The sequence below is a fragment of the Burkholderia sp. BCC1999 genome (assembly GCF_905339975.1).
In the GTDB taxonomy this organism is placed as follows: domain Bacteria; phylum Pseudomonadota; class Gammaproteobacteria; order Burkholderiales; family Burkholderiaceae; genus Burkholderia.
This window is the reverse complement of record NZ_CAJPHP010000029.1, coordinates 1-57,671: the sequence shown is the minus strand read 5'-3', so window position 1 is coordinate 57,671 and position 57,671 is coordinate 1. Positions and strand designations below refer to the sequence as shown.

Below are 57,671 nucleotides of genomic sequence, written 5' to 3'. Positions count from 1 at the left end.
GATCGCCCGCGCGATCGAGCGCGGCCGCAAGACCGAACAGCCGGTCGACGTCGCCCGACTCCGCCGCGCACGCGAGGCTGGCGATCGCGGCATCGAGTTCGCCGCGCTCCAGCAGCAGCATGCCCAGCGCATAATGCGCGGCATGCAGGCCGGGCTGCAGCGCGATCGCACGGTGGTAGTGCGCAATCGCGTCGACGTGCCGGCGTTGCGCGCCGCACACGTTGCCCAGGTTGAAGCAGGCTTCCGCATAGGCGGGATCGAGCGCGATTGCCTTCTCGTACGCGCGCGCCGCGGCATCCGCCTCGCCCTTGTCCCGTAGCGCGTTGCCGAGATTGTTGTAAGCCGGCGCGTAGTCGGGCCGCAGCGCGAGCGCCTGTGCGCAGCTCAGCATCGCGGCATCGGGGTCATACGCGTCGCGCAGCGCGTTGCCGAGGTTGCTGTGCGCTTCCGCATAGCCGGGCGCGAGCGCGATCGCGCGGCGGTAGGCATCGATCGCATCGTCGAGCCGGCCGTGCGCACGCAGCATGTTGCCGAGGTTGTTCAGGTAGACGGGATCAGCGCGCAGCGCGACCGCGCGCTCCATCAGCGCGAGGCCCGCCGGAAACTGGCCGAGCTGGCACGCGAGCAGCCCGAGGAAATGCGTCGCGTCCGGCTGGTCGGGCGCGTCGCGGCGGATCGCCTCGTACAGCACGCGCGCATCGTCGAGACGCCCTGCCTGGTGGTGCGCGAGCGCCGCGTTCAACCGTTCCGCGACGAGGCCTGTCATGCGCACGGCTCCGTCGTTTCGCCGGCCGCGTAGCGATCCCACATCCCGTGGAACGCATCCTCGAGATTGCGCGCGAACCGCGCGGCATCGCACAGCGGCGACGCCAGCGTGCGTTCGCGCAGCGTCGCGCGCAACGTGGCCAGCGCGTCGCGATCCTGCGCGAACGCAATGGCCTTGGCAAGATACGTGGCTTCGTCGTCGGCGATCCAGTCGCCCATGCCCGCCGCATGCAGCAGGCTCTCGCAGATGTGCGTGACGAAGCGCCCGCCCCTCATCCCGATCACCGGCACGCCCATCCACAGCGCTTCGGCCGTCGTCGTGCCGCCTGGGTACGGGAACGGGCTCAGCGCGATGTCGATCCGGTTGTACGCGGCGAAGTATTCCGCGCGCGGCGAACCGGCTTCGAGGATCAGCCGGCTCGCGTCGATGCCGTGCCGCGCGAAGCGCGCGCGCGTCGCCTGGTTCAGGTCGCCCGCGCCAAGCTCGTGCGCCTTCAGCAGCAGGCGCGCATCGGGCAGCGCCTGCAGCAGCCGCGACCACAATGCGACGACGTCGTCGCTGATCTTCGTGAGCTTGCCGAAACAGCCGAACGTCACGCCACCGTTCGTCGCCATCGGCGGCGGGCCGACCGGCACGTCGTAGGCCGGCGGCGTGAAGCACAGGTAGCTGTCCGGCAGCCGCCACGGCGCCTCGACGAAGTGATCGGCCTCGTCGGACGGCAGCGTGTACGCGTCGCCGACGAAATAGTCGATTGCGCGGCAACCCGTCGTCGCGAAAAAGCCGAGCCAGCTCGCCTGCACCGGCGCGGGCCGGTGCGCGAAGATCGGCAACCCGCTCCAGTTGGTGTGCCCGGCCAGGTCGACGAGCACGTCGATGCCGTCGTCGCGAATCATCTGCGCCGCCTGGTCGCGGTTCATGCAGGTCAGTTTCTTCCAGCTCGCGAAGCCCGACTTCAGCCGCGCCGTCACGTCGTCCTCGACCACGAAGGTCACGTACGCATGCGGCTCGATGCGCGTGCGATCGAGATGCGCGAGCACGCTTTCGAGGAAGATGCCGACCGGATGCTGGCGCAGGTCGCCCGACACGAAGCCGACACGAAGCGGGCGGCCGCGCGCGTGCTGCACACGCTGCGCGCGATCGTGATCGAACGGCTGCACGTCACGCGCCAGGCAATCGCCGTAGCGGTGCGCTTCGACCACCCAGTCCCGCGGCTCGAACGCCGCCGAGCTCGACATGTTGAACAGCAGGCGCGCATACGCGCGATGCGGGTCGTGCTCGATGGCTTCGCGGAAAGCCGCGACGGCGCCCGCGAAGTCGCGTTTCGCCCAGAGGATGTCGCCGAGCGTCAGCTGGATCTTCACCGGATCGATGCCGAGTTCCTGTGCGATCCGGTATTCGTCCATCGCCTCGTCGAGCTTGTCGAGGCGGAACAGCGCGGCGGCGAGGTTGTGGTGCGCGTCGGCATCGTCGGGGTTCAGGTCGATCGCGTGGCGATGGCTGAGCTCCGCGGCCGCCATCCGGTCGAGGTTGTGATACGCGAGACCGAGAAAGTTGTACGCGTCCGCCAGTTCGGGATCGAGTTCGATCGCACGCCGGCACAGATGCACGGACGCCTCGTATTCACCCTGCTGGCAACGCAGCTCGCCGAGCCGGGCCCAGGCCGGCGCATAGCGCGGATCGATCTCGCACGCGCGCTCGAACAACTGCGCGGCGCCGTCGAAATCGTTGATGCTGCGCAACGAGATGCCGAGCGCGCAATGCGCTTCGGCGTCGTCCGGCTCGAGGCCGAAGCGCGCATGCGCGAGCGCGCCGTCGAAATCGCCGGTCGCCCGCAGCGCGGCGCCCAGCCCGCGTTGCGCGACGCGCAGCGCGGGATTCAGCTCGATCGCGCGACGGTAATGCGTGATCGCTTCCGCGTGCTTTTCCTGCGCGCGCAGCACGTTGCCGAGGTTGCTGTGCGCTTCCGCATACGCCGCGTGGAACGCGATCGCCTTGCCGTAACTGGCCGCGGCCGCGTCGTGTTCACCGAGATCCTGCAGCACGTTGCCGAGGTTGTTGTACGCCTCTGCATAACCGGGGCGAAGCTCGATCGCACGCGAACAGCTCGCCATCGCCTCGGCCGGGTCGCGCGCGTCGCGCAGCGCGTTGCCGAGGTTGTTGTGCGCCTCCGGAAACTCGGGACGCAGCGCCACCGCGCGGCGGTAATGCGCGATCGCGTCGGCGAGCCGCCCGCACTCGCGCAGCATGTTGCCGAGGTTGTTGAAGTACGACGCGTCCGGCCGCGCCGCGAGCGAGCGCTCCATCAGCGCGAGGCCCGCGTCGTACTGCTTCAGCTGGCAGGCGAGCAGGCCGAGGAAATGCATCGCGTCGGGCTGGCCCGGCTGCGCGGTGAGGATCGCGTCGTACAGCGCTTTCGCGTCCGCGAGACGGCCGGCCTGATGATGCGCCAGCGCGCGTTGCAGGGTGTCGTTGATGTCGTTCATGCTGCGTGTGCCGTTTCCGTATAGCGTGCCCACATGCCGTGGAATGCGTCTTCGAGATGGTGCGCGAAACGCGCCGCGTCGCAGAGCGGCGACGCGAGCAGCCGGGCCCGCAAATCGGTGCGCAGCGCCGCCAGCCGCGCACCGTCGGCCGCCGCCGCGACCGCCTTCGCGACGTAGTCGTCTTCGTCGCGGGCGATCCAGTCGTTCATGCCCGCCGCATGCAGCAGGCTCTCGCAGATGTGCGTGACGAAGCGCGTGCCCTGCATGCCGAGTACTGGCACGCCCATCCACAGTGCCTCGGCCGTCGTCGTGCCGCCCGGGTACGGGAACGGGCTCAGCGCGATGTCGATCCGGTTGTACGCGGCGAAATAGTCCGCACGCGGCGACGCTGGTTCGAATGCAAGCCGGCTCGCGTCGATGCCGTGCCGCGCGAAGCGCGCGGCGGTTGCGTCACGCACGGCCGCGTGTTCGAGCTCGCGCGCCTTCAGCAGCAGCCGGGCCGACGGCAGCGCGTGCAGCACGCGCGACCACACGCGCACGACGTCGTCGCCGAGCTTCACCAGCTTGCCGAAGCAGCCGAACGTCACGCCGCCGTTGGCCGCCATCGGCAACGGGCCGACCGGCACGTCATCGGCGGGCGGCGTGAAGCACAGGTAGCTGTCCGGCAGCCGCCACGGCGCCTCGACGAAATGACGGGCTTCGCTTTCCGGCAACGTATGCGCGTCGCCGATGAAGTAGTCGATCGCGTCGCACCCCGTCGATGCGAAGAAGCCGAGCCAGCTCGCCTGGACCGGTGCGGGCTTCCAGCCGAATACGGCCAGCCCGCTCGCCTGCGTGTGACCGGCGAGATCGACGAGCACGTCGATGCCGTCGTCGTGAATCGTGCGCGCGGCCGCCTGCGGGTCGAGCGCGGCGATCGAGCGCCAGACGGCCGCATGCGGCTTGAGCCGCGCGGTGACTGCGTCCTCTTCGTCCGACGTCGAATAGACGTGCGGCGCGACACGTGTGCGGTCGAGATGCGCAAACACGCTTTCGAGAAAAATCCCGACCGGATGCAGGCGCAGGTCGCCCGACACGAAGCCGACGTGCAACGGGCGGTGCCGCGCGCGCGCCGCGCGTTCGTGCATGTCGTGCGGATAGCGTGTCGACCGGGCCGCCAGATGCCGACCGTAACGAAGCGCGTCGTTCAGGTAATCGGCGGGCGGCACGCTCGCCGAGGCGGCCGACGCGAACAGCAGGCGGCTCAGCACGTCGGCCGCGCCGTCGTCGGCATCGTCGCGCACCAGCGCAAGCGCGTCGCGATACGCCGGCACGGCGGCGTCGACGTTGCCCTGGCCGCGCAGGATGTCGCCGAGATTCACGTGCATCGCCGCGCTCGGGCGGCCGGCCGCCAGCGCCTGCCGACAATACGCGAGTGCGTCGTCGTGCCGCTCGCGCTTGAGCAGCACGACCGACAGGTTGTGGGCGGTGCCGGCGTCGTCCCGGTTCAGCGCGAGTGCGGCGCGGTAGCTCGCCTCCGCCGCGTCGAAATCGTTCAGGCCGTGATACGCGTTGCCGGCGTGGTTGTATGCATCGGCAAGACCGGGCGCCAGGTGGATCGCATGCTGCGCGTGCAGCAACGCGTCCACGTAACGTGCCTGGCGGCGCAGCATGCCGCTCAGGTTCGCATGCGCGACAGCCATCGACGGATCGCGCTCAAGTGCGCGCCCATAGTGCGACGCGGCGCCGTCGAGGTCGCCCGCATCGCGCAACACACCGGCCAGGTTGTTGTGCACATTCGCGTCGCCGGGTTCGGCGGCGATGGCGGCACGCAGCACCTGCGCGGCTTCGCCGAGCTCGCCGAGTGCCCACAGCGACAGGCCGAGGCCGTGACGCGCGGCCGACAGGGCAGGACTCAGTTCAATCGCGCGGCGGTAATGCGTGATCGCTTCCGCGTGCTTTTCCTGCGCGCGCAGCACGTTGCCGAGGTTGCTGTGCGCTTCCGCATACGCAGCGTGGAACGCGATAGCCTTGCCGTAACTGGCCACGGCCGCGTCGTATTCACCGAGATCCTGCAGCACGTTGCCGAGGTTGTTGTACGCCTCTGCGTAACCGGGGCGCAGCTCGATCGCGCGCGAACAGCTCGCCATCGCCTCGGCCGGGTCGCGCGCGTCGCGCAGCGCGTTGCCGAGGTTGTTGTGCGCTTCCGGAAATTCCGGGCGCAGCGCCACCGCGCGGCGGTAATGCGCGATCGCGTCAGCGAGCCGCCCGCATTCGCGCAGCATGTTGCCGAGGTTGTTGAAGTACGACGCGTCCGGCCGCGCCGCGAGCGAGCGCTCCATCAGCGCGAGGCCCGCGTCGTACTGCTTCAGCTGGCACGCGAGCAGGCCGAGGAAATGCATCGCGTCCGGCTGGCCCGGCTGCGCGGTGAGGATCGCGTCGTACAACGCCTTCGCGTCCGCAAGACGACCGGCCTGGTGATGCGCGAGCGCCGCCTGCAGTTGCGGTTCGATCGACTCCATCGCGTGTGCCGCTTAATACGGATGCGGTTCGCGCCCGAAGTCGATCAGCCGGCCTTCGTGCTCGATCATCACGGTCGCGGCCGCGATCCCTTCGCGCCACATCTCGGCGACGATGTCGCGTGCGCGCCATTGCGTCGGGATGATGATCACGTCGGCCGGCGCCGCTTTCAGTGCGTCGCGGAATTCGATCTTCTGGCCCGTGCCCGGCACATAGGTGCCGACCTTGTCGGGATCGGAATCGACGACGAGCGGAAAGCGCGCGGCATCGGCGTCGAAGTGATGGATGAACGCGGCGGCCTTGCCGGTGCCGCCCCAGATCGCAACGCGCCGCCCCGATTCGGCCAGCGCGGCAAGCTGCCCGGCGATCGCCGCGCGATGCTCGACCGTGCGGGCCGCGAACCGCGTCGACGCATCGGCGCGTTCGCGCGCCTGCTCGGGTACGCCGAGCCGCACCAGTGCATAGACGACTTCGCCGTCGTAGCCGTGCGCGAGCGTGACGACCTCGCCCGCGCGTGCCATCAGCGCGCGGAACGACTCCGTCGTGAATTGCGACACGTGCTCATAGAAGAAATCGGCGAGGCGCTCGGTTTCGAACACGCGGTCGATGCACGGCACTTCCGCGAACAGCCAGCATGCGTTCGGCTGGCTCGCGGCGCCCCATGCGAGCTGCTCGACGAGCTTCGCGGGTTCGGTCAGGTGTTCGAGCACGTGACGGATGACGATCGCATCGGGCCGGAAGGCCGGCATGTCGGCGAGCGGTTCGAACAGCCGCGCATGGAACTCGATGCCGTGGCCGGTGCCCGCGCTCGCATTCGGATCGAAGCCGGCGAAGCGGCCGCCGCGGCTCGCGTCGGCGAGCCCGCGCACGAAATGCCCTTCGCCGCAGCCGATCTCGACGACGGCCGGTTCGGACGGCAGCGCGCCCAGCAGCAGATCGCGCGTGGCGGCGAGATGGCCTTTCCAGATCCCGCCGCTGTTGAACATCCGGTTCGGGTTGCTCTGGTACGGAATCGCGTCGTAGCTGAAGCGGTGGTTCCACACGTGCGAGCAGCGCGGGCACTGGACGAAGTCGAGCGCATGGCGCGGCAGCCGGCGCGCCGCTTCGGCGGACGCGGGCCACGCGAGCGTCGCGAGCGTGCGCTCGCCGGGCGAGAAGAACGGCGCGGCAACGGTGTGCGCGCAGACGGGACAGGTGGCGTCGATCAGTTCGGGGTTCATGTATTCACCTGTTTGCGGAAATAGGCGATCGTTTCCTTCAGGCCGTCCTCGAGCGCGATGCCGGGCTGCCAGTCGAGGCGCTGGCGCGCGCGGCCGATGTCGGGGCGGCGCTGCAGCGGATCGTCGGCCGGCAACGGGCGATATTCGATGCGGCTTTTCGAGCCCGTGAGCCGCAGCACGCATTCCGCCAGCTCGCGGATCGTGATCTCGCTCGGGTTGCCGAGGTTCATCGGGCCGGTGTCGTCGTCCTGGTCCATCATGCGCAGCAGGCCTTCGACGAGATCGTCGACGTAGCAGAACGAGCGCGTCTGGCTACCGTCACCGTAGAGCGTGATCGGTTCGCCGCGCAGCGCCTGCATGATGAAGTTCGACACGACGCGCCCGTCGTCGGCGCGCATGCGCGGGCCGTAGGTGTTGAAGATCCGCACCACGCGGATGTCGACGCCGTGCTGCCGGTGATAGTCGAAAAACAACGTTTCGGCGCAGCGCTTGCCTTCGTCGTAGCACGCGCGCGGCCCGTTCGGATTGACGTTGCCCCAGTAGCTTTCCTGCTGCGGATGTTGCTGCGCGTCGCCGTACACCTCGCTCGTCGACGCCTGCAAAATGCGCGCGCCGCAGCGCTTCGCGAGGCCGAGCATGTTGATCGCGCCGAGCACGGCCGTCTTCACCGTCGATACGGGATCGCTCTGGTAGTGCACCGGGCTCGCCGGGCACGCCATGTTGAACACGCGGTCGGCTTCGACGTAGAGCGGCAGCCACACGTCGTGGCGGATCAGCTCGAAATTGACGTGCCCCATCAGGTGCGCGACGTTGTGCTTGCTGCCCGTGTAGAAGTTGTCGACGCACATCACGTCGTAGCCGGCACCGACAAGGCGCTCGCACAGGTGCGAGCCGAGAAAGCCCGCGCCGCCGGTGATGAGGACCGACTGGCCGTTCACGATGCAGCTCCCGGCGCGGCTTCGACGTGACGCGCCCACATCGCGTGCAGCGCGTCCTCGAAATGGCGTGCGAAGCGGGGCGCGTCGCACAGCGGCGCGGCGAGCACCTGCGCGCGCAGCGTCGTGCGCAGCACGGCCAGCTCGGCCGGGTTGCGTGCGAACGCGACGGCTTTCGCGACGTATGCGTCGTCATCGTCGTCGGCGATCCATTCCGGCAGGCGCGCCGCGTGCAGCAGGCTTTCGCAGATGTGCGACAGGAACCGCGCGCCGCGGCGGCCGAGCACCGGCACGCCCATCCACAGCGCTTCGGCCGTCGTCGTGCCGCCCGGGTACGGGAACGGGCTCAGCATCAGGTCGACGCGCCGGTACGCGGCGAGGTATTCGTCGCGCGGCGAGCGGCCTTCGAACAGCAGGCGCGCCGCGCCGATGCCGTGCGCCGCGAAGCGGGCCTGCAGCGCGTCCTGCTCGCGCGGGTCGTCGAGATGCGGCGCCTTCACGAACAACTTCGCGTTCGGTACGTCGGCGAGCACGCGCGACCACACCGCGATCACGCGGTCGGTGAGCTTCGCGAGCTTGCCGAAATAGCCGAAGGTCGGATAGCCGTTCGCGAGCAGCGGCAGCGGGCCGGCGTCGAGCTCGACGGACGGCGGCGTGAAGCACAGGTAGCTGTCGGGCAGATGCCACGCGCGTTCGACGAAATGCGCGGCCTCGTCGGCCGGCATCACGTAGCGATCGCCGAGCACGTAATCGATCGCGCGCATGCCGGTGCTCGCGAAATAGCCGGGCCAGCTCACCTGCAGCGGCGCGGGCTTCCATGCGAACAACGGCAGGCGGTTGTGGATCGTGTGGCCCGATGCGTCGATCAACACGTCGATGCGGTCGTCGCGAATCCGCGCGGCCGCGGCTTCGTCCCCGATGCCCGCGAGGCTGGTCCACGACGCGAAGCACTGCTTCAGGCGCGCGGTGACGTCGTCCTCGACGTCGCGCGTCGGATACGCATGCAGTTCGATGCGCGCGCCGTTCAGGTGCGCGAGCATCCCTTCGATGAAATAGCCGACCGGATGCGACTTCAGATCGCCCGACACGATGCCGACGCGCAGCGGCCGGCCGATGCGCGCGGTCAAGTCGACGAGCCAAGTCGACCACGGCTGCGCACGGCCGGTGACGAGCGCATCGAAGCGGGCCGCTTCGTCGAGATACGCGCGCTGGTCGAACGCATCGCTGTAGTGATACGCGAACAGCAGGTTGCTGCGCGGCTCGGGCAGCTCGGGACGCAGCGCGACCGCGTGCTGGTACGCCTCGAGCGCGGCCGGAATCTCGTTCAGGTCGAGCAGCGCGTTGCCGAGATTGTTGTACGCCTGCCCGTGCTCGGGCTGCAGCGCGATCGCCTGGCAGAACGCGTCGATGGCCGCACGCGCGTTGCCGGCGAGCCGCTGCGCGTTGCCGAGGTTGTTGTACGCGTCGATGTAATCGGGCCGCAGCTCGATCGCGAGACGGAAGCACTCGGCCGCCGCGGCCGGGCGGTTGTGCGCCTGCATCACGTTGCCGAGGTTGTAGTAGTAGATCGCGTCGGGCTTGATCTCGATCGCCGCCATGATCAGCTCGGACGCCTCCTGATAACGCCCGTACTGGTGACCGATCAGGCCGAGCAGGTGCAGCGCGTCCGCGTGCCGCGGGTCGGCGTCGAGGAGTTGCCGGTACAGCGTCTCGGCTTCTTCGAGGCGGTCGGCCTGGTGCAGCGCCAGCGCAGCTTCGATCGTGGCGACGGGGGAGTCGGGCAGCGTGAGATCAGTCATCGTGGTAAGCCAGCCTGGGTTCGATAGGGGCGCGCGCACCGGCGCGCAGGCCGGCACGTGATCGCGAAGGCACGCCCCGGCAGATGCCGGGCGGCATGCGGGCGGACGGCCTTCGACATGCCAGCATTCTCTGCGTGCTTACGCCGTTCCAATCGGCGGAGCAGGTGCCGGATTTGGTCGCTTTTCATGTGACCGCAAGGGCGGCCGCATGACGCCGGTCAAGGTTGCGGTTCGGGCAGCGGGAGCACGGATTTCCGGCCTCGGCGCGCGGCCTCGTATCGGTGCCGGATCGCGCCGGGCCGCGTCGCGTAACGGTTTGCGTGGTTGCGGCAGCATGCGGATATCGCGCCCGCCTGGTCGCCTGACGCGGCGGCATCCGTCGAAATGCGGGGTGAAACGGCCCGCTAATCCGCCATTCGATCCGGGCGCGGATCGATAGACTCGGGCACAGACTTGGAGGCGTCCACCGCGCGGACGATCGCGCAGGGCGCAAGCCGCTTGCCGGCCCGCGGCTGGGGATGCCCTCGAATCCACCCTCAGCGCCTGGAGCCATGTGTATGCACGAGTCCTCAATCATCTCCAACTCGAACGACGATCAGCTCGCCGCGCGGCGCGAACTGTTCGAAGGCATCCACTACGTGCGCGAACCGCTCGGCAACCATCCGCACCGGATCCACAAGGCGAAGTCGGATCCGTCGCTGTGCTATCTGACGTTCCCGGAAGGCAGCGGAGTGCGCCCATGAAGATCGCGATCCTCGGCAACGGCATCCTCGGGCTGATGACGGCCCGTGCCTGGCAGCGCGCCGAGCCTGGCATCGAGCTCGTCGTCGTCGGTCCCGCGCAGCGCCCCGGTTCGGCGACGCGCGCAGCCGCCGCGATGCTCAACTCGTTCACCGAACTGGAAGGCGATTCGCTCGGCACGCCGCTTGACCGCTTCAAGTTCGAACTGAGCCGCGCGGCGACCGCCGCCTGGCCCGACGTGTTCGCCGAGATCTGCACGCCGGCGCACGCGGTCGCGCACGGCTTCGGCACCTACGTGCTCAACAACGCGGCCACCGACGCGCTCGACGACGAGAACTTCGCGGCGATGCGACGCTTCTGCCGTGAATTCGAGGAGCCGTGCGAGGCCGTCGATCCGGCCAGCATTCCGAACTATCACCCGCATCCGCAGTTCCGCGCACTGAACGCGGTGTATCTGAAGCGCGAAGGCTGGACGAACCCTAAACAGTTTCTCGATGCGCTCCAGGCCAGCGTGGCCGCGGCCGGCCACGTCACGTTCGTTTCCGCCGAAGTCGAGCGCGTCGACGTCGCGAGCGGGCGCGTGACCGGCGCCCGGCTGAGCGACGGCTCGACGGTCGAGGCCGACCGCTTCGTGCTCTGCAACGGCGCGAACCTGACGCGAGTGCTGCAGGCGAGCCTGCCGGAGCTGCCGGTGCAGCGGCTGTTCTACGGCATCGGCATGTCGATCGAACTCCAGAGCAGCGAGAACGTGCACACGCACTGCGTGCGCACGACCAACCGCGGCCTCGCATGCGGCGTCTATTCGGCACCGTACGGCCCGGACCGCACGCTCGTCGGCGCCAGCAACTACATCAGCCCGGTGCCGCACGAGCACGGGCATGCAGGCAGCGCGTACACGTTGCTCAAATCCGCGATGGACCAGATCAACACGCGTTTCTCACGCGCGTATCTCGTCAACGTCAACGTCGGCTGGCGGCCGACGACGTCCGATCTCTATCCGCTGATCGGCGCAACCAGCGTACGCGACCTATGGATTCTCGGCGGTACCAAGCGCGACGGCTTTCACCTGTCGCCGGTCCTGTGCCGCGACCTCGTCGCGGCGATGCGCGGCCAGCCGATCGATCCGCGTTATGCGGACCTCGCGCCAGAGCGGCCGCTGATCCGCAACCTGTCGCGCGAAGCGGCGATCGCCAAGACGGTCCGCCACCAGATCAACGCGGCGTACCAGCACGACTTCGTCCCCGCGCGCAATCGCATGGTCGAACAGCTCGAACGCGCGAGCCGCGCGGATCTCGAAGCGCTGCACGACCGGCTCGGCGCGACGGACTGGGGCATTCCGCCCGAACTCGTCGACATGTACCGGTACGGTCACATCCCGGTCTGAGCGACATGAATCCGCAGCCGAAGCGCATCGCGATCGTCCAGTCGAACTACATCCCGTGGAAGGGCTACTTCGACCTGATCGCCGCGACCGATGAATTCATCCTGTACGACGACGCGCAGTACACGCGGCGCGACTGGCGCAACCGCAACCAGATCAAGACGCCGCAGGGCGTGCAGTGGCTGACCGTGCCGGTCAAGGTGAAAGGCCGCTATCACCAGAGCATCCGTGAAACCGAGATCGACGGCACGCAATGGTCGGAGCAGCACTGGACGCGGTTGCGGCAGAACTATGCGCGTGCGCCGCATTTCGCACGGTACGAGGAACAGCTCGAAGCGCTTTACCTGGATGGCCGGCACGACACGTTGAGCGCGCTGAACCTCGCGATGCTGGCGTGGATCAACCGGCAGTTAGGCATCTCCACGCGCATTTCGTCGTCGTCCGACTACACGCTGGAAGGCGACCGCACCGACAAGCTGCTGAACCTCTGTCTCCAGGCCGGGGCGACCGAATACCTGTCGGGCCCCGCCGCGCGCGACTACCTCGACGAGAGCCGGTTCGCGGCCGAACGCGTCGCGGTGCGCTGGTTCGACTATCCGGCGTATCCACCCTACGCGCAGCTGTGGGGCGAGTTCGTTCACGGCGTGACGGTGCTCGACGTGCTGTTTCATTGCGGCCCGGATGCACGCCGGCATGTCGTGACCGGCCGAACCTGAGGACCACGCGATGCACGATTCCCGACACTCGAGCCTGCTGGCAGATGTCGCCGCCTATTACGGCGCGCGCCTGGCCGAGCACGGACAGACCGCGCGCGGCGTGGACTGGAACGGCGAGGACGGCCAGCGGCTGCGATTCGCACAGCTGACGAAAATCGTCGCGCCCGATGCCGACGGCTTTTCGGTCAACGACATCGGCTGCGGCTACGGCGCGCTGGTGGACTTTCTCGACGAGCACACGGCGGGGCGTCGTCACGTCTATGCGGGCAACGACGTGTCGCCCGAGATGGTCGACGCGGCGCGGCAACGTCATCGCGACCGCGCCAACGTGTCGTTTCACGTCGGCGACACGCCGCTGGCGACCGCCGACTACGGCATTGCGTCGGGCATCTTCAACGTCCATCGCGGCCACGACGACGAGACGTGGCTCGACTACATCCACGCGACGCTCGACATGCTGCACGCGACGAGCCGCCTCGGCTTCTCGTTCAACTGCCTGACGTCGTATTCCGATCCACCGTTCATGCGGCCCGAACGGTTGTACTACGCCGATCCGTGCGCGCTGTTCGATCGCTGCAAACGCCGCTACTCGCGGCACGTCGCGTTGCTGCACGACTACGGGCTGTACGAATTCACGCTGCTCGTCAGGAAGGACGGCTGAGCGCGCCCTCGCGCAAGCCGCCGCCCGTCGCCCCTCATATGCCCCCGCGGAGTCCTGTCATGTTCGCTCCTCCCAATCTCGATCGCATTCCGTTCGGCCGGCCGTTCATCGTCGGCAAGGAGCTCTACTACATCGCGAAAGCGGTCGAACAGGGCGGACTCGCCGGCGACCAGGCGTTCACGAAGCTGTGTCACCAGTGGCTTGAAACGCGCATCGGCTGCCATCGCGCACTGCTCACGCACTCGTGCACGGCCGCGCTGGAGATGGCCGCGATCCTCACCGACGTCGGCCCGGGCGACGAGGTGATCATGCCGTCCTACACGTTCGTGTCGACCGCCAACGCGTTCGCGTTGCGCGGCGCGACGCCCGTCTTCGTCGACATCCGTCCCGATACGCTGAACCTCGACGAGCAGCTCGTCGCGGCCGCGATCACCGAGCGCACGCGCGCGATCGTCCCGGTTCACTACGCGGGCGTGTCGTGCGACATGGACACGATCTCGCACCTCGCGGCCGATTACCGGCTGTGGGTCGTCGAGGACGCCGCGCAGGCGATCCAGTCGACCTGGAAGGGCAAGCCGCTCGGCAGCATCGGCCATCTCGCATGTCTCAGCTTCCATGAGACCAAGAACGTGATCGCCGGCGAAGGCGGTGCGTTGCTCGTCAACGACGAGCGCCTCGTCGAGCGCGCGGAAATCGTCCGCGAGAAGGGCACGAACCGCAGCCAGTTCTTCCGCGGCCACGTTGACAAGTACACCTGGGTCGACGTCGGTTCGTCCTATCTGCCGGGCGAGCTGATCGCCGCGTTCCTGTACGCGCAGTTCGAGCACGCGGACGTGATCACCGCACAGCGGCGCGCGACCGTGAAACGCTATGAAGATGCGTTGCAGCCGCTGCACGACGCCGGGCACATCACGCTGCCCGCCGCGCCGCTGAGCGAGCAGGGCAACGGCCACCTGTTCTATCTCCTCACGCGCAACCTCGCCGAGCGCACCGCGCTGCTCGAACGGATCCGCGACGCGGGCGTATTCGCCGTATTCCATTACGTGCCGCTGCACAGTTCGCCGGCGGGTCTGCGCTACGGCCGGTGCGGCTCCGGCATGCAGGTCACCGACAATGTCGCTGACCGGCTCGTGCGCCTGCCGCTGTACCACGCGATGAGCGAAGCGGAACAGGATCGCGTCATCGAAGTGGTATCCGACTTCTACCGGGCCGGCGCATAACCGGCCACCGGCCGCCCGTCGCCCTTCATCGCGCCTTTCGCCATTCGCCCCATGAACGACTCGCCCTGCATCTTCGCGCCACTCGGCCATCCGTACTACCTCACCGCGCCCGGCTACAAGCAGACGTCGGGCGGCGTGCGCGCGATGCACTACCTGTGCCACGCGCTGAACCTGCTCGGCTACGAGGCCTACCTCCAGACCGCGGAAGTGCACCCGGGGCTGCGCACGCCGTTGCTGACGCAGGAGATCGCGCAGGCCCACTTCGAAGCGGGCCGCAGCCCGGTTGCCGTGTATCCCGAGATCGTCGAAGGCAATCCGTTCGGTGCACGCTGCGTCGCCCGGTACCTGCTCGCGGAGCCCGGCCGCATCAACGGCAACCCGATCGACCTGGCGCCGACCGATCTCGTGTTCTCGTTCGGGCCGTCGATCGTGCCCGACGGATGGCAGGCCGACCTGCTGAGAATGCCGCTCGTCGATACGCGCATCTTCCACTGCGACGGCGTCGACGACACGACCCGCAGCGGCACGGCCGTGTTCCTGAACCGCCACCTTCGCCGCGGCGGCAACTTGCATCCCGCAACAGCCGAATCGATCGAGATCTCTGGCCGCGTGCCGGAACGCTCGGCGCACGAACTCGCCGAACTGCTGCGCCGGGTCGAATGCGTGTACCTGTACGAATGGTCCACCATCGCGTTCGAAGCACTGCTGTGCGGCTGCCCGGTCGTGTGCATCCTCAACGACGCGTCGATGTCGAACGCGGAACGCTGGGTGATGGGCGGCAAGGGCATCGCCTGGGGGCTCGATCCGCACGAGATCGCGCACGCGAAGGCGACCGTGCATGAAGCACGCGACGTCTACCGGGAGGAAGAGGCAACGTTCTGGCAGCAATTGCGGCACTTCGTCGACAAGACCCAGGCACGCGCCAGCGAACTCGACGCCCGGCCCGGTTCGCCTGGCTCAGGCGCGCGGCCGGCAGCGGTGCATGCGGTGCGGCGCATGGCCGTCGTGTGCGCCGAACCGGTCACGCATCCGCACATCCAGGCACGGTTCGGCACCCCGTTCGGCCGGCTCGATCGCGAATGGGTCGTCGACTTTCCCGTCGGCAGCAACGGCATCGACCTCGACGCGCTGCAGCGGGCGGACATCGTCGTCCTGCACGGCGCGGTCGCGAGCCTGCTGTCAAGTCCCGCGCTCGAACAGATATTCGCGCTCGGCAAGCCGGTCGTCTGCGATCTCGACCGACCGCTCGACGCGCTCGCGCTCGACGGTCCGGTGATCGCAGGCAGCGCGCGGCGGCTTGCCGCGATGTACGACGCGATCCGGCGCGCCGATGCGCTGGTGGTACCGTCTGACGCGATCGCGCGCACCTTCCGTCATGTCAACGCGGCAGTACACGTGCTGCCCGGCGATGCCGAATGCGCCCGCCACGGCACGCTGTACGCGTGGCTCGCCGAACAGGGCCGGCGGCCGGCTCGCGCACCGGCACCCGCGCCGGGCGGTGCGCACGCGCTACGCGCGTGGCAGAAGAAGCGTCTCGTCGCGTATGCGCTCGATCCGGTCGACGGCGCGTCCGTGCAGCGCCGCCTCACACTGCCGTTCGCGCAGCTCGGCAACGATTGGGAATTCGTCTGGGGTACAACCGACGGCCAGGCGATCGCCACGGCCGACGCCGTGCTGCTCGATCGCCACACGCCGGGTCTGCTGTCGCTCGACGGACTGCGCGCGATCTTCGACTTCGACAAGCCGGTGATCTACGCGACCGACTGCCCGCCGCCCACGGCGCAAGACGATCCGGCGTGGACGGGCATCGCGTACACGCTCGGCAACGCATGCGCTGTCGTCGTCCCGACGCCGGATCTCGCGAACCGCTACCGGCCGTGGAACCCGCGCGTGTTCGTGCTGCCCGACAGCGTCGATCTCGACCTGTTCCTGCGCCCGGTGCCGGCCCGTGCGGATGACCGCGTGACCATCGGCGTCGCGGGCGACGCGTTGCTGCCGGTCAATTTCGCACGCGTGGACGCCGCGCTGCGTGCGGTCTGCGCACGCCACGCCGGCCGCATCGCCGTACAGTTCTTCGGTACGCACTTGCCCGAAGGCTGGGCAGACCATCCGGCAGCCGAATTCCGGCCCGCGCCCGATACGTACCGCGCGTATGCTCAGCAACTGCGCACGCTGGACTGGGATATCGCATTGATGCCGCTCGCCGATGCCGATGCTTACGCGGCCAGCGCGATCCAGCGTCAGGAATTCGCGGCCGCCGGCATCGCCATCGTCGCGAGCGACCTGCCGGCGTTCCGCATCGGCATGAACGACGGCGACGACGTGCTGCTTGCCGGCGACGACCCGCACGCATGGGACGGAGCGATCGACCGCCTGGTCGCGCAGCCCGCGCTGCGCCGGCGGATTGCCCGCACCGCGCAGGCACGCGTGCGCAAGGGCGACGCGCTGCAGGCGCAACTGCCGCTGCATCGCGAGCTCTACCGGGTGTGCGTCGAACGCCAGGGCACGGCCGTGCAGTTGCCGCCGCGCGAAGCGCCGATTCCCGGCGCGCTGATCCTCGATGCCGCCGGCAACGGCGAACGCGTGCAGGCAGCGCTGCAGATCGTCGCGGCTCGCGCCGAGCAGGATTTGCTGAGCGTCGTGCTGACGACGTCATCCGGCCCGCTGCCCGAGTGGACGGACCGGCTGCGTTACCTGCGGGCCGCGCCGCAGGAGTACGCGGCCACGGCCGATCAACTCGCCGCGATGCCCGCGTTCGACTGGGTCACGATCATCGACGCAGCGGAAACCGAAGCCGGTGACGATATTCAGGAGACGACCGCCGCAGATGCGGCGATCGATTGACGAAGGCGCGCGGACCGGCGCGCGCCTTCATGACCGGGCACGCTCAGCTCGACGAGCATCCGCCGCAACTGCTCGAACTGCACGAGCTGGAGCTGCACGAACTCGACGAACTGCAGCTCGACGACGAGCCGCCGCTGTCGGACGAATCGAATGACCCGCCGCCCGATTTCGCGGCCATCGCGCTCGCCAGCGGCGACGGCGCCATCACCGTGCCCGAGTATGCGGCCCACGCAGTGCCGGCCAGCGCGCCAGCGCCGAACAGCGCTGCCGTCCATAACAGCGTGTCCGCCCCGTCACGTTCGTCGCCCGGCGCGTCGCGCGTGCCCTCGACATTCCGCTCGACCTGCACGTTGCGCGCCGATCGTGCATCATGCGAGACCCGACGCGCGATCAGCGCGGCCTGTCCGCCGGCTGTCGCGCCGCCCAGCCTGAAGCCTCGCAGGCGCCGCGCGAGCACGCGGTACGCGATCGCAAAGGCCACCATGCAGATGGCGAGCAGCAGCACGGGCCGTCCGCGGCTCAGGCCGACCGCCAATTTCGTGGCGCCCGTGCCGAGCACGAGCAGCACGATCGCACGCGCGGCCATGCGCGACGCGCGCATCTCGCCGACCAGCCAGTACCAGCCCTGCCCGTGCAGCCCGTCAACCGCCTCCTGCACGTACCGCGCGAGCCGTTCGCGAAACACACCGTAGCGCACGATGCCGGTCGACTGCCCGTTCAGCCAGGTACAGACTTCCTCGTAACGCCCCGCACGATTCACATCGGCGATCTGCACGTAGCCGCCTTGCTTCGGGACGGTCCACAGGTCGATCGCCCCCGCATGCGCGAGCGACATCGTCACGACCTGCGCGACCCGCGACTCGCCGCCCATCAGATAGGCGGCTTCCGTCGCCGACATGTCGCGCTTGGGCTTGCTGCTGCGCCAGCCCCAGCGTCGCCACCGGTACTCGATCCAGTGCAGGCCGGCGATCAGCAGTAGCGCAGCCACGCAAGCCGGGACGTAGAACGCAAGAAACTGCGGCCCCGTGTAGTTCAGCACGTTGAAGTCCTGCGCCGATGCGCAGGTTGCAGCGACGCTCGCAGCAGCAGCCGGCCACGCGAGTTTCGGCAGCCGGTTGCGCCAGGTGCGGCGCGGCGCAGCGGTAGCCGGTTCGTCCGCCTGCGGCGTCGGCGCATCGACCGACTGATCGACGGGGCGCGGCCAGATCGATTCCGGCGGCTCGCAGCCGAACAACCGCCGATAACTGTCGAGCGTGTCGCGATAGCGCTGCGCGTACACCGCACCCTCGTCCGGCGCACCCGTGCCGGGCATGTGATGCAGCCGCGCGCGCAGCACGCCGGCGCAGAAGACGTCCCAGTATTCGAGCGTGTACTGCAGGTGGAAATGCCACGCGGCATCGACCGCGACCGACGGCGTGACCGGGTGCCCGGCCGCCTGCGCGAGGAACGCGAAGCGCTTGTATTCGTCGATCACGGCCAGCGCGTGGGCCTGCGACCAGCCTTCGGCTTCGGCGAGGCGCCGGCTGTACGGCAGCGGCGAATTGGGATCGTCGGGGGAATACGCGCTCAGCCGCGCAAGCAGCGCCTGTTGCGCATCGGTCAGTGCGCGGGCATCGACTGCGGTCGAGGGAGACGGAATGGCAGCCATCGGGAGTCGGCGCGATGCGCGGACGGCCGCCGCGATCGACGCTTGAGTTGTCGTTGCGGGCGATTCTCGCACAACGGCGGGGCAGCGCGACACCGCGACGCGGCACACCTCAGGCGCTCACCGCGCCGCACGTCAACCGATCAGAAGTCGAGCTGCGCAAGCGTGATGCCGAGCGCTGCCGCGATCTTCCTGCGCATCGGCTTGCGCAGCTTCTCGCGCTTTTCCCGTTTCGCGTAGTCCGCTCGACCGATGCCGATCCGCTGCGCGACCTCGGCCCGCGTCAGCCCGAGATACTCGCGCCACGCGCGTGCCGGCGAGCTGCCGTCGAACACGGCGCGCGTCACGACCTCGTGCGGGACCGGGTCGCGCGCGACCCGCTGCTGCGCGACATAGTCGGCGTACGGAATCACGACGAAGGCCGGCGCCCCGTCCGGCCCGTTGATGATCTGAACGGAAAGTGATTTGCTCATCCGGTGATTGCCGGTCGCAGTGCGAAGCGGCGACTCCTAGTTTCGGTCGATAGGTTCGATCAGCGTCTTCATGCGGCCCTCGGGCACGTCGAACCGGAGCGGCGAATGGTGTCGCCGGACCGGATGCGCACGCGATCGACAACCGCCATGCCGCCAATCGGCCGGGATGTTACTGCAAACGGGAAAACGAGGGTGCGGAGAAACCGCTGAAGGCCTGAACAGGCATGTTTTGGCGCGCCCGGCTGGGATCGAACCAGCAACCCCTGCCTTCGGAGGGCAGTACTCTATCCATTGAGCTACGGGCGCGTGAGACAGTGAAGCGACCCCAATATACAGGCCGCCCACGATTGGCAAGACGGCAAGGATACCCGGTTTCCCATGAAGCGTCCACCTTGCCCGACGAATGGCCGTCTGGCCGCGCTGCGTGCGGGTAAACACGCGCCATCGCACCGCTCGCCGTGATGTAAACGTTCCGTCTATAATCGTCCGTGCTTCATTGGACTGCCATTTTGCCGTTGCACCGCGCTCACAATTCCTATTCATGGAGACGAGGCAAGCATGAGCGAAGCACCCCACGAATCCCCCGTCAAAACACCCGGGCAGCTGATTGCCGTCATCATCGCGTCGTTCGCGATTCCGATCATCCTGATCGTCCTGTTCGCCAACTATGCGAACCATGCGTTCCGTTCCGGTGCCGGCACGGATGCCCTATCCGACGAACAGGTCGCCGCACGTATCGCGCCACTCGCGAAGGTCGACGTGAAGGACGCCAACGCGCCCCGCACGTACAAGACCGGCGAGGAAGTCTACAAGGCCGTCTGCGTAACCTGTCACGGCACGGGCGCCGCTGGCGCACCGAAGTTCGGCAACAAGGACGACTGGGCGCCGCGCATCTCGCAAGGCTTCGACACGCTGCTGAAGACGGCCCTCGCCGGCAAGGGCGCGATGCCGCCGCGCGGCGGCACGAGCCCCGACGACGTCAGCGACTATGAAATCGCGCGCGCGATCGTCTACATGGCGAACAACGACGGCGCGAACTTCCCCGAACCGGCCGCCCCGGCCGCCAATGCAGCGCCCGCCGCCGGCGCCGCCGCATCGGGCGCCGACGCGTCGAACGCACAGGCCGCCGCCGCGATGGCTGCGATCGCCGCGATCCCGAAAGCCGGCGAAGCACCCGCGGCAGCACCGGCCGGCGCCGATGCGGCAACGGCCGGCAAGGCGCTGTACTCGTCGACCTGCGTGGCCTGCCACGGGGCCGGCGTCCTCGGCGCACCGAAGTTCGGCAGCAAGGAAGACTGGGCACCGCGCCTGAAGGACTCGATGGATACGGTCTACAACTACGCGCTGCACGGCAAGGGCGCGATGCCGCCGAAGGGCGGTTCGACCGCGTCCGACGCCGATGTGAAGGCGGCAGTCGACTACATGGTCAACGCGTCGAAGTAACCACGCCGGGCCATCCGTAAAAAACCCCCGCGACGCTCACGCATCGCGGGGGTTTTGTCTTTCCGGTCCACCGGACCGCCGCCTCACTTCTGCAGCAGCGCCTTCAAGCTCGCGAGCCGGTCCTTCGGCGACATCGGCGCTTCTTCCGGTGTCGGCGGCGGCGCTTCGTCGAGCCCCATCTCCGGGATGAAGCGCGACGGCTCGCACACGACCGTCTCGCGCGCCCGCTTGCGCTTCTTGCACCAGTTCAGGTGCAGGCTGCGCTGCGCGCGCGTGATCGCGACGTACATCAGCCGGCGCTCTTCCTCGATCCGCTCGCTGTCGATCGGGCCGTCGTCCTCGCTGCCGCCGCGGTGCGGCATGATGCCTTCCTCAACGCCGACCAGGAACACGTGCGGATACTCGAGCCCCTTCGACGCATGGACGGTCGACAGTCGCACCGCGTCCGGATCCTCGTCCTTGCCTTCGAGCATCGACATCAGCGCAACAGTCTGGATCAGGCCGAGCAGGTTCTTGCCGGTATCGGCGAGCCCGTCCGCGTTGTGGAAGCCTTCGGCCTCGCCGTCGACGGCCGCCGTCTCGGGCTTGGTGCCCTTGCGCTTCAGCCATTCGAGGAACTCGAGCACGTTCTGCCACTTCGACTGCGCCTGCCGCTCGTCGAACGCGTCGTACAGGTACGCCTCGTAGTGGATCGCCTCCATCATGTCGTCGAGCACGACGGTCGCGGGCTCCTTGTCCGCGCGCTCGGTCAGGCGCTGGATGAAGTCGCAGAACATCCGCAGCGGCTCGACCTGGCGCGCCGACAGCCGCGCCTCGATTCCGCCCATGTACACGGCTTCGAACAGCGACACCTTCGCCTGCCCCGCGAACGAGCCGAGCGCCTCGAGCGTCGTGTTGCCGATCCCGCGGCGCGGCGTCGTGATCGCACGGATGAACGCGGGATCGTCGTCGGCGTTCGCGATCAGCCGCAGGTACGCGCACAAATCCTTGATCTCGGCCTTGTCGAAGAACGACTGGCCGCCCGACAGCACGTACGGAATCCGCTCGCGCCGCAGCACCTGCTCGAAGATCCGTGCCTGGAAGTTGCCGCGGTACAGGATCGCGTAATCGCGGAACTGCGCGCGCCGCTCGAACTTGTGCGCGGACAGCCGGAACACGACCGATTCGGCCTCGTGCTCCTCGTCGTTGCACGGCGTGACGGTGATCGAGTCGCCCATCCCGTGCTCGGACCACAGCTTCTTCTCGAACAGCTTCGGGTTGTTCGCGATCACGTTGTTCGCGGCCGTCAGGATTCGCACCGTCGATCGGTAGTTCTGCTCGAGCTTGATCAAGTGCAGCTTCGGGAAATCCTTGCCGAGCTGCGCGAGGTTCTCGAGCGTAGCGCCTCGCCAGCCGTAGATCGCCTGGTCGTCGTCGCCGACCGCCGTGAACGCGGCGCGCGGGCCGGCGAGCAACTTCACCAGCTCGTACTGGCACGCGTTGGTGTCCTGGTACTCGTCGATCAGCAGGTAGCGTAGCTTGTTCTGCCAGCGGTCGCGCACCTGCTCGTTCTTCGCGAACAGCTCGGCCGGCAGGCGGATCAGGTCGTCGAAGTCGACCGCCTGGTAAGCATGCAGCGTCGCGACGTAGTTGCGGTAGACGATCGCGGCCTGGTGCTCGTCCTCGTTCGCCGCGATCGCCATCGCCTCGTCGGGCATGATCAGGCCGTTCTTCCACAGCGAGATGATGCTCTGGATCTTGCGGATCAGCCCCTTGTCGGTCGTGCCGAGCTGTTCCTGGATCATCCCGAAGCAGTCGTCCGAATCCATGATCGAGAACTGCGGCTTCAGGCCGAGGTGCTCGGCCTCCTGTCGCAGGATCTGCACGCCCAGCGAATGGAACGTACAGACGGTGAGCTGGTTGACGGGCACCTTGCGGCCTTCCTTGCCGGGCGTGGTGAGCGTCTTGCCCTCGAGCAGCTTCGACACCCGCTCGCGCATTTCGGCGGCCGCCTTGTTCGTGAACGTGACGGCGGCGATATGGCGCGGCTCGAAGCCTTTCGCTTCGATCAGGTGCGCGATCTTCTGCGTGATCACGCGGGTCTTGCCGCTGCCCGCGCCGGCGAGCACGAGACAGGGACCGTCGAGGTAGCGCACCGCTTCGTTCTGAGCGGGATTGAGGCCTGCGGACATGATGGCGGATGGTGTTGCGGTTGACGGCGGGACGCCTGGAGGATGCCGTGCGCGACAGGCTGGCGAAGCAGGCGGACACGCGGGCAGGACGCGCATGTTAACACGTCGGCGGCGTGCATTTCGGGAGCGCCGCCGGACGGGGCCGCGCGGGCCGACCGGCCGGTCGCACCCTGTCCGTCCGGCCAATCCGGCCCCGTCCACGCTCCGATCGGCCACAATAGGTATCCCCCGGCGCCGCCCGCTCCGGCCCGATTTCATTCGTCTGAACCACCACCGGACCGACCTCATGGGATACCCGTTCGCCACTGCCGCCCTCGGCCCGCTGCTGTTCGCGCAGGGGCGCTACGTGCGGCGCGTCACGCCGCGGCTGCCCGAAGCGGCCGGCCCGCGCGACGGCGTGGCGGGCGACGGCCCGCCGCTCCGTGTCCTGGTGGTCGGCGATTCGGCGGCCGCGGGCGTCGGCGTCACAACGCAGCGCGACGCGCTGTCCGGGCAACTGGCGCATGCGCTGGCGGCCACCCACCGCGTGAGCTGGAAGTTGCTCGCGCGCACGGGCCTCACCACGCGGGAGCTCGTCGACTGGCTCGCAGCCGAGCCGGCCGAACCGTTCGACGTGGCCGTCACGTCGCTCGGCGTCAACGACGTGACGGGCGGCGTGGCGCCCGCGCGCTGGCTGGCGCAGCAGGCCGAGCTGGTCCGGCTGCTGGCCGCACGCTTCCGGGTCGGGCACGCGATCCTGTCGGCGGTGCCGCCGATGGAGCGCTTCCCGGCGCTGCCGCAGCCGCTCGCGTGGTATCTCGGGTTGCGTGCGAAGCGGCTCAACGCGGCGCTCGCCGGCTGGGCCGGCGCGCAGCCGCACTGTACGTTCCTGCGGGTCGACCTGCCGCTCGAGCGCCACCTGATGGCCGCCGACGGCTTTCATCCCGGCGAATCCGCATGCGCGGTGTGGGCCGCGCAGGTCGCGGCGGCCGTGCGGCAGCGGGCAACCGCGTGACGCGGCGTGTCGGCCGTTCACCGGGCTGCCGGCCATGCCGCGTGCGGCGTGCGGCGTGCGGCGTGCGGCGCTCAGCCTTGCGCAAAATGCCGCCCTTCCTTGCGCAAGCGCCGTTGCGCATCGCGCGTTTCGCCCAACGCGTCTGTGCAAGCAGCGGCGCCATGCCAAAATAGCCGGTCGTCTTCGCGCCGTTTCGGCGCGCCATCCTTTAGTTTCCTTCGCAGCCAAGGATTGCCATGTCGTCATTGCTCAGGATTGGTTTGATGGGTTTCGGTTTCGCCGGCGCGACGTTCCACGCGCCCGTGATCGCCACGAGCGGCCGCACTGAAGTCGCCGCGATCGCGACGGGGCAGCCCGATCGCGCGCAGGCCGCGTATCCGGGCGCGCGCGTCGTCCCCGACCTCGACACGCTGCTCAGCCTCGACGACATCGAGTGCGTGGTGATCGCCACGCCGAACGACACGCACTTCACGCTTGCGCGCCAGGTGCTCGAAGCCGGCCGCCACGTGGTCGTCGACAAGCCCGTCACGCTCACCGCCGACGAGGCGCTTGCGCTCGCACGTCTCGCGAACACGCGCAGCCGGCTGTTCGCGCCGTTCCACAACCGCCGCTGGGACGGCGATTTTCTCACCGTGCGCGACATCGTCAAATCGGGCGAACTCGGCCGCCTCACCTATTTCGCGTCGCATTTCGACCGCTTCCGCCCGACGCCGCGCACGCGCTGGCGCGAGGAGCCGGCCCGCGGCGGCGGCCTGCTGCTCGACCTCGGCCCGCACCTGATCGACCAGGCGCTCGCGCTGTTCGGCCTGCCGGAAACGGTGAGCGCGACCGTCAAGACGCGTCGCGAGAACGGCACGGCACCCGATCTCGTGCACCTGCTGCTCGGCTATCCGGACAAGGACGTCGCGCTGCATGCGAGCGCGCTGTCGGCGATCGAACCGGCCCGCTTCACGCTGCACGGCACGCGCGGCAGCTACCAGAAGTTCGGGCTCGACACGCAGGAAGACCAGCTCAAGGCCGGCCTCACCGCGGACGACGTCGAATTCGGCGGCGGCAACCCGCCCGGCCTGCTGCGCGTGCTCGACGGCGAAATCGAGGTCGAACGCCCGGTTCCGACGCTCGACGGCCAGTACGCGGAGTTCTACCGTGCGCTCGCCGCATCGGTCCGCGACGGCGCGCCGTTCCCCGTCACCGCGCAGGACGCCGTCGACGTGATGACCATCATCGAGCTCGCCGCGAAAAGCGAGCACGATGGCCGCCGGCTGCCGTTCGTGCGCCGCATGGTCTGACGCCGCGCGCCGGCCGGTCGCGGCCGGCCGGCACGCGTGCGCGTGGACCATGTCCGAACATTCGGTTACAAATGGCGGGGGAACGAAAGTCAGCGTCCGACCGGTCTGATGCGTTTCTCAAAAAAGTCGATCCGACACCAATCCGTCAGGAGAATGTTGATGCAACGGTTGATTCGCGCAGCGGCATGCTGCGTCCTGGTTTCCTCGCTTGCGGCCTGTATCGTGCAGCCGCAGCAGCCGGTCCGCCCGGCGCCCCCGCCGCGGCCGAATCCGCAGGTCGTCGCGAACGAGCGGATGCAGCAGATCCAGGGCCGGATCGACAACCTGCACCGCCGCATCGATGCGCGCGTGAACGGTGGCTACTATCCGCCGCCGTACGGTGCGCAGCTTCACCACCGCCTCGACGTGATCCGCCAGGAATCGAACGACATGTCCGCGCAGCATAGCGGCGGCCTGTCCGGCGACGAGCAGCGCGTGCTGAACCAGGAACTCGACACGGCCGCCCGCGCGATCGGCGAGTAATCCCGCCAACGCCGGCACCTGCCGGTGCCGGCAAAAAGGCGGCGGCGCCCCACGCCGCCGCTTGTCGCGAAGCGACATTCTTTTGCCCAAATTGACAAGGCTCACCCGCTCGCGTACAGTCGCCCGCACGCGTCGGGAGAGCGTGTAACCGGGTGGTTTCGACACCGGTTGCGCCGCCGAAGGGGCACACCCGCAAACTCTCAGGCAAAAGGACCGACCGCGTCGGGGAATCGCGTCCGCGCATTGCGCGGGCCACACTCTCCCCGCACTCTGGAGAGCGGCAGTAGCCCGCAGCGCACTGGTTGCGCGGGCAAGCTGCCCACCGAAGGGGCGCGCGTTCGCCCGGCTTTGCCGGCAGCGCAATCTCTCAGGTATCGAGGACAGAGGGGCATGTACCGGATCGCTGGCGGCCATCGGCCACGGCGGTCGGCACATGGCCGTTCTGATCCGCGCGCAAGCGCCTTGCCTGAGGCCTCGATGACTGCACTGAATCACACCCCGCTCAACGCCGCGCACCGCGCGCTCAATGCCCGCATGGTCGACTTCGGCGGCTGGGACATGCCCGTCAACTACGGCTCGCAGATCGAAGAACACGAAGCCGTGCGCACCGACGCCGGCATGTTCGACGTGTCGCACATGTGCGTGGTCGATTTCACCGGCAGCCGCGTGCGCGCGTTCTTCGAACACGCGATCGCGAACAACGTCGGCAAGCTCAAGACGCCCGGCAAGGCGCTCTACTCGTGCCTGCTCAACCCGCAGGGCGGCGTCATCGACGACCTGATCGTCTATTACTTCACCGAAGAATTCTTCCGCGTCGTGGTCAACGCCGGCACGGCCGAGAAAGACATCGCGTGGTTCAACCAGCTGAACGAGCAAGGCAGCTTCGGCCTCACGATCGCGCCGCGCCGCGATTTCGCGATCGTCGCCGTACAGGGCCCGAACGCCCGCGAAAAGGTCTGGACGACCGTGCCTTCCGCGCGTGCCGCGACCAGCGAGCTGAAGCCGTTCAACGCCGCGCAGGTCGCTGCCACGCCGTTCGGCGATCTCACCATCGCGCGCACCGGCTATACCGGTGAAGACGGTTTCGAAGTGATCGTCCCGGCCGTGCACGTCGAAGCGCTGTGGGCCGCACTGCAGCAAAACGGCGTGCGCCCGTGCGGGCTCGGCGCGCGCGACACGCTGCGCCTGGAAGCCGGCATGAACCTGTACGGCCAGGACATGGACGACACCGTCTCCCCGCTCGACGCGGGCCTCGCGTGGACGGTCGACCTCGCCGCGCCGCGCGAGTTCGTCGGCCGCGCCGCACTGGAAGCCAACGGCACCCGCGCCGCGTTCGTCGGCCTGATCCTGCAGAAGGAAAACGGCAAGGCGGGCGGCGTGCTGCGCGCGCACCAGAAGGTCGTCACGCCGCACGGCGAAGGCGAGATCACGAGCGGCACGTTCTCGCCGTCGATGCAGGAATCGATCGCGTTCGCGCGCGTGCCGGCCGCCGTCCAGATCGGCGACCTCATCCAGGTGCAAATTCGAGACAAGAATCTTCCCGCGCGCGTGGTAAAACTGCCGTTCGTGCGCAACGGCAAGGTCCTCGCTGCGTAACGGCCGGGAGGCCCGCCTCCCGGGAAGCCGGGAGATGGCGCCCGGCGCAACACCACACCCGGCGCGCCCCGACGGCGCGTCAGCAAAACGAACAAACCCTTTTATCAGGAGCATCCGATGAGCAACGTCCCGGCCGATCTGAAGTACACCGACGAACACGAGTGGATCCGCACTGAAGCCGACGGCACGCTGACGATCGGCATCACCGATCACGCGCAGAACACGCTCGGCGACATCGTTTTCCTTGAACTGCCGCCCGTCGGCAAGCAGGTGAAGGCAGGCGACGCGATCGGCGTCGTCGAATCCGTGAAAGCCGCGTCGGACATCTATTCGCCGGTGTCGGGCGAGGTGGTCGCGATCAACGCGGATGCAGTCGACACGCCGGAAGAGGTGAACAGCGACGCGTACGACACGTGGCTGTTCAAGGTCAAGCTGGCGGCCGGCGCATCGACCGACAGCCTGCTCGACGCAGCCGCCTACAGCAAGCTGATCGACTAATTCCCCTACCCGAACCGCGCGGCGCCGGCCAGCCGGCCCGCGCGGGACCAGAGTCACGCCATGAAGCTCGAACACCCGGACCGCCTGATGAACCGCACGCCCCTCTCGCTCGCCGCGCTCGAAACGCACGACGCGTTCGCCGAACGCCATATCGGCCCCGACGCCGCCAGCCAGCAGGCCATGCTCGACACGCTCGGCTTTGCGTCGCGCGCCGCCCTGATGGACGCCGTGATCCCGGCCTCGATCCGCCGCGCCGAAACGCTGCCGCTCGGCCCGTTCGCACAGCCGAAGAGCGAGGCCGAAGCGCTCGCCGCGCTGCGGGTTCTCGCGGACAAGAACCAGGTGTTCCGCTCGTATATCGGTCAGGGTTACAACGACACGCACACGCCGGCCGTGATCCTGCGCAACGTGCTCGAAAACCCGGCGTGGTACACGGCCTACACGCCGTACCAGCCTGAAATTTCCCAGGGTCGCCTCGAGGCGCTCCTGAACTTCCAGCAGATGGTCGCCGACCTGACGGGCCTCGCGATCTCGAACGCGTCGCTGCTCGACGAAGCCACCGCCGCGGCCGAAGCGATGACGCTGCTGCAGCGCACCGGCAAGCCGACGTCGAACGTGTTCTACGTCGCCGACGACGTGCTGCCGCAAACGCTCGAAGTGATCCGCACGCGCGCGCTGCCGGTCGGCATCGAGGTCAAGACGGGCCCGGCCGCCGACGCCGCGCAGGCCAACGCGTTCGGCGTGCTGCTGCAGTACCCGGGCGTGAACGGCGACGTGCGCGACTACCGCGCACTCACCGAAGCGATCCACGCGGCCGGCGGCCACGTGGTCGTCGCGGCCGACCTGCTCGCACTCACCGTGCTGACGCCGCCCGGCGAATGGGGCGCGGACGTCGCGATCGGCAACACGCAGCGCTTCGGCGTGCCGATGGGCTTCGGCGGCCCGCACGCCGCGTACCTCGCGGTGCGAGACGAATTCAAGCGCCAGATGCCGGGCCGCCTCGTCGGCGTGACGGTCGACGCGCAGGGCAAGCCCGCGCTGCGCCTCGCGCTGCAGACGCGCGAACAGCACATTCGCCGCGAGAAGGCGACGTCGAACGTGTGTACCGCGCAGGCGCTGCTCGCGATCATGGCCAGCATGTACGCGGTCTATCACGGCCCGCACGGCCTGAAGACGATCGCGCTGCGCGTGAACCGCATCGCGGCGCTGCTCGCCGCCGGCGTGAAGCAGCTCGGCTTCGCGACCGTCAACGACACGTTCTTCGACACGCTGACGATCGATACCGGCGCGAGCACCGCGCAGGTCCACGAATTCGCGAAGGCCAAGCGCATCAACCTGCGCCGCGTGAGCGACACACAAGTCGGCGTGTCGGTCGACGAAACGACGACGCGCGACGACCTCGCCGATCTCCTCGCCGTGTTCGCGCAAGCCGCGGGCGGCACCGCGCCGGCCGTCGACGCGCTGGACGCAGGGCTTGCCGGCGTCGCCGCATTGCCGGCCGGCCTCGAGCGCACGAGCGCATACCTGACGCACCACGTATTCAACCGCCACCATTCCGAAACCGAAATGCTGCGCTACCTGCGCAGCCTGTCGGACAAGGATCTCGCGCTCGACCGCTCGATGATCCCGCTCGGCTCGTGCACGATGAAGCTGAACGCGACGTCGGAAATGCTGCCGGTCACGTGGCCCGAGTTCGGCGGCATCCACCCGTTCGCACCGGCCGAGCAGACCGTCGGCTACCGCGAGATGATCGACCAGCTCGAGCAGATGCTCGTCGCGGCCACCGGCTACGCGGCCGTGTCGCTGCAGCCGAACGCGGGCTCGCAGGGCGAGTACGCGGGCCTGCTGATCATCCACGCGTACCACGCATCGCGCGGCGAAGCGCACCGTGACGTGTGCCTGATCCCGGCATCCGCGCACGGCACGAACCCGGCGTCCGCGCACATGGCCGGCATGAAGGTCGTGGTCGTGGCCTGCGACGCGCAGGGCAACGTCGACATCGCCGACCTGAAGGCGAAGGCCGACGAGCACGCGAAGGACCTTGCGGCGATCATGATCACGTACCCGTCGACGCACGGCGTGTTCGAGCAGAACGTCCGCGAGATCTGCGAGATCGTCCATGCGCACGGCGGCCAGGTGTACGTCGACGGCGCGAACATGAACGCGATGGTCGGCCTGACCGCGCCGGGCCAGTTCGGCGGCGACGTGTCGCACCTGAACCTGCACAAGACGTTCTGCATCCCGCACGGCGGCGGCGGCCCGGGCGTCGGCCCGGTCGCGGTCGGCGCGCACCTTGCGAAGTTCCTGCCGAACCAGCGCTCGACCGGCTACTCGCGCGACGAAAACGGCATCGGTGCCGTGTCGGCCGCGCCGTACGGCTCGGCGTCGATCCTGCCGATCTCGTGGATGTATATCGCAATGATGGGCGCAAAGAACCTGACCGCCGCCACGGAAACCGCGATCCTCAACGCGAACTACATCGCGAAGCGCCTCGCGCCGCACTACCCGGTGCTGTATTCGGGCCCGGGCGGGCTGGTCGCGCACGAGTGCATTCTCGACCTGCGTCCGATCAAGGAATCGAGCGGCATCAGCGTCGACGACGTCGCGAAGCGCCTGATGGACTACGGCTTCCACGCGCCGACGATGAGCTTCCCGGTGCCGGGCACGCTGATGGTCGAGCCGACCGAATCGGAATCGCAGGAAGAACTCGACCGCTTCATCGCCGCGATGATCGCGATCCGCGACGAAATCCGCGCGGTCGAGGAAGGCCGCGCCGATCGCGAGGACAACCCGCTGCGTCACGCACCGCACACGGCGGCCGTCGTCACCGCGAACGAATGGCCGCACGCGTACTCGCGCGAGCAGGCCGCGTACCCGGTCGCGTCGCTCGGCACGAACAAGTACTGGCCGCCGGTCGGCCGCGCGGACAACGTCTACGGCGACCGCAACCTGTTCTGCTCGTGCGTGCCGATGTCGGAATACGCATAACGCACGCGAGGCCAGGAGCCGACCGATGGTGACCGCACCGCACGCAACTCCGTGTTGCGTGCGGTTTTTTGTGCGCCACTCGAACCGGTTCACGTTTATCCGCCAATCCGGCTAACATCACACGCGATCCAGCCAATGAAGGAGTTCCGCATGGTGCGTCCGATGTTTCCGGGCCATGGTGCAATGCAAAGGCGGCCGCGCGTGCGCCGCGTCGTGCCGATGCTCGTCGCGTCGCTGTCGCTGGCCGCCGCCGGCCTCGGCGCGGCCGGCAGCGCGCGCGCGGCGATGAATTTCTGCGCGGCGCCGGCACTGCAGGCGAGCGAGACGACCCAGGCCGAGCCGGGCGTGCAGGCGCTGATCCGCAGCGTCGACGCGCGCATCGGCGAGCAGCCGAAGGCGATGGCGCGCGTGCACACCGAGGGTACGCTGCCGCATGAAGGCATCTACGACCAGAGTGCGGCCGCACTGAAGGACATGGACCTGATGCGCGACGCGGCGCTCGCGTGGCGCGTGACGAACGCGCCGCGCTACCTGCAGCTCGTCGACCGCTTCCTGTCCGCGTGGGTCTCGACCTACCAGCCGAGCTTCAATCCGATCGACGAAACGCGCTTCGAGAGCCTGATCGTCGCGTACGACATGACCGCGAGCGCGCTGCCGGTGAAGACCCGCAACGCGACGGCCGCGTTCATCGCGAAGCTCGGCGCCGGCTATGTCGCGCAGATCGACGCGCAGAAGCGCCCGCTCACCGGCACCTGGCGCAACAACTGGCAGAGCCACCGGATCAAGCTGATCGCGCTGTCCGCGTTCACGCTCGGCGACCGCAAGATGATGAACGCCGCGCAGCGGCTGTTCGTCGAGCATCTCGCCGACAACATCGGTCCGGACGGCAAGACGTGGGACTTCGAGGAACGCGATGCGCTGCATTACGCGGTCTACGACCTGCAGCCGCTGGTGACGGCCGCGCTCGCCGCGCGCCGCTTCAACCGCAACTGGCTGCGCGAACGCGGCGCGAACGGTGCTACGCTCGCGGCCGCGCTCGACTGGCTCGTGCCGTACGCGCTCGGCGAGAAGACGCACGAGGAATTCGTGAATTCGCCGGTGCCGTTCGACGCGAAGCGCCGCGAGGCCGGCCTGCCGGGTTACACGGGGCAGTGGGACCCGAAAAACGCCACCGAACTCTTTCATCTGGCCGCGCGGCTCGACGGGCGCTATGCCCGCGTCGCGCAGCAACTATCCCCAACGCCGCCCGCATGGCTCGCCGCGTGCCTGCCATTGCAGGCGCGCTAGCACTACTCTTAAAGCAAGGCAGGTATCGAAATGGCAGTCAGCGTGTTTGACCTCTTCAAGATCGGCATCGGTCCGTCCAGTTCGCACACGGTCGGACCGATGCGCGCGGCGCTGATGTTCGTCCAGGGCCTCGAGCGCGACGGGATGCTCGATGCAACCGCCCACGTGAAGGTCGAGCTGTACGGCTCGCTCGGCGCCACCGGCAAGGGCCACGGTACCGACCGCGGCGTGATGCTCGGCCTGCTCGGCGATGCGCCCGACACCGTCGATCCCGAAACCATCGACGCACGCCTGGAAGACGTCCGCAAGTCGAAGAAGCTCGCGCTGCTGGGTACGCATCCGGTGCCGTTCGTGCTGAAGGAGAACATCGCGTTCTATCGCCAGGCGCTGCCCGAGCATCCGAACGGGATGAAACTGCGTGCATCCGACGCAAACGGCGCGGTACTGGTCGAGCGCACCTACCTGTCGGTCGGCGGCGGCTTCGTCGTGACGGCCGGCGCGCCGAACACGAAGGTGCTGAGCGCGGCCGAGCAGATGACGCACCCGTTCCGCACCGGCGCCGAGCTGCTCGCGCTGACCGAGTCGACCGGCAAGTCGATCGCGCAGCTGATGTGGGACAACGAGCGCGCGTGGCACACCGAGGAAGAAACACGCGATGGCCTGCTGAAGATCTGGGCCGTGATGCAGTCGTGCGTGTCGCGCGGCTGCGGGATCGGCAACCCCGATGCCGACGGCAACCTGCCCGGCCCGTTCCAGGTCAAGCGCCGCGCGCCGCAGCTGTACCGCACGCTGACAGGCAGCCCGGAGCGCGCGCTGCAGGATCCGCTGTCGATGATCGACTGGATCAACCTGTACGCGATCGCGGTCAACGAGGAAAACGCGGCCGGCGGCCGTGTCGTCACCGCGCCGACCAACGGCGCGGCCGGCATCATCCCGGCCGTGCTGCACTACTACACACGCTTCACGCCCGGTGCGAACGAGCAAGGCGTGATCGACTTCCTGCTGACGGCCGCCGCGATCGGCATTCTTTACAAGCTCAACGCGTCGATCTCGGGCGCGGAAGTCGGCTGCCAGGGCGAAGTGGGCGTCGCATGCTCGATGGCAGCCGGCGCACTTGCCGCCGTGCTCGGCGGCACGCCGCAGCAGGTCGAGAACGCGGCCGAAATCGGGATGGAACACAACCTCGGCCTCACCTGCGACCCGGTCGGCGGGATGGTGCAGATTCCGTGCATCGAACGCAATGCGATGGCGTCGGTGAAGGCCGTCAACGCGGCGCGCATGGCGCTGCGCGGCGACGGCTCGCACTACGTGTCGCTCGACTCCGTGATCAAGACGATGCGCGAGACGGGTGCGGACATGAAGACGAAGTACAAGGAAACGTCGCGCGGCGGGCTGGCGGTGAATATCGTCGAGTGCTGATGCGGTAACGACGGTCATGCGGGGCGAATCGATACCCCGCATGACCGCCGGACATGGTTGCGCGTTGCGTCACGCCTGCCGGGCACGCTAGTCGTTCAACCAGTTCTCCAGCCGCACGCCCGGATAGCTCACGAAATCCCGCTCGTTGTTGGTCACCAGCACGACGTCGAGCGACACCGCATGAGCCGCGATCAGTTTGTCGAGATGATCCTTCTTCCGTTCGCGGGTCGCTTCGCGGACAGGGCCGTACGCTTGCGCGGCCACCGCGTCGAACGGCGCGACCGGAATATCCTCGATCAGCGCGGCGAGATTGCTGCGCTCCTGGGCAGGACTTGCACACGCGGTCACACCGTACTCGAGTTCGGCATAGGTAATCGCCGACATCACGACGTCCCCCGTGTAGCACTGTGCAAACCGCCTCGCGACCTGTTCCGGCTGACTCTTCAACAGATAGATGCACATGTTGGTGTCGAGCATGTAGCGCGGCATCACAAGCCCTCGCGGTCGGCCTGCTCCTGGTCGCCACGCCCTTCGGCCATGAAATCCGGCCCGAATTTCGCGAACTTCTCGAGCACGCTGGTCAACGGCCGTCGCATCGGCCGAATACGGATTTCGTCGCCGATCCGTTCGATTTCGAGCTCGATATCGCTGCGCTCGTAAGCAAGGTCCGCCGGAATCCGTACGGCTTGCGAGTTGCCGTTCCGAAACACCCTCGTGGTATGCATGTCGATCTCCCATGCGTGTGTACGAAGGATGTACTTTAGGTTATTTCCGAGGCAGTGTAAATCCATGTGTGTACGTGACTCCGAAGCGGTCGTGGATGGCGGCATGCGATACGGGGGAGACATTCACCATGCCGGCGGCCGGTCAAATGCGGCAAACCGGTATGCAATCCGGGGCGACTCGCCACGCGCTTGACCGTGGCAGCGGATCGTCCTGTCCGGTTCGATGCTTGCAGCCGCCACTTTCCACCGTCCGGCAATCATGCACCAGTCGTCCTTTCGGCCAGCCGAACCCGGCGCGCACGGATGACGCACCGTCCGAATCACCCAGCGTTCCGACACTTTTCACCGGCCGGCATACCGGCGCCCCACCGACAGGCGTAAGCTGTACGTCCCGCTACCCAGGGAGACGGCAGCCCATGTCGCATTCCAAGGATCTCGAGCAGCCCGCCACGACCGGCGCGCGACTGCTCGTCGATGCGTTGCTCGCCAATCACGTCGAACGCGTGTTCTGCGTGCCGGGCGAGAGCTTCCTCGCCGTACTCGATGCGCTGGCGGACGACACCGCGCGCATCCAGACGGTCGTCTGCCGCCACGAGGCGGCCGCCGCGAACATGGCCGAAGCGGTTGGCAAGCTGACCGGCCGCCCCGGCATCGCGTTCGTCACGCGCGGGCCCGGCGCGACCCATGCGTCGATCGGCGTGCACACCGCGTTCCAGGATTCGACGCCGATGATCCTGTTCGTCGGCCAGTGCGCGCGCGAGCACCTCGACCGCGAAGCCTTCCAGGAAATCGACTACCGGCGGATGTTCGGCCAGATGGCGAAATGGGTCGCGCAGATCGACGACCCGCGCCGTATCCCCGAATACCTGAGCCATGCGTTCCACGTCGCGACGTCCGGCCGGCCCGGCCCGGTCGTGCTCGCGCTGCCGGAGGACGTCCTGTCCGAAGCGTGCGCGTCGCAGCCCGTCGTGCCGGCCGCGAAACGCGTCGCGGCCGCGCCGTCGGCCGGGCAAGTCGACGAGCTGCGCGAGCGGCTCGCGCGCGCGGAACGGCCGATCGCGATCGTCGGCGGCAGCGGCTGGACGCCTGAAGCCTGTGCGAACCTGCGCACCTTCGTCGAACGCTGGCAACTGCCTGTCGCGTGCGCGTTCCGCTTCCAGGACACGATCGACAACGCGCACCCGAACTACGCGGGCGACGTCGGGCTCGGGATCAATCCCGCGCTCGCGAAACGCATCCGCGACGCCGACCTGCTGCTCGTGATCGGGCCGCGCCTGGGCGAAGCGACGACCGGCGGCTACACGCTGCTCGACATCCCGAAGACACGCCAGACGCTGATCCACGTACACCAGGGCGCGGATGAGCTCGGCCGCGTGTATGCGGCCGACCTGCCGATCGTGTCGGGGATGCCCGAGATCGCCGCGCCGCTCGCCGCACTCGAACCGCCCGAGCGCCCGGCCTGGGCCGGCGCAGCCGCCGACGCCCATCGCGCGTACCGCGAATGGCATGCGCCGCTGCCGATGCCCGGCGACGTCCAGCTCGGCGACGTGATGGTGCAGTTGCGCGAGCGCCTGCCGCACGACGCGATCCTCACCAACGGCGCCGGCAACTACGCGATCTGGCTGCATCGCCACTTTGCGTACCGGCACTTCCGTTCGCAGCTCGCGCCGACCAGCGGCGCGATGGGCTACGGGCTGCCGGCCGCGCTCGCCGCGAAGTCGCTGTACCCGTCGCGCGCGGTCGTCGCGCTCGCGGGCGACGGCTGCTTCATGATGGCCGGCAACGAGCTCGCGACCGCGATGCAGTACGGGCTGAACATCGTCGCGATCGTCGTCAACAACGGGCATTTCGGCACGATCCGCATGCATCAGGAGCGCAACTACCCGGGCCGCGTGCACGGCACGGGGCTCACGAATCCCGATTTCGCCGCGTATGCGCGTGCGTTCGGCGCGCATGGCGAGACGGTCGAGCGCACCGCCGATTTCGCGCCCGCGCTCGAACGCGCGCTGACTTGCGGGCTGCCCGCGGTGATCGAGATCCGCATTCCGCAGGACGCCAGCACGCCGGCCGCGACGCTCGAACAGATCCGCGAGCAAGGCCGCCGCGCGCGCGGCGGATGACGGTGGATACGCGCACCGCGCCGCCTGGCGTCGCGCTGTCGCATGAGGACGCGCTGGCCTGCCCCGGCACCCTGCTCGCGCCCGACGGCACGCTCGTCGCACCTTACGACCTCGAGCAGGGTGGCGCGCGTGCCGACGGCCACGTGCCGGCCGCGCCGGCACTCGGCCTGCTGCACGCCGCGCACCGGCCGTTCCGGCTCGACTACGACGGCGCGCGGCATGTGCACGTGTTCAACGGAATGGGCGTCACGCTCGGCGATTCGGTGATCGGGCTGACCGCCGTCGCCGCGCTGCGTGCAGCCCGCCCGAGCCTGCGCTTCACGCTGTACCGGCCGGCCCACGCACCGCGCTATGTCGAAGCGCTCTATGCGCTCGCGGCCGACGTCGTCGCGCCGTCGCGCGCGCTGCCGTGCCCGGTCGAAGCGTTGCCCGCCGATGCACCGTGCATCGACGTCGGCAATCACCTGTACTGGCCCGCGTTCGCGCAGCTGCCGATGATCGATTTCTTCCTGGATGCGCTCGGCGTCGATCCGGCCGCCGTGCCGGCCGTCGCGAAGCGCAACCGCTGGCTCGCACGGCTGCCGCTGCCCGTGCTGCCGGCCGCGTGGCAGCGGCCATACGTGCTGTTCTGCCCGAACGCGACTACCGCCGTGCGCAGCGTGCCGCCTGCCCTGCGCGCGGCGTTCGTGGAACGGCTCGTGCAGCGCTACGGGCTGCCGGTGGCCGGCTTCGGCCCGGTCGCGCATCCGGATTACGTCGACGTGAGCGGCGATGCCACCGACACCGCGCGCTTCATCGCATGGGTCAGGGGCGCCAGCCTGCTGTTCGCGCCCGACACGGCCGCGCTGCATCTCGCCGACGGTTTCGACGTGCCGACGCTCGCGTGCTTCACGACGATCGGGCCGGCGCTGCGCGTGCGCGACTATCCGCATTGCGTGCCGGTCGAACTCGAGCTGCCGGCCGAATTGCACGGGCTGCACCGCAGCGAGCGGCCGGACGATCTCGCGGCGGTCGACGCCGCTTACAGGAAGTTCGACTGGGATGGACTGCCGTGGCCCGCGCCGCGCGATGCGGCAGCGTCGACCAGCGGATAAGGAAACAGGGCGCGGCTGCCGGGTTGGAACGCCGACCGCGCCGCCTTCGTCACCCCGCCGCGACCATCACCGCGCGATCGCGCAGCGTCTCCGACGGCCGCTTGCCGAACAGACGCCGGTAATCGGTCGCGAACTGGCTCAGGTGCCAGAAGCCCCACGCCTCCGCAACATCCTGCACCGAACCTGCCGCGCGGCCGCACAGGTCGCGCCGCGCGCCGTTCAGCCGCAGCGTGCGCAGATAGGTCGCGGGCGCCATCCCGAGCACGTCCTGGAAGCAGTACTGCAGGGTGCGCCGGCTCACGAGCAGCTGCTCGCACAACTCCGGCACGCCGACCGGGCGCGTACGGTGCGCGAGCACGTAGTCGCGCGCCTGTTCGACGATCCAGCGGCGCGTCGACGGCGCGGCGCCGCTGCCGTCGTCGGCAGGTTGCGCGCACGCATCGAACAGCGCGGCCAGCACGTCGGCCTGCAGGTCGTCGCGCTGCGCATCGGGCAGCGGGGCGGCCATCGCCACCGCGCTGTCGAGGCGGCGGCCGAGCAGCGCACACAGCCGCGCGAGCCGCGCATCGCCGACCTGCATCACGCGCTGCGTGAACAGCCGCTCGTCGAGCGCCCGGTGCTCGACTTCCTCCGCATAGCGGCGCAGCACGTCGCCGCGCACGACAACGCCGTAGATCGAGAACTGCGCGGGTGTCACCAGTTCGAATTCGACGTTGCCGGGCCGAAACGCGAGCGCGCCGGGCCCGATCCGGCATGCATCGACGCGCGCGGTGCCGTCGCACACGAGCGGGATGCCGAACCAGTACGCGTCGCCGCGCACCTCGCACGCCTGGCGCAGCAAGTGGCTCGTCGATTCGCGAAACAGCTTCATCGTGTCGAGTGGCAGCTCGGTCAGCGTGCCGACGAAGCGGCCGGCCGCGAGCTGGTCGTAGGTTTGCCGCCATCCGATCAGGTTGCGCGCCTGCTCGTCCGCATCGTGCGCGACGCTGACGACGGCCTGCCCGGCCTGCGCGTCGTCGCCCTGCGCGTTGCGCCGCGTGTCTTCGGCGGTCGGTTCTTCCCTGCACGCCACGTATTGATCCATCGTGTCCTCCCTCACCTGCCCGGAACCGCGCGTATCACGCAAGTCCCGTGCCGAACCGCACGGCCCGGCGACCAGCCCGTCATTCCACACAGCCTGGCCGGTGCGCGCCATGGGGGCGCACCCGAAGGCGGCGTCCCGCGCACGCCGCCGGTGCGGCAAGCGCTGCGACCGCGCATCGGGCCGTGACCGGCGCCCGGATACCGGCTACCCGGCCGGCTTCAGCCGCACGACCCGCGTGCCGCAGTTGCCGTACGCCTGCGCGACCGCCAGCTCGACGATCGCACTGCCGGCCGCCCACGGCGCCGCGTCCGCTTCAGGCAGATCGGCCCGCAACGTCGCGCGACCGTTGATCCGGTAGCGGACTCCGCGCACGAAATCGACGAACAGCAACCCGACACCGCTGCCGTCGCACGCGGCCGCGTCGATCCGGCCACCGTCGCTGTCGTGCGCGGGCAGCGCGAACCGCAGTGTCTTCGTGTCGATCACGCGAACGACGGGCAGCAGATCGCCGTTCGCATCGCGCAGGCTCTGCACGATGTCGCAGGTCACGGTGGCGCAAGCGCCGCTTGCCGTGCCGATGAACATGAACGGCTGCGACTCGACGAACTGCCGCACGCCGATGCTCAGCCGCGTGGTCACGACGTCGCTCATCCGCTCGGCTTCGTCTGCGACGCCGAAGCGGTGTTGCGCGTCGAGTTCACCCGCATGGAATACCGGGTGACGCGGAAAGGATCTAGGCAGTTCTGCCATGCTGGTGCTGGTTGTTGTTGTCGCGCACATCGGCGCACCGTGCCGCCGCAAGCACGCGGCCGCCGGTATCGTTTCCGGGGCGGGCCGCCAGAAAGCGCGGCCCGCGCCAAGCGTCGAATGTCGAATGTCGGGATCGAACTGGACGAAGCACCGGGACCGACCGGCCCCGGCGCTACGCCCCTGCTCCGGCGATCAGAAGAACCCGAGCGCCTCGGCCTGGTAGCTGACCAGCAGGCACTTCGTCTGCTGGTAGTTCGACAGCGCCATCTTGTGCGTCTCGCGGCCGATCCCCGACTGCTTGTAGCCGCCGAACGCCGCGTGCGCGGGGTACAGGTGGTAGCAGTTGGTCCACACGCGGCCGGCCTCGACCTCGCGGCCCATCCGGTACGCACGCGTGCCGTTGCGCGTCCACACGCCCGCGCCGAGCCCGTAGAACGTGTCGTTCGCGAGTTCGATCGCTTCCGCCTCGTCCTTGAACGTCATCACCGACGCGACCGGCCCGAAGATCTCTTCCTGGAACACGCGCATCTTGTTGTTGCCGAGCAGCATCGTCGGCTTCACGTAGTAGCCCGTGCCGAGTTCGGCAGCCGGCGCCGTGCGCTCGCCGCCCGTCAGGCATTGCGCGCCTTCGCCGCGACCGATGTCGATGTACGACAGGATCTTGTCGAGCTGCTGCTGCGACGCCTGTGCGCCGATCATCGTCTGCAGGTCGAGCGGGTGGCCGGCCTTGATGCGTTCGACACGCGCGACGGCCTTCTCGATGAACTTCTCGTAGATCGATTCCTGGATCAGGATCCGCGACGGGCACGTGCACACTTCGCCCTGGTTCAGCGCGAACATCGCGAGCCCTTCGAGCGCCTTGTCGAGGAACGCGTCGTCCTGGTCGAGCACGTCGGCGAAGAAGATGTTCGGGCTCTTGCCGCCCAGTTCGACCGTCGACGGGATCAGGCTGTCGGCCGCCGCGCGCAGGATGTGCTTGCCGACCGGCGTCGAGCCCGTGAACGCGATCTTCGCGATCCGCTTGCTGGTCGCGAGCGCCTCGCCCGCTTCCTTGCCGAAGCCGTTCACGATGTTGATCGTGCCGGCCGGGAACAGGTCACCGATCAGCTCCATCAGCACCAGCACCGACGCGGGCGTCTGCTCGGCCGGCTTCATCACGACGCAGCAGCCGGCCGCGAGCGCCGGTGCGAGCTTCCATGCGGCCATCAGCAGCGGGAAGTTCCACGGAATGATCTGCCCGACGACGCCGAGCGGCTCGTGGAAGTGGTACGCGACGGTGTTGTCGTCGATCTCGGAGATGCCGCCCTCTTGTGCGCGGATGCAGCCCGCGAAGTAGCGGAAGTGGTCGATCGCGAGCGGCAGGTCGGCCGCCATCGTCTCGCGCAGCGGCTTGCCGTTGTCGATCGTCTCGGCCACGGCCAGCAGCTTCAGGTTCTTTTCCATCCGCTCGGCAGCGGCGAGCAGCAGGTTCGCGCGCTCGGCCACGGACGTCTTGCCCCACTTGCGGCGCGCGGCATGCGCGGCATCGAGCGCCAGCTCGATGTCGTCGGCGCCCGAGCGCGGCACACGGCAGAACGGCTGGCCGTTGATCGGCGACACGTTCTCGAAATACTCGCCCTTCACCGGCGCCACCCACTTGCCGCCGATGTAGTTGTCGTACTGCTGACGGTACGGGTATTCGACGTCGAGGCCCAGTTGCTTCAGGTCAAACGGGTTCATACATGTCTCCTGTTCATCGTGCTTGTGTGAGTACAGCGCCGGTTGGAATGCGCTGCACCCGTTTACGCAACATGCGTGCCAAACAGGACGGGAGCGCGTCGATCACGGCCTGCCCGCGTACGCGCCGTGCGGTGTTCACGCACGCAGCACGACGGGTGTGCCGATTCTGAACACCGCGATTGCGCAGCGGCGCGGCCGGTGTTCGAAATTTCCACAGTGCGCAGCGCGCATGTCGCACGCGAATGCGGGCCGCGCCGCGTGGCATGTCGCTTGCGTGCGAATCGACGATCGACACGCCACGGCATTCGCGCCGACCGACACCATGAACGACCCGGGCCCGCTGACCGACGACGCCATCGCATTCATCCGCGAGCAGGCGTTCCTGATCGTCGCGACCGCCGACGCGGCCGGCAACAGCGACTGCTCGTACCGCGGCCGCCAGCCGCGCGGCGACGGGTCGTTCGAGCCGCTCGTCCACATGCCCGACCGCCGCACGCTGGTGCTGCCCGACTTCGCGGGCAACAACCTGTTCAACACGATCGGCAACCTGCTCGTGAATCCGGCCGTCGCGCTGCTGTTCGTCGATTTCGTGCGCCAGACGACCTGGCTCGTGCAGGGCCGCGCGACGATCGACGAGGATGCGGGAAGCCGCGCACACCTGTGGCCGGACGCACGGCGCTACGTGGTGGTGGAGGTGGAACAGGCGCAAGCACGCCCGGATGCGGCGCTGCCGCCGCTGGTGCTGGCGTGATGCGCGTGGCGGATCGTCGGCGTGCGAATGCAGCGATGACGAAGTGAAGCGGCGCTCCGGCTGCCGGGGCCGAAGCGCCCGTGCGCGCCGACGCGACGCTCAACGCCCGTGCGCCTCCGGACAAGCCGTTGCGATCCGGCTGGGCACCGGTACGTCGGTATGGGCGTGCCCGTCGGTGTCGTCGCCCGCTTCGGTGGCCGCTCCGGCGGCCACTCGCCGCCCGCCGAGGAACACGAACACCACCACCGCACACAGCACGGTGACGACCGCCAGCCCGGTCAGCAACCGGTCGAACGCATGCGAGTAGCTCGCGATCAACGCCGCGTGTCCGACGCCCGGCAACGCCGCCGCCGCGCCCGCGAGATCGCCGGTCGCGAGCCGTGCGGCCGCCCGCAGCGTCGCGTCCGGCGTGCCGGCCGCGCCCGCCGCCTGCCCCAGCCGCGTCTGCGCGAGCGCGGCCAGCACCGCACCGACGATTGCCAGCGCGATCCCCTCGCCGGCCACGCGCGTCGTGCTGAAAATTCCCGTCGCCATCCCCGCGCGTTCCTTCGGCACGACGCTCACCGACAGCCCGTCCATCAGCCCCCACGGCATGCCGGCGCCGACGCCGATCGCGAGCATCGGCGCAATCGCCGCGGGCCCCGCGCCGCCGCGCAGCGCGATACCGAGCCACACGAGCCCGGCCGCCGCGACGAGCAGCCCGAGCCCCGAGATCACGCCGGCCGACAGCCAGCGCGTGAGCGTCGCCGCGACGAGCGGCACGACCAGCATTGGCGCGGAAATCGCGAGCATCAGCCAGCCGGCGTCGATCTCGCTGAAGCCGTCGATGCCGATGAAGCGCAGCGGCAGCACGACGAGCAACACGATGTAGCAGCAGCAAGTCGACACCGGCAGCACCTGCACGCCGACGAAGCGTGCGATGCGGAACAGCGACAGATCGAGCATCGGCCGCGCGACGCGCGTCTCGATCGTCACGAACGCACCGGTGCCGAGCGCCGCGCCGGCCAGCAGCGCGATCACGAGCGCACTCGACCAGCCGCGCGCGGGCGCCTCGATCACGCCGAACGTGAACAGCGTCAGCGCGGCGGTGAACGCCGCCGTGCCGGGCCAGTCGAGCCCCGTCGCATGCGGGTCGCGCGACTCGTGCATGCGCGGCAGCCCGAACACGAGCGACGACACGCCGGCCACCGCACTCGTCACGAAGATCGCGCGCCAGCCGTAATGCCCGATCAGGCCGCCGGCCAGCACGGGCCCGAACGCCAGCCCGATGCCGAAGGTCGTGCCGAGCAGGCTGAAGGCACGCGTGCGCGCCGCGCCGTCGAATTCCTGCGCGAGCGCGGCCGTGCCGCCGGCGAGCGCCGCGGCCGCCGCGAGCCCTTGCGCGGCGCGCAGCAGGTCGACCGCGAGCATCGACGGCGCGAACGCGAGCGCGACCGACATCAGCGTAAAGCCGCCGACCCCGATCGCGAACAGGCGCTTGCGGCCGAATTGATCGGCGAGCGCGCCTGACGCCATCAGGAAACTGCCGAACGCGAGCATGAACGCGTTGGTGATCCAGTTCATCGCGACGGGGCTGCCGTGCAGGTCGCGGCCGATCGCGGGCGTCGCGACCGCACCGCCCGAAAACGACAGCGGCAGCGCGACCGCGGCCATGCAGACGGCGGCCAGCACCCAAGCGCGCCGGCGCGTCGACCGGGCCGAAACGGCTGAAACAGGGTGATCCATCATCGCTCCTCGAAAAGCTGGCGCGGTTGCGCCGTCAGAGCGACAAAAGATAAATCCGATTCAATTCGCGAAAAACCACGCGAAGTTCCGCATATAACGGACTAAAATTCCGCAATTCTCCCGGTCGCGTGCGTCGGCACGCACGCTTCGACTCAATGGAAAACCTCACCGGCATCGTCGCCTTCGTCCGCACCGCCGAAGCGCTGAGCTTCGTCGCGGCCGGCCGCACGCTCGGCATCTCGGCCTCGGCGGTCGGCAAGACGATCGCGAAGCTCGAACAGTCGCTCGGCGTGCGGCTGTTCAACCGCACGACGCGGCGCGTCACGCTCACCGAGGAAGGGCGGCACTTCTACGAACGCTGCCAGCGGATCCTCGAGGATTTCCGCGATGCGGAAGCGACCGTGACGGCCTCCGCGCAGCGCCCGCGCGGCAAGCTGCGCGTGAGCCTGCCGGTGATCGGCTACCGCTTCCTGTTGCCCGTGCTGCCCGAATTCCGGCAGCGCTACCCGGACGTCGAGCTCGATCTCGATTTCAACGACCGGATGGTCGACGTCGTCGAAGGCGGGTTCGACGCGGTGATCCGCAGCGGGCCGCTATCCGATTCGAGCCTGATGTCGCGGCGGCTCGGCCCGTTCGCGTTCGTGCTGTGCGCGACGCCCGCGTATCTCGCGCACGCCGGCACGCCGCGCACGCCGCGCGACCTCGAAGCGCACGACTGCGTGCGCTACTGCTTCCCGACCACCGGCAAGCTGCAGGACTGGGCGCTCGCGGCCGACGACGGCACGCCGCTGAAGCTGCGCACCGCGATGACCTGCAACAACATGGAAGCGCTGCGCGGCACCGTGCTCGCGGGGCTTGGCATCGGCTACATGCCCGATTTCCTCGCGCGCGACGCACTCGAACACGGCGCGCTCGTCACCGTGCTCGACGACTACCGGATCGCGCCGGGGCAGTTCTCGATCGTGTGGCCGTCGAGCCGGCAGCTGTCGCCGAAGCTGCGCGTATTCGTCGATTTTCTGTGCGAGCGGCTGTTCAGGTAGCCGGGTAGCGGGCGCCTCGACGGCCGCCCTCATGCCGTTCGAATGGCGCGCATGCCGCCACGCGGCAGCGGCCCGCGTACGCCCCTTTTCAGTCCGCCCCGATCCGCTCTGCTTCCGCCGGCGGCAGCAGCGCATCGCTGTCGTCCTTCAGCCCGACGCCCGTCAGCTGGAGCCTGCGCGCATGCGTCATCAGGTAATGCAGCTTGTGCGCGGCCGCCGCGTGCGGCAGCCCTTCGGGCCGCACGTTCGAGATGCAGTTGCGCAGTGCGTCGTGGCAGCCGACTTTCGGCGCCCACGTCAGGTACACGCCGAGACTGTCCGGCGAGCTGAGCCCCGGCCGTTCGCCGATCAGCATCGCCACGACCTTCGCGCGCAGCAGCTCACCGATCTCGTCGCCGAGCGCGACGCGCGCCTGCGTCGCGACCACCACCGGGCCGACGCGCCAGCCGTCCGCATCGAGCCGCGGCCGCACGGCCTGCAACAGCGGCAACGCCTGCTTCGCGGCCGCGAACGCCGACAGCCCGTCGCCGACCACGAATACGACATCGGGTCCGTCGCCGCTCACCGCGTCGCCGTGCGCAGCCAGCAGCGCGCGCCCTTCGTCGGACAGCTTGCGGCCGAGATCGGGCCGGCGCAGGTAATGCTGACGATCGGGCGCGGCGCTCTGCACGCCGAGCGTCGCGAAGCCGGCTGCGTCCAGTTCGCGCCGCAGGGCGTCCGAATCGAGCGGCTGGTGCACCGCGTCGCGCGCCTGTGCGTGCGACAGGTTGAACGCGAGCAGCGGCGCGGTCGGCAGGCTGTTGCCCGCACGGCCGAGCGCGATCCGCGCGTTCGTGAACGACTTCAGCTGGCCCCACGGATTCTTTTCGACGGCGTCGCTCATGCTGACAACCCCATCCAGTCGTTCGCGCCGGCCAAAAGCGGCACGCGCGACGTCGCCGCGCGCAATGCGCCGTGCGCGTCGGCGATCTCCATCGTCTCCAGCCACTCCTCGAATTCCGGCGCGCGGCGCAGCCCGAGCACCTCGCGCACGTAGAGCTGGTCGTGGAACGACGTGCTCTGGTAGTTCAGCATCACGTCGTCCGCGCCCGGGATTCCCATGATGAAGTTGATGCCGGCCGCACCGAGCAGCGTCAGCAGCGTGTCCATGTCGTCCTGGTCGGCTTCCGCGTGGTTCGTGTAGCAGATGTCGCAACCCATCGGCACGCCGAGCAGCTTCCCGCAGAAGTGATCCTCGAGCCCCGCGCGGATGATCTGCTTGCCGTCGTACAGGTATTCGGGGCCGATGAAGCCGACCACCGTGTTCACGAGGAACGGCTCGAACTTGCGCGCGACCGCATACGCACGCACTTCGCAGGTCTGCTGGTCGACGCCGAAGTGCGCGTTCGCCGACAGCGCGCTGCCCTGGCCCGTCTCGAAGTACATCAGGTTATTGCCGACGGTGCCGCGCTTGAGCGACAACGCGGCCTCGTGCGCTTCGCCGAGCAGCGCGAGCGAGATCCCGAAGCTCGAATTCGCCTTCTCGGTGCCCGCGATCGACTGGAACACGAGATCGACCGGCGCGCCCTTCTCGATCGCCGCGATCGTGTTGGTCACGTGCGTGAGCACGCACGACTGCGTCGGCACGCCGTAACGTTCGCGGAACCCGTCGATCATCGCGAGCAGCTTCACGATCGCCGCGAGGCTGTCGGTCGCCGGGTTGATGCCGATCATCGCGTCGCCGCAGCCGTACATCAGCCCGTCGAGCATCGACGCGGCGATGCCCTTCACGTCGTCGGTCGGATGGTTCGGCTGCAGCCGCACCGACATCCGGCCGGCCAGCCCGACCGTGTTGCGAAAACGCGTGACGACGCGGCGCTTTCTCGCCGCCGCGATCAGGTCCTGGTTGCGCATCAGCTTCGACACGGCCGCGACCATCTCGGGCGTGAGGCCCGGCGCGATCCGTTCGAGCGCCGCGCCGTCGGCCGGGGGCGACAGCAGCCAGTTGCGGAAATCGCCGACGGTGAGGTGCGAGATTTCCGCGAACGCCTGCGCGTCGTGATCGTCGATGATGAGGCGTGTGACCTCGTCGTCTTCGTACGGGATCACCGCTTCGTTCAGGAACGCCTTCAGCGGCACGCCCGCGAGCGCGATCTTCGCGGCCACACGCTCCTCCTCGCTCGCCGCCGCGACACCGGCGAGCTGGTCGCCGGAACGCAGCGGGCTCGCCTTCGCGAGCAGCGTCTTCAGGTCCGCGAAGCGGTACATGCGCGGACCGATCGTCTCCGTGTAGGACATCTGCGAGCCTCCTTGCCCATCCTAGCCAAAAGCCGACGGCGCGCCCGTTCGACGGGGCGCGCCGGATGCCGTCAGAAACGGCCTGCCACTTTTACCTTCACCCTGCTCACTCCTCCAGCAGCGCGTCGCCCGGCGCGCTCTCGCGCTGCGAACGCGTCGCGAGGAAGTACGCGTAGCCGACCGCGAGAAAGCCCAGGAACACCAGCGCGACCAGCCCGTTGAAGTACACCATCGTACCGAGGCAGACGAGCGCCGCCAGGATCGCGAAGGCCGGGAAGATCGGGTACAGCGGCGCGCGGAACGGCCGCGCCATGTTCGGCTGCGTGCGGCGCAGCTTGAACAGCGACGCCATGCTCACGATATACATCACGATCGCACCGAATACCGACATCGTCACGATATTCGCGGTGAGCGTCTGCCCGCCGAACTGGATCAGCTCGTCGCTGTAGATCGCCGCGATGCCGACCACGCCGCCCGCGAGGATCGCGCGGTGCGGGGTCTTGAAGCGCGGATGCACCTTGCCGAGCCACTCCGGCAGGTAGCCTTCGCGGGCCAGCGCGAAGATCTGGCGCGAATAGCCGAGGATGATCCCGTGGAACGACGCGACGAGCCCGAACAGCCCAAGCCACACGAGCATGTGCATCCAGCCGCTGTTCGCGCCGACGATGTACTTCATCGCCTGCGGCAGCGGATCGTTGATGTTCGCGAGCTTGGTCCAGTCGCCCGCGCCGCCGGCGAACACCATCACGCCGATCGCGAGCGCAACGAGGGTCAGGATCCCGGCCACGTAGGCGATCGGAATCGAGCGCTTCGGGTTCTTCGCTTCCTCGGCGGCCATCGCGACGCCTTCGATCGCGAGGAAGAACCAGATCGCGAACGGGATCGCCGCGAACATCCCGTGGAACGCGCCGACGCTGAAATGATCGGCGCCCGACCAGCCGCCTTTCGTGAAGTTGCTCCACGCGAAGCCCGGCGACACGACGCCCATGAACACCAGCAGCTCGAAGATCGCCAGCAGCGTGACGACCAGCTCGAAGGTCGCCGCGATCTGCACGCCGACGATGTTCAGCGCCATGAACACGAGATACGCGCCCATCGCCGCATGCTTGGGCTCGAGGCCCGGGAACTGCACGTGCAGGTACGCGCCGATCGCAAGCGCGATCGCGGGCGGCGCGAACACGAACTCGACGAGCGTCGCGGCGCCGGCGAGATAACCGCCGGTCGGGCCGAACGCACGGCGCGCATATGCGAACGGGCCGCCCGCGTGCGGGATCGACGTCGTCAGCTCGGTGAAACTGAAGATGAAGGTCGTGTACATCGCCGCGACGAACAGCGCGGTGACGACGAAACCCAGCGTACCGGCACTCGCCCAGCCGTAGCTCCAGCCGAAGTATTCGCCTGAAATCACGAGGCCGACCGCGATGCCCCACAGTTGCCAGGTCCCGAGCGTCTGCTGCAGCGCGGGCTGGCCGGACGACTTGGCGCCGGCGGCGGGCCGGCCATTCGACTCTGCTTTCATCGGACTCTCTCCTCAAAGGCGCCGGGCCTGCCGGCCAGCGCGACTGAGAATCGATGCTAGAGAGTCATTAAACGACGTGTTATCGAAATTCGGCAAAGATCGCGGCTGACATTTCGCTTGCGGAAACACCGGCCGCGCGGGTTGCAACGACGATCCGGCCGCACGACGCGGGCCGGATCGCCCGTGCTTACTGCCCGCCGCCGCGCTGGTTGAACCAGCGGTCGAGCAGCTTGCCGGCCGCCTCGCGGCCGCCGAGGCCGAACGACAGCGCCACGGCCACCGCGATCGCGCCGAGCACGAGGCCGAACGCGAGCTGGACGATCTCGTTCGCGATGCCCATCGCACGCAGCCCCATCGCGAACACGAGGCCGAGGATCGCGAATTGCGCGATGCGCGCGAACAGCACGCTGTGTTCCCGGTCGGCCTGCTCGATCACGCGGCGCGCAAGGCCCGCGAGCCACACGCCGATCACGAGGATCACGCCGCCCATCAGCACGTGGCCGCCGAATTCGATGAACAGCGTGACGACGTCACGCACCTGCGAGAAGCCGAGCCGGTTCGCGGCTTCGACCGACGCGAACAGCATCGCGAAGAACACGATCAGCCGCGCGACCAGCACCGACGGCTGCAGGATGCCCGAGAACACGCGCTCGACGCCGAGCACGGTCGGCAGCCCGTCGACGCCGGCAGCTTCCAGCAGCTTCTGCGCGAGCGAGGCGACGAAGCGCGCGAAGTAGAACGTGACGAGCACGATCACGATCGCCGCGACGATGTCCGGCACCGCGCCGAGGAACTGGTTCAGCATGTTGGTCGCGGGGATCGAGATCGCTTCGATCTTCAGCGCGTCGAGCGCGGAGATCAGCGTCGGCACGAACACGAACACGTAGACGATCGTGCCGATCAGGCTCGACACGCGCACGGGCGTCGGGCTGTCGAGACGCTGCGTGAGGCGATCGGCGCCGGCTGCAACGAGCAGGTTCGTCACGAGGCCGCGCAGCACGCGCGCGACGATCCAGCCGACGAAGCCGATCACCGCGGCCGCGAACAGGTTCGGCACGATCGCGAGCAGCTTGTCGACCATCCCCTGCACCGGCGACAGCAGGCCCGACAGCGCGAACGACGCGAGGATCGCCGGCAGGAACATCAGGATCACGAGCCAGAACAGCACGTCGCCGAGATAACCGCTCATCGGCTGCATGCCGGCGCCTTCGGACAGCTTGTCGTCGATCTTGCTGGCCTTCAGCGCGCGGTTCGCGAGGCTGCGCAGCAGCGACGCGATCAGCCACGCGATCAGCGTCAGCGCCGCGCCGCCGATCAGGTTCGGCAGATAGTTGACGATGTGCGTGACGAGCAGCGAGAACGGATTGGAGACCGCGTACAGGTTGAGCACGTTGAAGATGCCCACCGCGGTGACGAGCAGCACGAGCCAGAACAGCCCGCCGGCGATGATGCGCTCGACGCACGCGCCCTGGCCGGTGCTGTCGGTGATCCGCTTGTCGACCTTCAGCGCGTTGAGCAGGCGCAGCGCGCCGGCCCGCACCACCACGGCGATCAGCCAGCCGATCACCAGGATGCCGATCGCGCCGGCGATCTTGGGCAGGTATCCGCCTAGCGTGGCCTGCAGCGACGTGATGAAGCTGGAAGCATCCATTTCTTCTTCTCCCGAAAAACGTGGTGTTGCGATTGAACATCGACGAACTACCTGCGTACTTCGAAAAGCGTGCTGCCCGGTTCGAGCAACTTACCCGAGAAAAATGACGCGATCACCCGATTTCACCGTCTTTAACTTTAGTCATAGATCGCAGGGGGGCAAGACCCCATTTCGGCAAAATTAAAAAGGGGCGGATTCAGTGGGACTACGCGTTTCCGCAAGATTTATCCATTCGGCCCGTGCTACCGTGGCTTCGGTTCTTGCCCGGACACGTCGATGACAGCCGAAACGAAAGCCGACACACCCGCGTGGATCCGCTATGCGGCGCGCGTGGCGCGCGTTCGGAAACCATCCGCGCGCATCTCGACGGCCCGCTCGACCTGAACCGGCTCGCCGAAGTCGCGTGCCTGTCGCCGTATCACTGGCAACGCGTGTACCGCGCGCTGTACAACGAGTCGATCGGGCTGACGGTGCGGCGGATGTGGATCGTGCGTGCGCCCGTCCGAGGATCTCGTGTGTATCGCGCGGCCGATCGACGAGATCGCACGGCGGGCGGGCTACGGTTCGGCGCACGCGTTCGCGCGGGCGTTGCGTGCCGCCTGCGCCGCACCGGCGCACGGGCGTCCACCAGCCGATCTATCCGCTGCAGAGAGGAGAGGAAGACATGTTCAAGCACGAAGTCGAAATCCGGCGGCTGCCGGAACTGCGTGGCTACGCGGTGGCGCACACCGGCGCGTACATGAAGGTCGGCGAGGCGTTCGGGCGGATCGGCGCCTGGGTCGGGCAGCACGGGCTGATCGGCCCGGGCGCGAAGATGATCGGTATTTTCTACGACGATCCGGACACGACGCCCGAAGCACAACTGCGCGCGAAGGCGTGCTTCATGCCGGCCGACGGCGCACCGGACGTCGAGCCCTTGCCGCCGATCGAACGCGCGACGGTCGCGGGCGGCGAATACGCGGTGCTGCTGCATACGGGGCCGTATGCGGACCTGAAGTCGGCCTACCAGTGGCTCTATGGCGACTGGCTGCGTCATTCGGGCCGCGAGGCCACCGACGCGCCGCCGTTCGAGCTGTACCTCAATACGCCGATGGACGCGGCGCCGGCCGACCTGCGTACCGAGATCCACCTGCCGTTGCGCTGAGCGACGGGCCGCTGCGCCGGCCGTGAAACGAAGCGCGCCGGCCGATGTTCAGGCCCGGCCGGCGCAAATGAGCTGCATGCTTGTTACGTCGCCTGCGTCCCGCACCCGGGGCAGAAGCGTGCGTCGGCCGCCAGCGCGGTGTGGCAGCGGCCGCAGGCCCGGCTGCGTTGCGCCGCGCCGCACTGCGCGCAGAAGCGCGCGTCCGCCGCGTTGAGCGCGCCGCAGCCCGCACACGCGAGCTGGCTCAGCGGCGCGTTGCCGCCCTGCCCGCCATTCGCGTCGGCCGGCGCCTGCCAGCCCCAGCCATGGCGATCGCGGCCGCGTGCGTCGTGGCCACCCTGCCCGTCCCGGCGCTGCCCGCCGTGATGCCCGCCGCCGCCGTGACCACCGCTGCCACTGCCGCCGTTGCCGTGCCCGCTGCCATGGCCACCGCCGTGGCCGCCCAGGATTCGTTTCAGAAAGCTCATCGCCCGCTCCTCAACGCTTGGCCTGCGTACCGCCGAACGCCCCCGAGGACGACAGCAGCCGCAAACCGTTGGCCACGACGATCAGGCTCGCGCCCGCGTCGGCGAAGACCGCCATCCACATCGTGCCGAGCCCCGCGACCGTGAGGCCGAGGAACACCACCTTCACGCCGAGCGCGAAGCCGATGTTCTGCACCAGCACGCGGTGCGTCGCGCGCGACAGCCGCACGAACGCGGGAATCTTGCGCAGGTCGTCGTCCATCAGCGCGACGTCGGCCGTCTCGATCGCCGTGTCCGTGCCCATCGCACCCATCGCGAAACCGATGTCGGCACGTGCGAGCGCCGGTGCATCGTTGATCCCGTCGCCGACCATCCCGACCGCGCCCGCGCCGACGGCCGACAGTTCCTCGACCGCCGCGAGCTTGTCTTCCGGCAACTGGTTGCCGCGTGCGTCGTCGATGCCGGCCTGCTGCGCGATCGCCTGCGCGGTATGCGGGTTGTCGCCCGTCAGCATCGCGGTGCGGATACCGAGCGCGTGCAGATCGGCGATCGCTTCACGGCTCGTGTCCTTGATCGTGTCGGCCACCGCGAAGATGCCGAGCACGCGCGCTTCGTCGACCAGCACCACGACGCTCTTGCCCTGCCGCTCCAGCGCGTCGAGCTTCGCTTCGAGCGCCGTCGAGCAGCGCTCGAGCTCCTCGACGAGCCGGTGGTTGCCGAGCCAGTAGCGCGTGCCGTCGATCGTGCCGCGCACGCCACGCCCGACGATCGCTTCGAAGTCCTGCACATCGGCGAATGCCGCCGTGCCGGCATCGCGCGCCGCGGCCGCGATCGCCTGCGACACCGGGTGATCGGAGCGCGCCGCGAGGCTCGCACCGAGGTGACGGACACGTGCTGCATCGGCGTCGTCCGCATGCACGTCGAAGTCGGTCTGCACCGGCTTGCCGTGCGTGATCGTGCCGGTCTTGTCGAGCGCGAGCCACGCGAGCTTGCGCCCTTCTTCCAGGTAGACGCCGCCCTTCACGAGAATCCCGCGCCGCGCGGCAGCCGCGAGACCCGACACGATCGTCACCGGCGTCGAGATCACCAGTGCGCACGGGCACGCGATCACGAGCAGCACCAGCGCGCGGTAGATCCAGTCGTGCCACGCGCCGCCCATGACGAGCGGCGGCACCACCGCCACCAGCAGCGCGACCGCGAACACGATCGGCGTGTAGACGCGCGCGAACTGGTCGACGAAACGCTGCGTCGGCGCCTTCGCGCCTTGCGCTTCCTCGACCGCGTGGATGATCCGCGCGAGCGTCGAGTTCGCCGCGACGGCCGTCACGCGGTATTCGAACGAACCCGATTCGTTGATCGTGCCCGCATACACGGCGTCGCCGGTCGTCTTTTCGACGGGCAGGCTCTCGCCGGTGATCGGCGCCTGGTTGACCGTCGAGCGTCCCGCGACGACTTCGCCATCCAGCCCGATCCGCTCGCCCGGCTTCACGCGGACGACCGCACCGAGCGCGACCTGCGCGGCCTCGATCGTGCGCCACGAGCCGTCGGCCTGCTGCACGGTCGCGGTGTCCGGCGCGAGTTGCATCAGGCCCTGAATCGCATTGCGCGCGCGATCGAGCGACTTCGCCTCGATCAGCTCGGCGATCGTGAACAGCACCATCACCATCGCGGCTTCCGGCCACTGGCCGATCGCCATCGCACCCGTCACCGCGATGCTCATCAGCGCGTTGATGTTCAGGTTGCCGTTGCGGATCGCGATCCAGCCCTTCTTGTACGTGGTGAGCCCGCACGCAAGCACCGCGGCGAGCGCGAGCGCCGCCGCGAGCCACACCGGCAGCCCGGCCCACGTCGCGCCTTCGGATGCGATCGCGGCGACGCCGGCCAGCGCCAGCGGCCACCACGGCTTCGCGGGCGCGTCGGCGACGCGCGCCGCCGGTGCGCCGGCCGTTGCGGCCTCGGGCGTCATCCCGAGCGAGCGGATCGCGCTTTCGAGCGCCGGCTGTGCGCCGGGCACGTGCTCGACGGTCAGCATCCGCTGCATCAGGTTGAATTCGAGCGCCGACACTTCGTTCATCCCGCCGAGCTTCTTGCGGATCAGCGTTTCCTCGGTCGGGCAGTCCATCTGCATGATCCGGAACGCCGAGCGCACGTGGCCCGACGCCGTCGCCTGCGCGACCGGCAGCGGCGCGAGCGTCAGCGCCGCAGGCGCGCAGCAGTCGCCGGCCGCGTGGTCGTGGTCGTGGTCGTGGTCGTGGTCGTGGTCGTGGTCGTGGTCGTGGTCGTGGTCGTGGTCGTGGTCGGCATGGTCATGCGCAGCGTGGTCGTGCGAGCACGTCGCGCCGTGCTGATGCGCGCCGCCGTGCGAATGATCGTGATCATGGTCATGGCCGCGCGATGCAGCCTCGCCGTACGCGCGCTCGCCGGCCGCCGGCGCCGCGTCGGCTACGGTCGCCGTGTGCGTGTCGCGCGGGTCGGCGCAGCACGCATCGGCGCCGCCGGCATGACGGTGTCGTGGGTCGTGGGTACGCTTGGCGTCGGTCATGACAACCTCCTTTGTGGCTTGACGGTGTAGAGTTAACACCCTGAAGCCACTACAAGGTCAACCCTTACACGGGAGAAAGGCATGAAGATTGGCGAACTGGCCAAAGCGGCCCGCTGCACCCCCGAGACGATCCGTTTCTACGAGAAAGAGGGGCTGATGCCGGATGCGGAGCGCACCGACTCGAACTACCGCAACTACACCGACGTGCACGTCGAACGGCTGCGCTTCATCCGCAACTGCCGCGCGCTCGACATGGCGCACGACGAAATCCGCGCGCTGCTGCAGCTCACCGACACCCCGGCCGACCGCTGCGATTCGATCAATTCGCTGCTCGACGATCACATCGGGCACGTCGATGCGCGCCTCGCGGAACTCACGCATCTGCGCGACCAGCTCACCGAATTGCGCCGCCAGTGCGTCGGCGAGCATTCGGTCGAGGATTGCGGAATCGTGCATGGGCTCGCGACGATGGAAACCGTCGCGCCGGCCGCCAAGCGATCGCATCTCGGCTGAAACCCTTGTGGAATAAGATAGTATCGATGAGAATAGTTATATTCTTACTAGGTATTAGATAACTATTCATGCCAACGAGTCGCCCATCCCCGCTCGCGCTGGCCGTCCTCGCGACGCTCACCGAAACGCCCATGCATCCGTACGGGATGCTGCAGCAACTGAAGGCCCGCGGATACGACGAAGTCGTCAACGTGCGGCAGCGCACGAGCCTCTACCAGACGATCGACCGGCTGCTGCGCGACGGGCTGATCGCCGTGCACGACACCGAGCGCGACGGCGCGTTTCCGGAGCGCACGCTATATGCGCTGACCGAAGCCGGGCACACGGCGGGACAGGCGTGGCTGCATGCGCTGCTCGCGGAGCCCGCGCGTGAATTCCCGGTGTTCGGCGCCGGCCTCGCGTTCCTGCCGCTGCTCGATGCCGAAGATGCCCGCCATCAACTCGAACTGCGGATCGCGCGGCTCGACGCCGAACGCGAACGGCTGGAAGCGCTGCGCGCCACCGCGCAGGCCGACCAGGTGCCGCGCCTGTTCCTGCTGCAGAACGAACATGCGCTGGTGCTGCTCAATGCGGAGCTCGATTGGGCACGCAGCGTCGTCGAACACCTGAAGATCGGTGCGCTGCGCTGGGTGGACGGCTGACGTGTCACGCAGGTCGATTCCCGTCAGTCACGGGAATCGACCCGGTCAAAGTACCTTGCCGGGATTGAGGATGCCGTGCGGGTCCAGCGCGGCCTTCAGGCGTCGCATCAGCCCGATTTCCGCGTCGCTGCGCGTGTGCGCGAGATAAGGGCGCTTGAGCACGCCGATCCCGTGCTCGGCCGACACCGAGCCGCCCATGTCGCGCACGACCGCGTACACGCAGCGATCGAGCGCATCGAGATCCGCGTCGGTCATCCCGGCCAGCGATACGCCGATGTGCACGTTGCCATCGCCGACATGGCCGAAGAACAGGCACGTGACGTCCGGCCAGCGCGCCCGCAGCGCCGCCTCGCAGCGTTCGGCGAACGCGCCGAGTTCGCCCGTCGGCAAACTCACGTCGAAATTGACGAGATGCGGCAGCGCATCGATCGCGAGACCTTCGCGCAGCGTCCACAGGTCGCGCGCCTGCCGCTCCGACGTCGCGAGCACCGCGTCGTCCACCAGCCCGGCATCGAACCCGGCCGCGAGGCCCGTTTCCAGCGCCTGGTGCGCATCGCCGCCCGGTGCGCTCGTCGCGCATTCGATCAGCACCGCGAAGCCATCTTCGCCGACGAACGGCGCCGAGACGCCCGGCGTGTGACGCGCGACGTAATCGTAGAACGCCGGCCACATCGCTTCGAAACTGACGACTTCCGGCAACGTGCGCACGCGGTTCCACAGCGCGACCACCGCATCGTAATCGCGCACACGGCAAAGCGCGGTAGCCGGCGCGGCGAGCAGCGGATGCAGCCGCAACACCGCGCGCGTGACCACGCCGAGCGTCCCCTCGCTGCCGATGAACAGCTGCTTCAGGTCGTAGCCCGCGTTGTTCTTCAGCATCCGGTTCATCGACGACACGACCGTGCCGTCCGCGAGCACGGCCTCGAGCCCGAGCACTTGCTCGCGCATCATGCCGTAGCGGATCGCGCGCGTGCCGCCCGCATTGGTCGCGAGCATGCCGCCGATCTGGCACGAGCCACGCGCGCCGAGATCCACGCCGAACGTGAAGCCGGCCGCTTCCGCTGCTTCCTGCACCGTCTGCAGCGGCGTCCCCGCGCGCACGGTCATCGTGCCGGCCGCCACATCGATCGCCTCGATACCGGTAAAGCGCTCCATCGACAGCACGACCTCGCCGCCGAGCGCGACCGCGCCACGCGCGAGCCCGGTCAGCCCGCCCTGCGGCACGACCGGCTGCCCGAGCCGCGCGCACAGCGCGAGCGTGCGCGACACGTCGTCGACGCTGCGTGGGCGTACCAGCGCACGCGGCCGCACGCCGGCCGGCTCGTTGTACGCGGTGAAGTAGCGCGGATCGATGTCGGCAGAAGGCGTGACGAGCGCCTCGCCCAGTTCGGCGACGAGCACGCCGTCGAGCGCCTCGCCCGACAGCCGCACGTCGCGCGGTCCGCCGCCCGCGGCAACCGTCTCCCGGATCTGCATCGCGCGGCCCCGCTTACTTGGTCGAGATGTCGATATCGCCGAAATACTTCAGGCCGAGCGTCTTCACCGTGCCGTCCGCCTTCAGCTTGTCGATCGCCGCGTCGAGCTTCGCCTTCAGTGCGTCGTCGCCCTTGCGCAGCCCGAATGCGATGCCGCTGCCGAGGATCTTGTCGTCGTGCACGGGCTGGCCGACGAACGAGAAGCCCTTGCCGTCCGGGCGCGACAGGAAGCCGCGCTGGCCGGACGGCGCGAGCACGAGCGTCGCGTCGAGGCGGCCCGCGACCAGGTCCGCGTACGCCTGGTTCTGGTCCTGGTACGCGACGATCGCGATGCCGGCCGGCTCCCAGTGCGCCTTCGCGTAGGTTTCCTGGATCGACGCCTGCAGCACGCCGACGCGCTTGCCCTTCAGCGATTCGGGCGTCGGCAGCAGGCCGCTGCCGGTGCGGGCGATCAGCTGGGTCGGCACGCGGTAGATGATCGTCGTGAAGTCGATCGCCTGGCGGCGCTGCTCGGTCGCGTTCATCGCCGAATTGATCGCGTCGAACTTGCGGCCCTTCAGTGCGGGAATCAGCCCGTCGAACGACGTCTCGACCCATTTGCACGACAGCTTCGCCGTCTGGCAGACGGCATTGCCGACGTCGATGTCGAAGCCCTGCAGATCGCCGTTCGGCGCTTTCGATTCGAACGGCGGGTATTGCGCTTCGAGGCCGAAACGCAGCGTCTGTGCGTCGGCGAGCGCCGCGCCGGAGCCGATTGCGCATGCGAGTGCAAACGCGAGTTTCAGGGTGGCCGTGTGCTTCATCGTGATCTCCTGTGACTGGTCGATGCGACGCGCCCGTCGCCGGG

At 68.6% G+C, this 57,671-nt stretch carries 44 protein-coding genes, 1 tRNA gene, 1 pseudogene and 2 riboswitches (1 of these 48 running past the window's edge); of the genes and pseudogenes, 22 read left to right on the top strand and 24 right to left on the bottom strand.

All coding sequences use genetic code 11. The features are described 5' to 3' along the window. The 6 genes in view from U5809_RS30875 to U5809_RS30850 are tightly spaced (at most 12 nt apart) and all read right to left on the bottom strand, a layout consistent with a single transcriptional unit that may run on beyond the window. Positions 1-766, bottom strand: the 5' portion of a protein-coding gene (locus tag U5809_RS30875; protein WP_322089295.1) for a tetratricopeptide repeat protein. 1,511 nt of this gene lie to the left of the window's left edge; the window shows 766 of its 2,277 coding nt (coding positions 1-766); its start codon is at positions 764-766; its stop codon lies beyond the left edge, outside the window. Beyond that, positions 763-3,249, bottom strand: a complete 2,487-nt coding sequence (locus U5809_RS30870) for a tetratricopeptide repeat protein (protein WP_322089294.1) — start codon at positions 3,247-3,249, stop codon at positions 763-765. The genes U5809_RS30875 and U5809_RS30870 overlap by 4 nt, the downstream gene beginning before the upstream one ends. Next, entirely contained in the window at positions 3,246-5,750 is a 2,505-nt protein-coding gene (locus U5809_RS30865; RefSeq protein ID WP_322089293.1) for a tetratricopeptide repeat protein, read from the bottom strand. Before U5809_RS30865 ends, U5809_RS30870 begins: the two co-directional genes overlap by 4 nt. A gap of 12 nt (positions 5,751-5,762) precedes the next feature. Beyond that, a complete protein-coding gene (locus U5809_RS30860; protein WP_322089292.1) occupies positions 5,763-6,968 on the bottom strand; it encodes a class I SAM-dependent methyltransferase in 1,206 nt (401 codons plus the stop codon). After that, positions 6,965-7,906: a UDP-glucuronic acid decarboxylase family protein gene (locus U5809_RS30855; RefSeq protein WP_322089291.1), complete on the bottom strand. Its 942-nt coding sequence runs from the start codon at positions 7,904-7,906 to the stop codon at positions 6,965-6,967. Before U5809_RS30855 ends, U5809_RS30860 begins: the two co-directional genes overlap by 4 nt. Next, on the bottom strand, positions 7,903-9,702 hold the full coding sequence (locus tag U5809_RS30850; protein WP_322089290.1) for a tetratricopeptide repeat protein: 1,800 nt from the start codon (positions 9,700-9,702) through the stop codon (positions 7,903-7,905). The genes U5809_RS30855 and U5809_RS30850 overlap by 4 nt, the downstream gene beginning before the upstream one ends. 557 nt (positions 9,703-10,259) lie before the next feature. On the opposite strand from U5809_RS30850, the gene U5809_RS30845 reads away from it, so the two are divergent. From U5809_RS30845 to U5809_RS30820, 6 genes are read left to right on the top strand one after another with little or no spacing between them, the layout of a single operon-like run. Further along, positions 10,260-10,445: a hypothetical protein gene (locus U5809_RS30845; protein WP_322089289.1), complete on the top strand. Its 186-nt coding sequence runs from the start codon at positions 10,260-10,262 to the stop codon at positions 10,443-10,445. Next, complete coding sequence (locus U5809_RS30840; protein WP_322089288.1) at positions 10,442-11,827, top strand: FAD-binding oxidoreductase; 1,386 nt, start codon at positions 10,442-10,444, stop codon at positions 11,825-11,827. The genes U5809_RS30845 and U5809_RS30840 overlap by 4 nt, the downstream gene beginning before the upstream one ends. Before the next feature lie 5 nt (positions 11,828-11,832). Then, the gene (locus U5809_RS30835) at positions 11,833-12,540 is read left to right on the top strand and encodes a WbqC family protein (protein WP_322089287.1); all 708 of its coding nucleotides are present in this window, start codon (positions 11,833-11,835) and stop codon (positions 12,538-12,540) included. A 10-nt stretch (positions 12,541-12,550) separates the two neighbouring features. Then, a complete protein-coding gene (locus U5809_RS30830) occupies positions 12,551-13,201 on the top strand; it encodes a class I SAM-dependent methyltransferase (RefSeq protein ID WP_322089286.1) in 651 nt (216 codons plus the stop codon). A gap of 59 nt (positions 13,202-13,260) precedes the next feature. Next, a complete protein-coding gene (rffA, locus tag U5809_RS30825) occupies positions 13,261-14,421 on the top strand; it encodes a dTDP-4-amino-4,6-dideoxygalactose transaminase (protein WP_322089285.1) in 1,161 nt (386 codons plus the stop codon). Between the two features lie 51 nt (positions 14,422-14,472). Continuing rightward, the gene (locus U5809_RS30820) at positions 14,473-17,265 is read left to right on the top strand and encodes a glycosyltransferase (protein ID WP_322089284.1); all 2,793 of its coding nucleotides are present in this window, start codon (positions 14,473-14,475) and stop codon (positions 17,263-17,265) included. A gap of 43 nt (positions 17,266-17,308) precedes the next feature. Here the strand turns inward: U5809_RS30820 and U5809_RS30815 are convergent, their stop codons facing one another. The 3 genes from U5809_RS30815 to U5809_RS30805 form a co-directional block, all read right to left on the bottom strand. Next, positions 17,309-18,913, bottom strand: coding sequence for a TIGR04222 domain-containing membrane protein (locus U5809_RS30815; protein WP_322089283.1), 1,605 nt, complete (start codon positions 18,911-18,913; stop codon positions 17,309-17,311). A 140-nt stretch (positions 18,914-19,053) separates the two neighbouring features. Further along, positions 19,054-19,383, bottom strand: coding sequence for a helix-turn-helix domain-containing protein (locus tag U5809_RS30810; protein ID WP_282507466.1), 330 nt, complete (start codon positions 19,381-19,383; stop codon positions 19,054-19,056). 230 nt (positions 19,384-19,613) lie between these two features. Continuing rightward, positions 19,614-19,689 (bottom strand) — tRNA-Arg (locus tag U5809_RS30805). A 252-nt stretch (positions 19,690-19,941) separates the two neighbouring features. Here U5809_RS30805 and U5809_RS30800 point away from each other — a divergent pair. Continuing rightward, complete coding sequence (locus U5809_RS30800) at positions 19,942-20,826, top strand: c-type cytochrome (protein WP_322089282.1); 885 nt, start codon at positions 19,942-19,944, stop codon at positions 20,824-20,826. A gap of 83 nt (positions 20,827-20,909) precedes the next feature. Here U5809_RS30800 and U5809_RS30795 read toward each other — a convergent pair whose 3' ends face one another. After that, on the bottom strand, positions 20,910-22,997 hold the full coding sequence (locus U5809_RS30795) for a UvrD-helicase domain-containing protein (protein ID WP_176049047.1): 2,088 nt from the start codon (positions 22,995-22,997) through the stop codon (positions 20,910-20,912). A gap of 286 nt (positions 22,998-23,283) precedes the next feature. On the opposite strand from U5809_RS30795, the gene U5809_RS30790 reads away from it, so the two are divergent. From U5809_RS30790 to U5809_RS30755, 8 genes are all read left to right on the top strand, one after another. Further along, on the top strand, positions 23,284-23,991 hold the full coding sequence (locus tag U5809_RS30790; RefSeq protein ID WP_322089281.1) for an SGNH/GDSL hydrolase family protein: 708 nt from the start codon (positions 23,284-23,286) through the stop codon (positions 23,989-23,991). Positions 23,992-24,227: 236 nt separating this feature from the next. Further along, positions 24,228-25,280 carry an oxidoreductase gene (locus U5809_RS30785; RefSeq protein ID WP_322089280.1) on the top strand — a complete coding sequence of 351 codons (1,053 nt, stop codon included), beginning with the start codon at positions 24,228-24,230 and terminating at the stop codon, positions 25,278-25,280. Between the two features lie 159 nt (positions 25,281-25,439). After that, a complete protein-coding gene (locus U5809_RS30780) occupies positions 25,440-25,802 on the top strand; it encodes a hypothetical protein (protein ID WP_011350564.1) in 363 nt (120 codons plus the stop codon). Positions 25,803-25,925: 123 nt separating this feature from the next. Then, a riboswitch (glycine riboswitch) is annotated at positions 25,926-26,029 on the top strand. Between the two features lie 33 nt (positions 26,030-26,062). Further along, positions 26,063-26,196: riboswitch (glycine riboswitch) on the top strand. Positions 26,197-26,279: 83 nt separating this feature from the next. Next, on the top strand, positions 26,280-27,398 hold the full coding sequence (gene gcvT, locus U5809_RS30775) for a glycine cleavage system aminomethyltransferase GcvT (protein WP_282506335.1): 1,119 nt from the start codon (positions 26,280-26,282) through the stop codon (positions 27,396-27,398). Between the two features lie 117 nt (positions 27,399-27,515). Then, positions 27,516-27,896, top strand: a complete 381-nt coding sequence (gene gcvH / locus U5809_RS30770) for a glycine cleavage system protein GcvH (protein ID WP_048247841.1) — start codon at positions 27,516-27,518, stop codon at positions 27,894-27,896. 60 nt (positions 27,897-27,956) lie between these two features. Next, complete coding sequence (gcvP, locus tag U5809_RS30765) at positions 27,957-30,884, top strand: aminomethyl-transferring glycine dehydrogenase (RefSeq protein ID WP_322089279.1); 2,928 nt, start codon at positions 27,957-27,959, stop codon at positions 30,882-30,884. Between the two features lie 150 nt (positions 30,885-31,034). Next, entirely contained in the window at positions 31,035-32,171 is a 1,137-nt protein-coding gene (locus tag U5809_RS30760) for an alginate lyase family protein (RefSeq protein ID WP_322089278.1), read from the top strand. Positions 32,172-32,201: 30 nt separating this feature from the next. Continuing rightward, positions 32,202-33,590, top strand: coding sequence for an L-serine ammonia-lyase (locus U5809_RS30755; protein WP_176049058.1), 1,389 nt, complete (start codon positions 32,202-32,204; stop codon positions 33,588-33,590). An 87-nt stretch (positions 33,591-33,677) separates the two neighbouring features. Here the strand turns inward: U5809_RS30755 and U5809_RS30750 are convergent, their stop codons facing one another. Together U5809_RS30750 and vapB are read right to left on the bottom strand one after the other, a co-directional pair. Further along, on the bottom strand, positions 33,678-34,079 hold the full coding sequence (locus tag U5809_RS30750) for a type II toxin-antitoxin system VapC family toxin (protein WP_322089277.1): 402 nt from the start codon (positions 34,077-34,079) through the stop codon (positions 33,678-33,680). Next, entirely contained in the window at positions 34,079-34,315 is a 237-nt protein-coding gene (gene vapB / locus U5809_RS30745; protein WP_322089276.1) for a type II toxin-antitoxin system VapB family antitoxin, read from the bottom strand. Before vapB ends, U5809_RS30750 begins: the two co-directional genes overlap by 1 nt. 416 nt (positions 34,316-34,731) lie before the next feature. Between vapB and U5809_RS30740 the strand changes: the two genes are divergently transcribed. Next, the gene (locus tag U5809_RS30740) at positions 34,732-36,435 is read left to right on the top strand and encodes a thiamine pyrophosphate-binding protein (RefSeq protein WP_322089275.1); all 1,704 of its coding nucleotides are present in this window, start codon (positions 34,732-34,734) and stop codon (positions 36,433-36,435) included. After that, complete coding sequence (locus U5809_RS30735; protein WP_322089274.1) at positions 36,432-37,529, top strand: ADP-heptose--LPS heptosyltransferase; 1,098 nt, start codon at positions 36,432-36,434, stop codon at positions 37,527-37,529. The genes U5809_RS30740 and U5809_RS30735 overlap by 4 nt, the downstream gene beginning before the upstream one ends. Positions 37,530-37,578: 49 nt before the next feature. On the opposite strand, the gene U5809_RS30730 is transcribed toward U5809_RS30735, so the two are convergent. The 3 genes from U5809_RS30730 to U5809_RS30720 all read right to left on the bottom strand — a co-directional run bounded on the left by U5809_RS30730 (position 37,579) and on the right by U5809_RS30720 (position 41,082). Further along, positions 37,579-38,613: a helix-turn-helix domain-containing protein gene (locus U5809_RS30730; RefSeq protein ID WP_322089273.1), complete on the bottom strand. Its 1,035-nt coding sequence runs from the start codon at positions 38,611-38,613 to the stop codon at positions 37,579-37,581. A gap of 204 nt (positions 38,614-38,817) precedes the next feature. Continuing rightward, positions 38,818-39,363, bottom strand: a complete 546-nt coding sequence (locus tag U5809_RS30725; RefSeq protein WP_322089272.1) for a hypothetical protein — start codon at positions 39,361-39,363, stop codon at positions 38,818-38,820. 192 nt (positions 39,364-39,555) lie between these two features. After that, positions 39,556-41,082: an aldehyde dehydrogenase family protein gene (locus U5809_RS30720; RefSeq protein WP_282506326.1), complete on the bottom strand. Its 1,527-nt coding sequence runs from the start codon at positions 41,080-41,082 to the stop codon at positions 39,556-39,558. 322 nt (positions 41,083-41,404) lie between these two features. On the opposite strand from U5809_RS30720, the gene U5809_RS30715 reads away from it, so the two are divergent. Then, entirely contained in the window at positions 41,405-41,833 is a 429-nt protein-coding gene (locus U5809_RS30715; protein ID WP_322089271.1) for a pyridoxamine 5'-phosphate oxidase family protein, read from the top strand. A 99-nt stretch (positions 41,834-41,932) separates the two neighbouring features. Here U5809_RS30715 and U5809_RS30710 read toward each other — a convergent pair whose 3' ends face one another. Continuing rightward, positions 41,933-43,558 (bottom strand): MFS transporter, encoded by a 1,626-nt coding sequence (locus U5809_RS30710; RefSeq protein WP_322089270.1) that lies wholly within the window; start codon positions 43,556-43,558, stop codon positions 41,933-41,935. Between the two features lie 155 nt (positions 43,559-43,713). On the opposite strand from U5809_RS30710, the gene U5809_RS30705 reads away from it, so the two are divergent. Continuing rightward, on the top strand, positions 43,714-44,598 hold the full coding sequence (locus U5809_RS30705) for a LysR family transcriptional regulator (protein ID WP_322089269.1): 885 nt from the start codon (positions 43,714-43,716) through the stop codon (positions 44,596-44,598). Positions 44,599-44,686: 88 nt separating this feature from the next. On the opposite strand, the gene eutC is transcribed toward U5809_RS30705, so the two are convergent. From eutC to U5809_RS30685, 4 genes are all read right to left on the bottom strand, one after another. Continuing rightward, positions 44,687-45,481, bottom strand: coding sequence for an ethanolamine ammonia-lyase subunit EutC (gene eutC / locus U5809_RS30700; RefSeq protein WP_176049075.1), 795 nt, complete (start codon positions 45,479-45,481; stop codon positions 44,687-44,689). Next, positions 45,478-46,875, bottom strand: a complete 1,398-nt coding sequence (locus U5809_RS30695) for an ethanolamine ammonia-lyase subunit EutB (protein ID WP_322089268.1) — start codon at positions 46,873-46,875, stop codon at positions 45,478-45,480. Before U5809_RS30695 ends, eutC begins: the two co-directional genes overlap by 4 nt. A gap of 106 nt (positions 46,876-46,981) precedes the next feature. Continuing rightward, positions 46,982-48,394, bottom strand: a complete 1,413-nt coding sequence (eat, locus tag U5809_RS30690; RefSeq protein WP_282506320.1) for an ethanolamine permease — start codon at positions 48,392-48,394, stop codon at positions 46,982-46,984. 187 nt (positions 48,395-48,581) lie between these two features. After that, entirely contained in the window at positions 48,582-50,045 is a 1,464-nt protein-coding gene (locus tag U5809_RS30685) for a mechanosensitive ion channel (RefSeq protein WP_176049082.1), read from the bottom strand. Between the two features lie 276 nt (positions 50,046-50,321). Here U5809_RS30685 and U5809_RS30680 point away from each other — a divergent pair. Beyond that, positions 50,322-51,189: pseudogene (locus U5809_RS30680) on the top strand (AraC family transcriptional regulator). 83 nt (positions 51,190-51,272) lie between these two features. On the opposite strand, the gene U5809_RS30675 reads toward U5809_RS30680, so the two are convergent. Together U5809_RS30675 and U5809_RS30670 are read right to left on the bottom strand one after the other, a co-directional pair. Next, positions 51,273-51,656 carry a zinc ribbon domain-containing protein gene (locus U5809_RS30675; protein ID WP_322089267.1) on the bottom strand — a complete coding sequence of 128 codons (384 nt, stop codon included), beginning with the start codon at positions 51,654-51,656 and terminating at the stop codon, positions 51,273-51,275. A gap of 10 nt (positions 51,657-51,666) precedes the next feature. Further along, a complete protein-coding gene (locus U5809_RS30670) occupies positions 51,667-54,195 on the bottom strand; it encodes a heavy metal translocating P-type ATPase (RefSeq protein ID WP_322089266.1) in 2,529 nt (842 codons plus the stop codon). 81 nt (positions 54,196-54,276) lie between these two features. Between U5809_RS30670 and cadR the strand changes: the two genes are divergently transcribed. Beyond that, positions 54,277-54,708 (top strand): Cd(II)/Pb(II)-responsive transcriptional regulator, encoded by a 432-nt coding sequence (cadR, locus tag U5809_RS30665; RefSeq protein ID WP_011546785.1) that lies wholly within the window; start codon positions 54,277-54,279, stop codon positions 54,706-54,708. Between the two features lie 68 nt (positions 54,709-54,776). After that, positions 54,777-55,349 carry a PadR family transcriptional regulator gene (locus U5809_RS30660; protein WP_322089265.1) on the top strand — a complete coding sequence of 191 codons (573 nt, stop codon included), beginning with the start codon at positions 54,777-54,779 and terminating at the stop codon, positions 55,347-55,349. Positions 55,350-55,394: 45 nt separating this feature from the next. On the opposite strand, the gene U5809_RS30655 is transcribed toward U5809_RS30660, so the two are convergent. Together U5809_RS30655 and U5809_RS30650 are read right to left on the bottom strand one after the other, a co-directional pair. After that, positions 55,395-56,825 carry an FAD-binding oxidoreductase gene (locus tag U5809_RS30655; protein ID WP_322089264.1) on the bottom strand — a complete coding sequence of 477 codons (1,431 nt, stop codon included), beginning with the start codon at positions 56,823-56,825 and terminating at the stop codon, positions 55,395-55,397. A 13-nt stretch (positions 56,826-56,838) separates the two neighbouring features. After that, complete coding sequence (locus tag U5809_RS30650) at positions 56,839-57,627, bottom strand: ABC transporter substrate-binding protein (RefSeq protein WP_176049093.1); 789 nt, start codon at positions 57,625-57,627, stop codon at positions 56,839-56,841. Positions 57,628-57,671 lie beyond the last annotated feature (44 nt).

What these genes read in the sequence shown, in the direction of transcription:
- U5809_RS30735 (WP_322089274.1), top strand. Translation starts at nt 36,432, where the DNA reads ATGACGGTGGATACGCGCACCGCGCCGCCTGGCGTCGCGCTGTCGCAT.
- U5809_RS30785 (WP_322089280.1), top strand. Translation starts at nt 24,228, where the DNA reads ATGTCGTCATTGCTCAGGATTGGTTTGATGGGTTTCGGTTTCGCCGGC.
- U5809_RS30730 (WP_322089273.1), bottom strand. Translation starts at nt 38,613, where the DNA reads ATGGATCAATACGTGGCGTGCAGGGAAGAACCGACCGCCGAAGACACG.
- U5809_RS30800 (WP_322089282.1), top strand. Translation starts at nt 19,942, where the DNA reads ATGAGCGAAGCACCCCACGAATCCCCCGTCAAAACACCCGGGCAGCTG.
- U5809_RS30815 (WP_322089283.1), bottom strand. Translation starts at nt 18,913, where the DNA reads ATGGCTGCCATTCCGTCTCCCTCGACCGCAGTCGATGCCCGCGCACTG.
- U5809_RS30695 (WP_322089268.1), bottom strand. Translation starts at nt 46,875, where the DNA reads ATGTCCTACACGGAGACGATCGGTCCGCGCATGTACCGCTTCGCGGAC.
- U5809_RS30830 (WP_322089286.1), top strand. Translation starts at nt 12,551, where the DNA reads ATGCACGATTCCCGACACTCGAGCCTGCTGGCAGATGTCGCCGCCTAT.
- U5809_RS30660 (WP_322089265.1), top strand. Translation starts at nt 54,777, where the DNA reads ATGCCAACGAGTCGCCCATCCCCGCTCGCGCTGGCCGTCCTCGCGACG.
- U5809_RS30860 (WP_322089292.1), bottom strand. Translation starts at nt 6,968, where the DNA reads ATGAACCCCGAACTGATCGACGCCACCTGTCCCGTCTGCGCGCACACC.
- eat (WP_282506320.1), bottom strand. Translation starts at nt 48,394, where the DNA reads ATGAAAGCAGAGTCGAATGGCCGGCCCGCCGCCGGCGCCAAGTCGTCC.
- gcvT (WP_282506335.1), top strand. Translation starts at nt 26,280, where the DNA reads ATGACTGCACTGAATCACACCCCGCTCAACGCCGCGCACCGCGCGCTC.
- U5809_RS30810 (WP_282507466.1), bottom strand. Translation starts at nt 19,383, where the DNA reads ATGAGCAAATCACTTTCCGTTCAGATCATCAACGGGCCGGACGGGGCG.
- eutC (WP_176049075.1), bottom strand. Translation starts at nt 45,481, where the DNA reads ATGAGCGACGCCGTCGAAAAGAATCCGTGGGGCCAGCTGAAGTCGTTC.
- U5809_RS30710 (WP_322089270.1), bottom strand. Translation starts at nt 43,558, where the DNA reads ATGGATCACCCTGTTTCAGCCGTTTCGGCCCGGTCGACGCGCCGGCGC.
- U5809_RS30845 (WP_322089289.1), top strand. Translation starts at nt 10,260, where the DNA reads ATGCACGAGTCCTCAATCATCTCCAACTCGAACGACGATCAGCTCGCC.
- U5809_RS30780 (WP_011350564.1), top strand. Translation starts at nt 25,440, where the DNA reads ATGCAACGGTTGATTCGCGCAGCGGCATGCTGCGTCCTGGTTTCCTCG.
- U5809_RS30740 (WP_322089275.1), top strand. Translation starts at nt 34,732, where the DNA reads ATGTCGCATTCCAAGGATCTCGAGCAGCCCGCCACGACCGGCGCGCGA.
- U5809_RS30715 (WP_322089271.1), top strand. Translation starts at nt 41,405, where the DNA reads ATGAACGACCCGGGCCCGCTGACCGACGACGCCATCGCATTCATCCGC.
- U5809_RS30725 (WP_322089272.1), bottom strand. Translation starts at nt 39,363, where the DNA reads ATGGCAGAACTGCCTAGATCCTTTCCGCGTCACCCGGTATTCCATGCG.
- gcvH (WP_048247841.1), top strand. Translation starts at nt 27,516, where the DNA reads ATGAGCAACGTCCCGGCCGATCTGAAGTACACCGACGAACACGAGTGG.
- U5809_RS30865 (WP_322089293.1), bottom strand. Translation starts at nt 5,750, where the DNA reads ATGGAGTCGATCGAACCGCAACTGCAGGCGGCGCTCGCGCATCACCAG.
- U5809_RS30850 (WP_322089290.1), bottom strand. Translation starts at nt 9,702, where the DNA reads ATGACTGATCTCACGCTGCCCGACTCCCCCGTCGCCACGATCGAAGCT.
- vapB (WP_322089276.1), bottom strand. Translation starts at nt 34,315, where the DNA reads ATGCATACCACGAGGGTGTTTCGGAACGGCAACTCGCAAGCCGTACGG.
- U5809_RS30705 (WP_322089269.1), top strand. Translation starts at nt 43,714, where the DNA reads ATGGAAAACCTCACCGGCATCGTCGCCTTCGTCCGCACCGCCGAAGCG.
- U5809_RS30655 (WP_322089264.1), bottom strand. Translation starts at nt 56,825, where the DNA reads ATGCAGATCCGGGAGACGGTTGCCGCGGGCGGCGGACCGCGCGACGTG.
- U5809_RS30755 (WP_176049058.1), top strand. Translation starts at nt 32,202, where the DNA reads ATGGCAGTCAGCGTGTTTGACCTCTTCAAGATCGGCATCGGTCCGTCC.
- U5809_RS30790 (WP_322089281.1), top strand. Translation starts at nt 23,284, where the DNA reads ATGGGATACCCGTTCGCCACTGCCGCCCTCGGCCCGCTGCTGTTCGCG.
- U5809_RS30840 (WP_322089288.1), top strand. Translation starts at nt 10,442, where the DNA reads ATGAAGATCGCGATCCTCGGCAACGGCATCCTCGGGCTGATGACGGCC.
- U5809_RS30675 (WP_322089267.1), bottom strand. Translation starts at nt 51,656, where the DNA reads ATGAGCTTTCTGAAACGAATCCTGGGCGGCCACGGCGGTGGCCATGGC.
- U5809_RS30870 (WP_322089294.1), bottom strand. Translation starts at nt 3,249, where the DNA reads ATGAACGACATCAACGACACCCTGCAACGCGCGCTGGCGCATCATCAG.
- cadR (WP_011546785.1), top strand. Translation starts at nt 54,277, where the DNA reads ATGAAGATTGGCGAACTGGCCAAAGCGGCCCGCTGCACCCCCGAGACG.
- U5809_RS30685 (WP_176049082.1), bottom strand. Translation starts at nt 50,045, where the DNA reads ATGGATGCTTCCAGCTTCATCACGTCGCTGCAGGCCACGCTAGGCGGA.
- rffA (WP_322089285.1), top strand. Translation starts at nt 13,261, where the DNA reads ATGTTCGCTCCTCCCAATCTCGATCGCATTCCGTTCGGCCGGCCGTTC.
- U5809_RS30670 (WP_322089266.1), bottom strand. Translation starts at nt 54,195, where the DNA reads ATGACCGACGCCAAGCGTACCCACGACCCACGACACCGTCATGCCGGC.
- U5809_RS30835 (WP_322089287.1), top strand. Translation starts at nt 11,833, where the DNA reads ATGAATCCGCAGCCGAAGCGCATCGCGATCGTCCAGTCGAACTACATC.
- U5809_RS30750 (WP_322089277.1), bottom strand. Translation starts at nt 34,079, where the DNA reads ATGCCGCGCTACATGCTCGACACCAACATGTGCATCTATCTGTTGAAG.
- U5809_RS30795 (WP_176049047.1), bottom strand. Translation starts at nt 22,997, where the DNA reads ATGTCCGCAGGCCTCAATCCCGCTCAGAACGAAGCGGTGCGCTACCTC.
- U5809_RS30820 (WP_322089284.1), top strand. Translation starts at nt 14,473, where the DNA reads ATGAACGACTCGCCCTGCATCTTCGCGCCACTCGGCCATCCGTACTAC.
- gcvP (WP_322089279.1), top strand. Translation starts at nt 27,957, where the DNA reads ATGAAGCTCGAACACCCGGACCGCCTGATGAACCGCACGCCCCTCTCG.
- U5809_RS30650 (WP_176049093.1), bottom strand. Translation starts at nt 57,627, where the DNA reads ATGAAGCACACGGCCACCCTGAAACTCGCGTTTGCACTCGCATGCGCA.
- U5809_RS30720 (WP_282506326.1), bottom strand. Translation starts at nt 41,082, where the DNA reads ATGAACCCGTTTGACCTGAAGCAACTGGGCCTCGACGTCGAATACCCG.
- U5809_RS30760 (WP_322089278.1), top strand. Translation starts at nt 31,035, where the DNA reads ATGGTGCGTCCGATGTTTCCGGGCCATGGTGCAATGCAAAGGCGGCCG.